Consider the following 57,671-nt stretch of genomic DNA (forward strand, 5'->3'; position numbering starts at 1 on the left):
AATCTGGCGCAACGATCTCTTGAATACGCATATGATTGTGGAATGAAGCATTATCCATGACGATGAGGGTGGGCTCATGCAATGCCTTCATCCAATGATCTTTGATCCATGTTTGGACCAATGCCGCTGTGCATGAACCTTCAAAGAGCATCGGTGCCAGCCCCATTCTTTCTTGCGCCCTGATGCATGGTGCCGCTGCGCCATCATTAAATGGGTTCTACGCCGTCTCTTGCCGGAGACAAGGCTGAGTATCTTTTGGCCTTTGGCAACCCCCGGCATCACGGTTGTAATGCGCATCAAAGCCAGTTTCATCCATATAAATTAGGTTCTTAAACCCAAACATACGGTGTTCAGCATGGAGCTTTTCCAAATACGCCTGCCTTTTCCTATGGCATCGCTCGCTATACCCGCGCTCTTTTTTTTACGATGCCCATCGCCTTTAAAGCGCGGCTAATGGAACTTGTATGTACACCAAACACTTCTGCACGTTCATGAAGAAACATATCAGGGTTATCCTCAACATGTTTCTTAAGCGCAGCCTTATCAAGCTTACGATTGCGAAAACCATGTCTCTTAGGCTGCCAATCATCAGCATTCAGCCAACGATAAAGGGTATTGCGGGAAAAACCAAAAAGGCGGGATGCCTCAACCTTGCTGCCACCATTATTTATGGACGAGATTGCGGCTTCTCTCAGATCAAGCGAATAAGTCATGAAAAATGATAGCAGGTAACCTTATTACCACAAATCGCTATAGCGGTCATGGCTGCCAATATTCGCAAAGGGACTAAGTTTTTGATGCATTATGGCTTGCCAGATTCAGGACTTAGACTTACAGAGGATAAATGTGGCTACACTTCCTAAACATCGCCTAAATCGTGTATAAACCCAATAAATCAGTACTGAATCGTTAGCTATGCCTTTCGATTTTCGCAAAAATACTGAAATTCAATAGTATCAGCCAAAATCAATGGTTATGCTGAGGTCTCATAAAATCCTTAACTTGCTTTTAAGTTTGTTTTTGAAGGAATTTATTTAGTTGAATGTGATCAATTAAGCCTTTATCCATAAATATCTCGCCTAACAAGCGGTATTGACTTCGTTGTGAATTAAGAGCTTCCTCAAGTTGTTTCACTGTAATTATTCGGTGTTCTAGAAGAAGATCACCTAGTTTTCTTCTAAATGCTTTTAATTCATCCTCTGAGGGAAAGTTGTGCGCGGTTTTATCCCAAGGAATAAGGATACCTGTACGAAGATAATTTATATAAAGTCGGATAGCCCTTGACGTTGCAAAAAAATTAATTATATTTCCCAAAATCATGCGGGGAAAAGATAAAAATGCTTGTTTTAAATTATAAAATTTATAGACGCAATAGGCTCTATGAAATATCCGCAATACAAAAAAAATGCCGTTGATTATAACGAGATACCATAACCAAGTCCCCTGTTCTAATAGAGGAGGATAGTGATAGGCATTTGGATTTAACCAGATTACAAACCAAACCGTAGCCACTAATAGTACAACTAAATAACCCATAAAATTAGCCAAGTTTGTTATTAGTGCACGTCGATCTCGGTATAGCATATATTGAGTTGCAAAATCCCATTTCCAACCAAGGTTTTCCCATCCTTGTAAGGCTATACCGACCACCCAACGGGATTTCTGACGTACTGCAGTCGAGAATGTTGAAGGGAAATATTCCCGTATACAGATCAGCTCCTTTTTCTTATATTCTTTTAATTTACGCCTAAAAATCGTGTGTTTAAAGGTTGTTCTAGTAATTGTAAATCCAACAAAAACCTGCTTAAGCCCGTGTTTTTTTAACCGAAAACCAAAATCGTAATCCTCTGTCAGGGAGTTAGTGCTAAACAATATATTTCGGTTACTAGCGCAAACAATTTCGAATGCTCGTCTACTAAATGCAGCTCCTACCCCAGCAGCTGGTATGCTACGACTAAGAACTTCTCTCACAATGAGATCCTTGTAATGCAATTGAGAAAATTCATCAATGTAATGGCCTGCAGTAAATTGATGCCATTTTGTTTCTAGAGATAGGACGGGGAGTTGAACCATATCCATTCTAGGCATCAAATAATTAAATAACTTATAGCAGAGAGGGTGTATTACATCTTCACAGTCTTGCATTACAAAAATCTGAAACTGAATATTATTTTCTTGCTCAAAAATTTTTATTCCTTGATAAATCCAGTTTAGACAGTCCGCTTTATTACTTGGTCCATCATGTGGACAAATAGTACGTTGAACTCGCGGGTGATTCTCCCTTGCTAACTCTACTCCCTTTTGCGTATCGGGATCATTAGGATATGTGCCTACAAAGATATAAAAATTTTCATAATTCAGCGCCTGCGCGGTATTTTCTAGCATTTTTTGAATTACGGATGATTCGTCCCACGCGGGAATCATGACTGCGATAGGTTTCTCAGGAGTATTGAGTAATTTATCTTCGGTTAATGGTTGTATTTTGGGTATTATAAAAACCCTGCGATAAAAGGCCCGAGTCCAATAGCATAGATCGATAAATAGATCATCAATCCCGCTTATAAAGAAAATTATGCAAATGACTGTAAGTAATACCTGCATAGCAACGAAGACGTAAGCAAATAAATCGATGGAGCTTAATATAGATGTATCCATTATTTTTAGATGTTTTATCTGTTTATGATTTTTATAATCTTATTCTCTATAGTGTATTTTTACGTAGTACTTTCTGGCCAATGGTTTATTGATTCATAATTAATTCCTGGCCTAGTTGTTGAGAATTCTTGTGCTGATTCTAGCAGTGGATGGGCACCGCGCCACCATCGACAGATAGCTTCAGCTATTCTAGTTGAGGCTAGGCCATCGCCATAAGGGTTGTCTCCTTGTGACATTTTTTTATAAGCTTCGAAATTAGAGAGTAATTCTGTTGCTGAGGTAACGATGTCTACTGTTGATGTACCAATAACCTTGGCTAATCCTCTATCAAATGCTTCTGGCCTTTCAGTTAATTTACGTAGCACAAAAAGTGGTTTATTAAGTGAAGGCGCCTCCTCCTGAATACCGCCAGAATCGGTTAGAATAATATAAGATCGCTGCATGAGGTTGATAAAGGTAAGGTAATCAATTGGTTCAATAAGGTGGACCCGTTCCACGCCTTCCAAACTGCTCATCACTACTTTTCTGACATTTGGATTCATGTGTACAGGATAGACTACGAGAAGGTCATGGAAACGATCCGTTAAATCTCTTAACGCAAGGCAGATGTTTTTTAATTCTTCTCCCCAAGATTCACGACGATGTGAGGTTACTAACATAACCCGATAGTTATCAAAAGGTATTTTCGCTAGGGGAGATGAATCAATATTAAATGGAGTATTAAGAAATATTTTAAGAGAATCAACTACCGTATTCCCTGTAATTACAATTTTACTGCGGGGAACGGCCTCTTTTATAAGATTTTTAGCCGCGAGGGAGGTCGGGGCAAAGTGGATATCTGCTAAAACTGATGTTAGCTTCCTATTTGCCTCTTCTGGGAAGGGGTTATAAATATCATAACTTCGAAGGCCGGCTTCTATATGAGCTATTGGAACCTTACGATAGAATGCCGCGAGTGATGAGGCAAAAGCTGTAGTAGTATCACCTTGGACTAGAAGGAGATCAGGGTGCAGTTTTTGCAAAGTAACTTCTATTACTTCTATAACCTGTGCAGTTAAGTTGCTAAGTGTCTGATCAGGCTGCATCACGTTTAAATCGATATCGGGGGTGATCTGAAAGAGAGACAGAACTTGATCAAGCATCTGTCGATGTTGAGCTGTCGATATTACGATTGTATTTATTTCATCACTCCGCTCACGAAGTGCGGATATAACCGGAGCTATCTTAATTCCCTCAGGCCTCGTGCCCATTATAGCTACTGCATTGCACTTTCTCATGCTCATGTCGGTATTCCTGTTTGTTATACTCTTATATAATTATAATTGTGAATCAAAAATTTATATCAATTTGATCCTGAAAAAAATATCAATAATATTAGATTTACTACAGCCTATCTTCTATTGTAATATAGTATATATTTTTTTGACATAGAGGCTGTTCCTACCCATCGAATTCCAGCTGAGGGTATTCTTCTTGCCTAACTAATGCCTGGCACCGAACGCAGTAAATCAGGCGTGAAATAATATAAAAACTACCCTCTTAAATATTTTGAAGCAGTTTTAATGGCTTTTGAGTGATAAAGTTGCGTGCGCACTTTGTCGCTGTGAAAACAATTTTATCACTCAAAAAAACTTGCTACTTAAGCTCTCATTAGCGTATTTACTTTTGGTCATTTTCTCTACTCTTTAGATGCAAAGGACTAAGCATTTTTTAGAGAGGTTTTAGTAAAAGATAACACAAATGAATAAGTTAAAGAATTTCAATAAAACAGTACTAACCTTGCTGCTTCTCATTACTTTTTCCAGATATGTAAGCGGAGATATCACTAATACTCATATAGATAATCAGATAAGAGTTGTTCAATCAGAAATAAATGAAAGTTGGATAGAAGAACTAGTGCGAAAGTTTCGTTCCTATCCACGCTTGGACCGTGCCTATCGGCTTGTAGAATCTGGACGCTTCCAAGAAGCTAAAGCCCTACTGGAAGATCTATTGCAAATAAACCCACAGGATATCGAAACTAGGATTGCCTATATAGAATTACTTTATCACCTCCACGATTTCCACAATTGTATTCAACAGGCAAACATATTATTACAAAAAAGATCGGGGCTAGTTGTTGGATATCTTTATCGGGGTATGGCAAATCAAAAGATAGATCGCATAGAAGACGCGATTGCAGATTTCTATAAGGTCGCAGATAATCCTTCAGCTACAGAAGATCAACGCTATTACGCACTATTTAGTTTGGTTGATACGTTTATGCAGAAAAGGGAATATAGTAAGGCTATAGAAATACTTGACCGTTTTTCCTCTTCATCTAAAGATTTCCGTTATCATTTTACTAGAGCTATGGCGTTGGAAGCTTTAGGAAAGATTCCATCCGCGGCTAATACGTATATAGATGCATTAGGCTCCGCGCAGAATAATACTGAAAAACGTAACGCATTGCTAGGTATTGGAGAAATTGAAAAGGAGAGAAAAAACTGGAAAGAAGCTCAAAGCAGATTTAAATCTGTTCTTGAATTAGAACCTAACCACTTACGGAGCATTAAGGTGCTAGCAGAGATTGCTTATGCTCAAAAAAAATATTCAAAAGCAGAACAATGGATACGTAAGGTTATTATTGTTGATCCAAGTATTTCAAACCGCGAGTTTCTTGCAAACCTACTTATCCTACAAAGAGACTATTTTAGTGCTATTAAGGAACTTAAAAAAATTATTTCTGATATTGATTCCCCTGATGAACTATATGCAATCCATGTAACTATTGGCTTCGCTTATTTTAATATGGGTTTGTTTAAGAATGCCATCCAGGAATTCGAAAAAGCCATAGGGATAAAGAAAGATTTTGATACGTGGATGGTTCTATCGCAGGCTCAAGAAAAGGAAAAAAGCTACGATGCAGCCATACAGACACTGAAAGAGGCATTAAAAATATGGCCTAAGCCAGAAATATACCTTAGATTAGCTTTCTTGTACTTGAAACAGGGGAATCAAACTAAGGCTTTAAATAACTTTAAACAAGCGGAAGAAAAGGCTCCTATAGACATTCAAGAACGTGCTATTAGGCAACAGGTACATATTTATATTAAGCGTGGCCTCTATAATGAGGCAAAAAGGGGATTAACAAAATTAAACCATATTAATAGAATCGATCTTAATGATGCTGAATTATTTGCAATTATTGCAGATGCAAATATGAACACTAATAATATAAAGGAAGCAATTCGGTTATATGAGAAAAGCTTATCTCTCAGATACCATCCTGAAATAGCTCGTCGCCTTGCTCTATCTCATATACAAGTTAAGAATTTAAGGGCAGCCGAAAAAATTTATCTAAGCTTATTAGATAAATCCAGTGTATCTGAAGAAAAGAAGCGTGATATTTTAAATAGTTTAGCATATTTATATGAACAATCAGGGAGGAATAAAGAGGCCATAGCTGCCTTTTATAAAGCTATTGAAAAAGGAGAGAATAGCGCTGCTATTCACCAGAGTTTAGCATTTGCTTTAGAAAAAGAAGAAAAGAAGCAGGAATCTCTGCAGCAATTTTTGCTGGCATCTAAACTAGAACAAACACCAAGATCTTTAATTTATATTAGCCAAGCTTACCAAAAACTAGGAAAACCTGGGCTGGCTATTTATTACTTGCGCCAAGCCCTGGATAATGAGCAAGCCCTTACTAGTGAAGAAAAAATAGATATACTTAATGAGCTTGGCTACTTGTATGCTGAGGCTAAAGAGTATCAAAAAGTTGAGGAAGTTTGGCAACGTTCGTTGAAGTTAAATTACAATTCAGAGATAGCAGTTCGTCTTGGAAGAATTCAGCGCTTATTAGGAAAAAGTGACAAAGCTATAACAATGCTTAAACACATTGATGAGTCTGCTTTGACAGAAAAGTTAAAGGTACTTCGCCTAGAGGAGTTGGCAAAAACTGAAGCAAGTAGACAGAATTGGCTTGCTGCTATTCACTTCCTGGAACAAGCTAATAAGATCCAAGAATCAGCTGAGGGATTTTATCAATTGGGATTCTATCATCGCCAATTGGGGCATCTGCAAGAAGAAATCACCTATCTTGAGAAGGCGCTAAACTTAGCGCCATCTAACAACCAGTATGCTCTTGAATTGGCCTACGTATATAAAGCGTCAGGAAAAAAACAAGAAGCTATTGCTCTGTTGAACAAGGTTGCAGAAGAACAGCTTGATAATTCGACTATTGCTAAAGATCTCGCCTATACACAAATGCAGTTAGGAAATAATGAAAGAGCCACTCACTGGTTTAAGAGAGCAATTGATATTCAATCACTTTATCCAGCCGATTCTATTCAAGAGCAGAATAAGATAGACTTGGAGATCTACCATATGCGCAAAGACATTCAACGCATAAACAATCATCTAGATTTTGATTTCTATCAGATGTATCGATCTAACACGGGAAATCTAGATAATTTCCAAGGAACAGTAGTTGGGGGTGTTGTTCCCTCGCAAGGTGGTGTTCAAGTTTCATTTCAACCTCCAAAGATAGGTTTTCTTGATGAACGTATTTTCCAAGTCTTTACTCGCTTCCTATGGAGCAATAAGCCTGATTCACTAGAAATAGAAGGAAGCTCGCTTCAGGGAGGAGTTGGCTTTCGCTATAAGCCGTTTAAAAAACAAAATTTATTCGTTGGTGCAGAAAGACTTTTTAAGATTGGAGATAATGCCCAAAATAATTGGCTTCTTCGTGCAACCTATGGCTGGACTTCAGGCACTGATTGGGCGCCAAATAAGGACTTTTGGAATTATTCGCTGGTATATGGAGACCTAGGTTATTTTACAGAACGATCTGGGACTTTAGCTTATTATGGGGAAGCAAGGCAGGGCATTTCATTTAAGATTGCAGATAACTTTGTTTTGACTCCTCATATAATAGTAGACGGGCGCTACCAAAGTACAGATTCCAGCAATAGCTCTTATTTGGAAGGGGGCGGAGGCATTTCACTTAGATATTTATTTAATGACAAGCGCTATGAGTCATATCGTTCTCGTGCTGAACTCTTCGTACAGTATAGAGCTGATATAGTTAATGCTGCGAATGGGTTAGTTATTACGGGTATTATACAGTTCTAATCTCGAAAGCCCTGCTAGAATCCTTAAAAAATGCGATTTATTCTTGCATTCCTAAAACCGTTTCTGCCTGGAGATTTGATAAATGGGGGCAAAGATGCGGTCCAAAGAATCAGATACTCCCAATATAAAACCATAGACGGCTTATTAAAAAAGTTATTTAGCCTAGTGGTGAGGATAAGCTAGGGCATTTTCCACGAGACATCATAAATTGCAGGATAAGTATACTAAACAACCACCAGCTAAAGCTGGGATACGGGTCGAGAGGCCCGTTCATTGTTCGGTTCTAAAATTATTATCACCTTTGGGTTCAAAATGATATTCCAGATACGCTTTGATCATTTTAGTTTTTCTCGTAACACTCTTTATCGTTGGCTAAATGCTGATGCTCTGGCTCCCAAGCAGGCTGGTTTTCGTCATCGTAAGATTGATAAGGCTGCTCTGAAGAAGCACACTGAGGAGCATCCCGATATGTTTTTGCATGAACGCGCGGAAGTTTTTGGCGTTCACACGAGTTCTATAAGCCGTGCGCTCAAAATGTTAAAGATCGTAAAAAAAAAGAGCGGTGCAATATGAGAAGGCAAGAATTTCTTGAGAAACTCGCTGCCGAGCATAGGATGTTCGGCCTCAAGAAGCTGATTTACATGGATGAAACGGGCTTTGATGCCCCTTGTGACCGTGATGCAGGATGGGTGCAAAAAGGACACAAAATCCTTGGCCTTATCACAGGCAAACGCAAGCGCCGGACTAATCTTATCATGGCACAGCCTCACCACCGCCAAGGGGCAGAAAAAAGAAGGGTTGGCGCCCATGCTCTTTGAAGGCTCATGCACGGCGGCGCTTGTTGAAACATGGATTGAGCGATTGAGCAGTGCTTGATGAAAGAGCTGCATGAGCCCACCCTCATCGTCATGGACAATGCTTCCTTTCACAATCATAAGCGTATCCAGAAGATTGTGGCTTCAGATTACCACATGGTCATACCGCTACCGCCATATTCACCGGACTTCAATCCCATAGAAAATTCATTTGGCGGCATGAAAAAGAGGCGACAATCATTGCCACAAAACACGTCAATCGATCAACTTATATTGTCTTATTCTTAACACAAATAACTATAAACGCTCCGAACGCGTGGCCATACCCGTGCGATTAGGCATTATTTCCGTCACATGAGATTCACAAAAAAGCGCGCCCTCTTGCTCAGCTGCGCATTTTTTCAAAAACCATGGGAAAGAGAACCTTGCGTACTTTGAAAATAGATTTGAGAAACATTCTCATCGGTCGTATAGTTGGGTGCAGGGCGGTATAAAGCCGAAGGTCAGCAGGGTTGGAGACAGGGGGGATGTGCGGGAATGGTTATCAAAGGAGTCAGTAATTTCAGGAAATGCTATAGACAGCGGTGACCGCGCAATCTCGCTAAGGGGTTTTTACACCTTTATTTGTTTCTTCAACGTTTAGCGGTAATTGAATAACCTGACCTACCACTATTTCATCTGGATTCCGGATATCTGGGTTTGCCTGCAATACTGCGGCAAATAACTTCCAGTTCACAGCGCCATATTCCCGCTGAATAATTTTCTCCAGCGTATCGGCTTTCTCTACAATTACCCATTTGCTATCCTCTGCTTCTTTAGGATTACTACCCGAGGCGTGTTCAGAGGAAGCAGTTTCCTTTTGCTCCTGGACACTCTCCAACAACGGTAGCGTAACCTGGGAATTGACCACGGCTCTCGGCGGGGAATAAAGTTTGGCATCTTTTTCAACTAAGCTTTGTTCAAAAACTTCTGCCGAAGGTTTCGGCAACTGCTCATCCGCTATTTCCGGCAAATTGCTCTGCGACTTCAAAAGGGTCCTCTTTTGTAATTCTTTACTATCATTAGCTTGCCTCTTCGCGGGAACAGTTAAAACGGTAGTATTAGTAGCTTCCTGCTGGCTGGCCTGTTTTACTACCTCCCTCCCCCCTACCTGCTGAAAGGACAACCACGCAGCAATGCTGGCGGCAGCAAAACCCATGGTTACGGCAGTAAGCCAGTAAAATCTCTTACCTAAGAATGTTTCTGGGGCTAGATTTTCGTCCTTGCCTAATTCTGCCTTATTGCCCAACTGGATACTCTCCTGGCAATCATTCGCCGCTTCTGCAACTATTTTTTTATCAATTATTTTCCTCTGCAGAGCATATCCGATCAGTAACGCGTTATCGCACACGGTATTGATTCTTCGTGGAACACCTTGTGAATATCGCCAAATCAACGTTAGCGCCCCAGGGCTAAATACTTTCTTGGCTGAGCAGTCGGCTAATTTGCAGCGATGGTCTATATAAGCGTAGGTTTCTTCCTCCGTCAACGCTTTGAGATATCTTCTAACGCTTATCCGCTGCGCTAACTGCTTTAGCGCGGGCTGCACTAATTTCGTATCAAGCTCCTGCTGCCCCGATAAGATAACCTGGATCAGCTTCCGCTTTTGAGTCTCCAAATTCTGTAATAGCCGGAGATTTTCCAACGACTTCCGGCTAAGTCGTTGGGCTTCGTCAACCAATAACACGACATTACCGCCGGCTTTTAGCTGGTGGACAGCATAAGCTTGGAGCATATTAATAGCTTTCCAGCGCGGTACTAAAATTTCAGGCTCGGCCAACTCTAAGTCAACCAGCGCCATCATCAATAGCTCGTCGAACGGTAAATCCGGGTAAAAAAGAAAAGCTCTTTTGGTATTTTCATCCAAACGGTTTAACAGCGCCTTGAGCAACGTCGTCTTACCCGTTCCTGCTTCCCCTATCAGGCTGATAATGCCTTTACGGTGGTGGACACCATAAAGTAGCGCCGCGAATGCCTCTCGGTAACAAGGATTCAGGTAAAGAAACTCAGGATCAGCAGTATTACCGAACGGCGCTTCGGAAAAGCCATAAAAATTATAATACACCTGCTGCAGCTATTTTACGTTCAACCCGATCAATTTCGTTCAGGAACCGATGCTAGCACCGGTAACCCAATAAATTCCTCCACATCACTTTCTCTCTCCAGCTTGTCGTCCACGTACTGCCACAGGAAAGCCAGGGCCAGTCCTCCAATGCTTCCTACTAGTATAGACAAAACAATATTAAGCAATAACTTCGGGCTGACAGGGTTAAGCGGTGGTTTTGCTGGATCAAGCAGGCTCACGTTGCTAATTTTCTCTGCATTCATTGCACTAGAGATTCGAGATTCTTCTAAACGCGTAAGATAAAGCTGGTAGTTTTGCCTATCCGTCATCAACTTACGCTGGAGATTGCTAAATTCTATCCTTACCCAATTGAGATCGCTAAGCCTTTTTTTATATTCCTTCAAGTGCGCCAGTTGACTTATCCGGCTGGCCTTAAGCCCCCTCAGGCTAACTTCAGCCTGCGATAGCTCTTCTAGAAGACTCTGGTAAACTGGGTTGACGCCACTTCGATTCCTGCTATGTTGTCGGTGCCCCTGCTCGGCGAGTTTTCCCATCACGATTCGGATTTGTTCCCTAATATTCTGAATCACGCGGCTTTCCTCATTGTACTTGGCGAGCAACTCCTTTTCCTTTATTTCCAGTTCTATTAATTTTGCCTCAAGCCTATTGGTAAGAGGCGGGCTATTGTCAAACTCCTCATAAAGGCTAATTGTCCTGGGTGCTCGAGCAAGTTGACGTCGCAATTCAGTAATACGTTTTTCCGTATCCGCCTCCCCGGTCAGCGTTTGATGCAGCTCTGACTCTAGTTTCACAATCTGCTGGAGCAACAAATTCTGTTCCGTCTCCGGCGCACTGACTTTATATTGATTCATCAGGGACTGGAGCCTGGCTTCTGCCTGCTTCAACCTCTCACCTAAAATTTCCGATTGCGTTTGATAAAATTCAGAGGTCTCTGAATTTAGGTGCATGTCTAAATGCCGCTCAAAATACAAATCAACTAACGTGTTAACCAGCTTTGCAGCCAATATCGGATTTTCATTCCTGAAGCTCACGTTGATGACATTGGATTGCGGGACTTTTTCCACCTTAAGGTCCTTATTCTTGACTCTTTTGACTACCTCTCTGGCGATAGCTTCTTCCTGTCCGTGAGCGTTCTCTGTCTTTTTCAATTCTGGATAGATCTGTGCTGGCCCCAACGCGTCCACCACCTTTTCAATTAAGTACTGACTCTTCAGTATTTCAATTTCGGAATTAATTTGTTCTTCCCTGTTCGGCACAAAGACAGTGCTGCGCTGTTCATTGATTGGTACTGCTGGAGTATAAAAATTCTCTCGACCAATATTGACTAGCAGTTTAGCTTCTGCCTCGTACTGGGGCTTTGCTATAATGGATAGAAGGATTCCTAGACCTACACTCGCAATAAAGGAAATTAAAATTTGGAATTTCCGTTTAAAAACGACCTGAATAAAATCCCGTAGCGATATATTAGACGCTATTGCGCTATTCATAATGCCATAACCATTTAGCTACTACCTACGCCACTACGCCAAGGCATATAGCCCTGCAATAATACAAACTTTGCTCTTCTAACCATATCAGTTTTTAGCACAGATCCTGGAATTCTCTTATTTTTAATCCACTTCACTTTTAAAAAAAACTTACCCATTTTCCATCAGCGCGGTCTATCTCCAGAGTAGAAATATGAATTATCAGCTTCTCCCCCAGGTAACCGATATCCCTCTCCTCAAGGGGGGCAATGTTTCCATATTGAGCGTTTCAAAGCATAAAATCAGGCTGATGAATAATGGCTGTTTCGCCCTGAGCTATTACCAACTCCATGAAAATCACTTACTCCATCTAGGCGGGACTAAGCTTGCGCCCTAGCCCGGGAACGCTTGATTAGCTTCTCCTCCGCAGCAATAATTGCAAAGATTACCCACACATGCCGATCATGCATCACTTCATGGGTAACAGAGTCAATAAGAATATATAAAACCACCGCGCCCACTCCAATCCCCCAAAAAAACTCTCTCTCGGTTTGTGCCTGCTTTAGACAATACAACGCCATACTAATAATTGTTCCCAGGAAAATCAGATGAGCGAGTAGCCCCAAAATACCTCTCTCCACCAGAGCCCCCATATAGTCACTGTGCAATTCCGACCGCCCGCCTTCTGCATTGTAGGGACCATGGCCTATATATTTAAATGCTCCCGCACCAATACCCATTGGGTGCGCAAGGAAGGATTCGTATCCTGCCTGCCATATTTTTAATCTACCTTCCGAACTTTTGGGGGCCCGTTCAAAGAGATTTTCCGTCTGCATTATCATGGGCATGCTAACCGTTATTACTGCCGCAAGCATAAATACCCCCACTCCAAGCTTCAATCGCTGTTGCCCGCTTCCCCGCCACCAATACCCCACCATTATCAGCATCATACCCAGTAGAAATCCCAGCATGGCACTCATGGATTTGGTAGCAAACATTCCTCCAAAAATCAAAAAACCCGAAAGCATTCGGCTAAGCAAGCTGCTATCAAAATAGCGTTGGAAATTAAGGAAAAAAGCGACTCCTAAATAGGAAGCCAACATATTGCTGTTTGCGAACGTGCCGTTGGCGCGGGTCGGATCCGCCGTAGGCACTATCCAAAAACTCCCGTACATATTGGCCAGGGCAAGGCCGCCTTCTAAGCTCGCCACAAGCAGCCAAATACGAAGCAATAAGCGCATATCCCTCTCGCTATCTAATAAATTGTATAAGAGCAAGAAGAAACCGAATAAATAAATATCCTGTACTAGCGTTAATATATTGATCTTCAAGACGGGACTATTGAACATTGCAATTAGGCTAGCAAGAACCAAAAGCGTAAATGGAAATAATAAGCGTATTTGCGGCTTTCTTCGGCCAAGCACGCCATACAGCAAAAAAAGGCCGCCAAAAGCAACGTTGATATAATCCACAATAGCGGTATTGAAAGGCAGGGACGGATAGACCATCGGGCAAAATACCGCCAAGGCTAGGAGATACAGGCGCTTTAAAATAGAGGAGCGATCATCCGGGCGCGCCACCGCCCCTTTTCCTATAGTAGTAGTTACCATAAGACCCTTGCATTCATTGAATAGCTTTCTTTGGCGCTGGACCTGCTTCGAGCTTGTGGTAGATCATTTCCGCAACCGCCTGGGCATTTGTTTCTAATTCTTCATTCTCATTATTGTCTATGCTCACCACTTCAAGCGTTGTATATCGGCCTTTAATAAGCTCTACGGTCTCTACCGTCTCCCGAAAAAGCAGCGTCGATCTGGCCATGATCCCTGGATCTTTTTCGAGCAGCCGCTCCAATCGGCTATCCTGGGATTGGCGAGCAGCGAGGCGCCGCGCTACCGTTGGCGCCTCGACATGCATAATGACAATAACGTTTGGCACTGGCATGTGATCCAGCAGCTTGGCCACCATAAGGGTCAATGAATTAGGACCGCCGCTAAAGGCGATAGACCATAAGGCTTGAAATACGCCCTGGTCCAGCATATGGACTCCATTAAACCGCATTATTGGCCGCGCAAGCGAGGTGACAAAAAGCCAGTTAAATAGCCCCTTAATGAATTCCATCGTAGAGTTTTGGCTAGTCGCCGCAATTGCTCTTGCTGATCGAAGCGCGTATCTAGGCTCAAGGAATAGCTCGCTCAATACATATAAAAGTTTTGTCGTCACCCGCCGGCGCCGGCTTACGCAATGGGCCAAGACATAAGCCTCCTTCCGCACCCCTATCCCCTTGCCTTCAATAATTTCAGCAACACGGCTCGCCAGCGTGGATTTTCCCGATCCTGGCATCCCAAGAAACTCCACGACTATAGCCGGAGAGCGCACTTCAAACTTCTTCCCAAATATAACGTTTAACCTGCAGCAGAACATCATCAAATATTTGGTTGGCATCGACGTCAGCCACCTTGGTAAAAGGTGGATACTGAAGCCTTTTCACCGCTTCGACTCGTCTTTTACATTCCTCGATGTCCATCTCTCCTTTACGTTGCAGAGCAGTCTCCGGCGTTACCTGCAGCTTAATAATAAGATCTGGTGGGTAAAGCTCGGCCTTTTGGTATGGGATAGCCTCCCACGCAGCAAGAATCCGTTTTATCTTCCAAGGGTGGTTGCGCCAATGATTAAGCAAAGGCCCATCTCCAAAACCCATTACTTGGCTTTGGGGATAGCGGTCGCAAACCACTATCATGCCTTTATTCCGGGCCTTTGTTATCCGGCGAAGTTTGCCGCGCTTTTCAAGCGCAAGCGCTAGCGCCCAAGGAACCTTTAAAGCGGGCCTTACCAGAGCCAAAAGACTTCTTCCCCTGCTCAGGCGATTATCATCGCCCCTTGTCCCAGCGGGTTGTTTTTTTTGTAATAGCCCTAGTTTTTGCAGCGCCGCCAAGGTAACTTTCATAGGCCAGCGCAATAAAGAACTGGGGCCATCACCACTACCAAGATAAACCGGCATAGCATCGATTTTCCATGACAGCCATTTGGCGGTGTCCTCCGCCAAACTAGACTTTCCCGAACCATCGCACCCAAGAAATGCCACTAGCACGCCCCCTCCACTGGGCACTCTCCGAAACAGCCCATGCCCAAGGAGATAGTGCCGGGATACCGCGCCAAACAGCCAGTGCAGTTCTCTCCATAAACCACGCAGCTTACCCTCCACCACACCATAAGTCCGGTATTCTCTAAGCAAAGGCATGCTCAATTTGCGAAAGTTCAGCAACTCTGCAAAAGTCGGGGAACCCTCGATAAGCCGCTGGCAAGAAACCGCTGCTTCTTGGCCCAACAATTCCGCCGCCAGTTGTGCTACTCTCCCTGGGTCTGCCCGTTCCCGCAACCAGTTAAATTCCCGTTCAAAATCTCCTCGGAAATAATCTCTGCCGAGCATATGTAAGAGGCGATCTCGCAGCCGCAACTTCAAAGTGGCGCGCACCAAAAGGAGAAGGAATTCAATATTGGGTTCAGCCACGTAGATATCGTGTTCGGAATCCCAATAGCGAGTCTCTAGCATTAATTTCTCCCACGGGAGACGGTATCCCTTTAAATGCGCCTCGCCAGCGACCAATTGATGATGAAGATGGATGTGGACCAACCGCCCTGTATCCCTGTCCATCGCCAAGTAGTCTTCCACCCCTGGATAAGCATTGTGGGGCACCGTTGCGAAGCGCTTGAATTCCGCGCCTGCCAAAACCCGGTTAAGAGCATCCGACGGGTACTTGTCAACGAGTATGTCAAGGTCGGTAACTCCAACCATACCTTCATGAACATGCTCATTGCTCTTCCAGTGACAGTAACGAATGCTTGCTTTCTCTAACTCCTTTAGCATTCCCATCACCACCTTAAGGCCGGTTGTTTGCTGGCTAAACTCCCCCCTATCTACCGCTGCCATAATGCATTCCCCTCGCCGTTCATTGACTTGAGATATCATGCGTTCCAAAGGCTAGCTTGCTTTTTACGCCCACATAATCCGCAAGCGTCCGCCACATCCATACGCCATCATCGCCTAGTACCAACTGCTGCGGCAGATAACGAAACAATATCAGCCCCGCTAAGCTAGCGCCCGCGCCAGTGGCGAAAAGTATTATCCCAGGCGAGCTTGCCCAAGTTCTCAATAGCTCAGCAACCGCCCAGATTACGGCGCCCAACACTAGTGCTAATCTCAGCGCTGGCGCGTGCACGGCCCAAAAGCTACCCCAGGTCAGATCCGTTAACTGTAAACTGAGTTGCGCCATTAGCAGGAAATTAACCACAATGGCCAATACCACCCCTAGGGCAACACCGGCAAGCCCCCACTTTTGCCCAAAATAAGCGCCCACAGCGACAAGTATTGCAAAGAGAACCTGCCGCCATGCTCTTCGGTAAACCGCGCCCGTTGCGCGCGCTAGGGAATCGCTCATTTTATAGCTGGCCCGAAAAAGCATACCGGCAACGAGAATCTGAAATGGCAAGATGGCCTCAACCCACTGGGACCCCAACAACACCTGAATAAGTTCTGGTGCCACTAGCAGCAAAGCTACGCTAAGCGGCAACATGATCAACGCGGTCGCCGCAACGCCGCGCTTGAAGGCAAGGCCCAATCGCTTGCTATCATGCTGTACTTTGGCCATTGCTGGGAAAAGCACTCTATCCAGTACTTGCCCAAATAACGATGCCGGAACCGACATGAGATAATAGGCACGACTGTACAGGCCCAGCGCCTCAGCGCCGAGGAAGCGCCCCACTACTAAGTTATCCGCTTGGCCGGAAAGGTAGTTACCCACCCGGGCTATGGTGAAACCGCCTCCAAAAACCAGCAGATCTCTCGCCGCACCTTTATTCAACAATAATTTTTTAGGGTAGACTTGAACACCCAAAAGCAACGCTGCTTTTAACAGAGCCTGAACTAAATGCGCGGCCACCAAAGCCCACACCCCTAGTTCAAGTAACGCTAAGGTAATACCTACCAGACTAAACCCACCAAGAGCAAGCATCTCAATAATTGCTAGACTGCGAAAACGCAACTCCCGCTGTAACAACGACTCGCCCACGGTAGCCATCGCCTGAAAAAGGAACACAAACGACATTACCTGAACTACGGAGGTCAGAGTCTCCATCTGGAAAAACAGCGCTATGGCTGGCGCTAACATCCAGATAAGCGCAGTAAATACGGTTCCAAACAGCAGCGAAAGCGTAAATCCCGTACGTATATGCTGTTCTTCAAGAATAGGCCGCTGAACAAGCGCAGGCCCAACGCCAACCTGAGAAAAAATTAAGCTAAAGCCCACCACTATCAAGGCAGCCGCCACCACCCCAAAATCAGCAGGAGTTAGGAGGCGCGCTAAAATCAGTAGCACGAGGAGCTGCAGTAAAGCTTGCACCCCCGTGCTGATAGACATCCAAAACATTCCCGTTAATGTGCTGCTCGTCAACCCCGGCATGCCGGAACCCCATCTTGACGGTGAAAAATTCATGCGGCTTCCCCCCTTCCCTCCTGCCATTTAAAGGATTCTTTTAGGGCGCGCGCGCGCCAGATCTATCCCCGCCAGCTTCAACAGGCTAGGTGTATGGGAGCGCAACCAGCGAAAGGCCGCAAAGAGAAAGTAAAGCACGGGCAGAAGATTCTTCGATAGAGGGGGCACCAACGTAAGGTAGCGCGGATGAATACCAAAGCCGCTGAAGAGTGTACTAATCTCCGAGAAATTAACTCCTTTCACATCCAGATTTGACCGGTTATTGTAATTACCGAAGCATATTTCCATTTCCACACCCTGTATCGAAAATAAATACACAAGTTTGCCAGCTGCGTGTAATTAAAGCGCGCCAAGATTTGTAAGGTCTCTCGATGGCGTCCCTGCCCATCATATAGACGAGATAAAAAATTGTAGCAAAAGAACCTACTGCTTAATTCCTTGCGGCGAGTCCATCTTCCCTAGCTTCAAGATGCGGTTTTCCCCTACTCCATCGCCTTATTTAACTCTTTTATTAAAGAATAAATACTCTCATCGAATGACTTTCTCTCTGATTGGACTAGCAAGTACTTTGGCATAAATCTCCGCGTAGGCATCTGCCACCCCCGAAAGTCCAAAATGATCTCGGATATATTGCTTGCTTCGCGCGCCCATCTGTCGCCGCTCCTCTTCTTCTGATAACAACTGGCTTATTGCGGCTGCTAATGCGGAACTATCCCGTGGCGGCACCAATAAGCCATTCCAGTCTTGCCGCACAGTTTCGCGGCACCCTGGCATGTCGGTCGTAATTAAAGGCAGCGCCATTGCCCCGGCTTCCAGCAAAACCCTGGGCACACCCTCCCGATAATAGCTAGGCAGAACGAATATATCGCTAAGCGCCAGGAGCGCCGGCACATCGTTACGCTGCCCCAAATAGTGGACAGGGTTGGTATTACCTCTAAGCTCATCGGCCAAAATTGTCTGCACTTCCTCCGTTTCTATAGGGCCAACCAACAAAAACGCCACATCGCGGACAGACTGACGGATCTTATTAGCCGCTTCCACATATTCCCTTACGCCCTTCTCCTTCACTAGCCGGGCAACCATAATAACAACGCGTTGCCCTTCAACATCCAATGCTTGCCGCAGCTTCGCCCGCTCAGCATGATCGAGCGCCCTCGCCGCGAACGCTTCAACGTCAATCCCCGAGCTACGGACCAATACCTGTCGCTCCCGTTGTACTATTCCCTGGGAGAGAAAATAGTCCTGATCTACTTCATTCTGAAACACCATCACCTGGGCCGCATTGGACGCCCAACGCTGTACCCATTTATAGACGGGTTTTATGGCTGAAAATAAGAGAGAATCGGTTGAAAACAATTGGCCCAAGCCAGTAACCGTGCATACCCGACCCCGAATCCCCGCCTTCCTCGCCGCTAGAGGCGCCATGAGCACAGGCTTGGTGTCAAACGCATGGACAATATCCGGCTTATACTTACTTAATAGGTTAAATAACTTTACTAAAGCTCTTAAATCCGCGCCCGGAGTGATCCAGCGCTCTAAAGGATAGCGCCCATAAAAAATACCGTGCTCCTGAAACTTTTCTCCGCTTTCCGAGCCCAGGGCCAAGACGCCAAATCCCCGCTTTTGCAATTCCAGTAGTAAGGGAATTCGCATGTGAACATCTTCACCACCTACATAACATACTGTCGGCTGCATTTCTCTTGCTTCTTCCCCAGCTATGTTTCTTTCCAATTGATTATTACCCCCTTATCCCATATATCTTCTTTTCTCCCGCTCCTCGCGCCTCCCCATTGTCGCCGGTCATGGGAGAAAATGGCTCCAGATCAGCGACTATTACCAGCTTGATACCATACCGCCGGCATAACGCTTGCAGCCGCTCTCGATCAAGCGTTTTCGGATTAAAAGCTACCCAAAGCTCATCAATGGTATATTTTTCGTGGATGACCGGGATATCGCGTTTAAATCCAAAAACGCGATATCCCAGAATTTGCTTTCCACTAAATTTAAAATCATCGTCTATGAACCCGATGAGCTTCCGTCCCGCCCGTTCTTGGTTCATCCAGGTTGCCAATGCTATGCCAGCCACGCCCACGCCATAAATTACAGCCCGAGGGTGCTTCCCTTCGTCAAGAGCTATGGCTTTCTCATGCCACAGCCGGAACCCTAGCCTGGGCATTAGCAGCAGAGGCAGCAAAACAAACCAAGCGGTAAACACCAAGTACCATGAAGCACTGTGCCAACTATAGGCAAAAAGCGACAGCGACCCAAACAGCCATCCCACCGATACAGCCCGAGTTAGCCGCACCATATCTACTAATGCAAAATACGGTCTCAGAAATTGATAACAATTACCCCATACCATGCCGAGAATAATAGCGAGAGGAAAAATCCAGAGTCCGGCAACCAATACTTGATAATCCGCGCCGTTCGGAAAACCAGAGAAGTGAAGAATGTTGGTCAATATCCAGCCCATCTCGATCACAAATAAGTCAATAGCTAAAACAGAGCCATAGTTTCCTATGAGATGGCGCCAATTCAATCCACGCAGAAGGCTAGCTCCAATTCCCTGGGCTATCCAGTTTAAATCCCTAAGGCAATTCTCTTTGCGCAGATATTCAAGATCTGCCTCCGCCTTGCGTGGGAACAAATACCGGCGGTAAAAATTTTCAGGATCTTCATCCGGCGGATAGAACCGGGACTCATCCGCAAAAGCCACCTGGTTGGGGCCAAAAATACCTGGAAGGTGCTTAAGAATCGGTTGATAACGGCCCGTGAACAAATCAGCAAACTTAGTACTTTCTGGCCGCGGACCCACAAATGACATATCCCCCTTGAGCACATTCCACAGTTGGGGCAACTCGTCGAGCTTAGTCCGCTCAAGGAATGCGCCTACCCGAGTCATGCGGATATCCCGCGCCACCGTGACTCCTGGCCCTTCATCCCGCCAATGAGCAGGAAATTTGCGGAACTTATACAAATCAAAGAGCTTTCCATGCAACCCGAGCCGCTTTTGCGCAAAGATGACATTGCCAGGCGAATCCAACCAGACGCAAGCGGCAATAATGATCATGACTGGGGCCGCAATCACCAATCCCAGCAACGACAGCAAAAGGTCAATGGTACGCTTACAAGTCATGTTTTTCCTCTCTTAAAGCCTTCTGGAGGGCCTTTACGACTCGCTCCACCTCTTCCTCCGTCATGCGAGGATGCAACGGCAAGGTCAACTCGCGGGAAAAAAAGGCATCACTATTAGGGAGCACCGTACTTGGAAAGCGCTTCCGGTAATAAGCAAAATGGTGTATCGGCGGATAGTGAATGCTGCTTTGTATGCCTTGGGCGCGTAGCGCCGCCATGATATTTTGTCTGTCCGCATCATCTGGCAATAGGACCGGTAAAATATGGGCAGCCGTATGCTCCTCGGCGGCAAAGGGGAAATGGACTTCGGGTAGCAGCTCGGAAAAAAAACGCCGGTAGCTATCGGTGAGGCGTCGCCGCCGCGTAGTCCATGCTGGCAAACGGGCCAACTGCACCAATCCGATCGCCGCCCGCAACTCATCTAAACGATAGTTGTAGCCTAACGCGGTCACATCATAGGAATAGGCGTGCCCCCGGTGCCGCTCGATGGTAGTTGCCGTCATGCCATGGCTTCGGAGCTGCCGAACGCGCGCCAAAACCTCTGGCGAGGGAGACAGCACCATTCCTCCCTCCGCCGTCGTCATATTCTTGTTGCTAAAGAAACTAAACGCCGACCCATCGCCCCAATGCCCTACTTCTTCGATGGCTGGCGAATGGGCGGCATCCTCAATCAGGATTAGCCCCCGCTCATCCGCAAATTCCCGCCATGCCGGCAGATCCACCGGATAACCCCCATAGTGCATCACAATGACCGCCCGGGTCTTATCAGTACATTTTTCAGCCGCATCCTGGAGGGAGAGGTGGGGCCGCTCAGGCCCCTCCACATCCACAAACACGGGAGTAGCGCCCACATATATCACCGCATTGGCAGTCGCCACAAAAGTGATGGCCGGCACCAAAACCTCGTCACCCGGCCCAATATCAAAAGCGCACAGGCATAGGTGCAACGCGGCGGTACAGGAATTGACCGCGACTGCGCTAGCAACTCCATGGAGATCGGCGAAAGCCTGCTCGAAAGCGCCAACCCGATCCCCCATGGTCAGCCATCCGCTATCTATCACGGCGCAAAGCGCCGTTTTTTCCTCCTCTCCCAGAACAGGATCCCCCAAAGCAAGCATTGGCTGGTTCATAACTTATCCCATGAAAAATTAAGCACCTAAAATGAGGGACTTGTAATCCCGGAGAAAACCATTCTGGGCACGGCAGAAATCATCTTCCCGCCCAATATCCATCCATAGCCCTTCATGCTCGTAGAGATAAATGGGCAAATCCCTCGCTAGCATCTCATGGGCCAAATCATCAAAGCCAAAGGGAACGCCCCGCGGGATAAGTTCTAGCACGGAGGGTTCCATGCAATAAATTCCCATGCTCACCCGATAAGCCTCCTTGGGCTTCTCTCGAAAGCCGGTGAGTCGATCATTAACAGCATCTAATACGCCTAGATCAATGGCAATCTCCTTACGAGTTGTACCGATGGTGACCGGACCACCCCGGCGCCGATGAAAAGTAATAAATTCTCCTAAATCCAAATCGGTAATGAGATCACCATTCAATACCAGAAAGGGCTCATCTATCTCGCCACCTAACAAGCGTAGCGGGCCAATAGTACCCAGCGGCTCTGGCTCCGCGCTGTAGCTGATTTCCATATCCCACTGGCTACCATCTCCGCATAGCGCGCGAATAAGATGCTCCATGTAGCCAGTCGTGATAAATACCCTATGAATTCCCCATCGGCGCAGCCATTTCAAGAGCACTTCGATAACCGGCTGATCGCCTACTGGCATCATGGGCTTGGGCATAATTAAAGTGTAGGGACGTAATCTAGTTCCTTTACCACCTGCTTGAATTACTGCAATCATTTTCATTCTCCGTTAATCTGCGGTCCAAATCAGGCTGAACTTTATCGTTACAGCCTAATAAGCGTAAGGGGGTAATAGACCAAACAAACGCTCTATAATTAAGGCTCTTTTCTTTTTAGTTTTTATAAAGCCAACCTACTTCCCTGTGACCTTGACGATGTCACCTCGGTAGCTCGGCTCTCCGTTAACGGACCCGTAACTTTCCGCCCCAGCCTCTCAGCTGGTTTAGCTTTATGAATATGAATAAATTTTTGTTAAACCTCCTTCCCGCTGGGTTGTTTTAAGCGCTTAGTCTCAACCATAAAGAACTCTCTTCCTTGAGAAATCACAATCATATTCCTGCTTGAACTCAACGAGCTATACGTTATAAATTCTCGGTTTATAGCGGGATAAATTTTCCCTCATCCAGCGTACGGTTTCTTCGAGCCCTTGTCGTAATGAGTACTGGGGTTCCCATTGCAAGATTTCCTTAGCCCGCTCGCTGTCACAAATTAATTTAAAGACTTCACTCTTTTCCGGGCGGATACGCCGCTCATCGCATACAATACGGGCTGATGAGTCGCAAATACCAAGGATGGCTGAGACCAGATCACCCACGCTTATCCCTTTTCCAGGGCCGATGTTAATGACTTTTCCTATGGCTGCATCACAGGCGGCTATAGCCCTATAAGCAAATACCGTATCCTTAACATAGTTAAAATCACGCACCGGATTTAAAGATCCAAGGGAGATAACCTCCGCGCCGGAAAGCGCTTGTGCAATCAAAGTCGGAATTACCGCCCGCCCCGATTGCCTCGGCCCGAAAGTATTGAAGGGACGTATCGTGGCAACGGGAAGATCAAAGGATAAAAAATAGGACTCCACTAACTTATCCGCTGCAATCTTGGAAGCGGAATAGGGTGATTGACCTACTAAGGGATGCCCCTCGTCAATAGGCGTATATTGAGCGGTCCCATAGACCTCAGAAGTTGAGGTATGCACCATTCGACGCACCCCTTCTTCCTTACACGCTTGGAGCACATTCAGTGTGCCTTTAACATTCACCTCGACATAACTGGCGGGAGCGATGTAGGAATAGGGGATAGCAATCAAGGCGGCCAGATGATAAACCATATCGCATCCAACGACTGCCTTGCGCACGGCAAAAGGATCACAAATATCCGCTGGATATACCTCCACATTTTTCATAACTTCCTCGGGAAGCGTTTCCAACCAACCCCAATTGTTTTGAAAATTATAGTGAACAAGAGCGCGGACTTGATAGCCTGTCCTTACTAACTCTTCCGTTAAATGGCTACCGATAAATCCTCCTGCACCGGTGACCAGTACCTGAATGTCCATATGCTGCAATTACCTCAATACCCCATTTCAATTACCATTAATAGAAGTAAAGTAATTAAGCCCTCTAAAACTGAAGCCCCAACCCCTGAATAGGAGCAGATCGGAAATATATTGTTTGACAAATTTATTCATCTCGGCAATAGTTGACTTTGACACGAAGACAACATCATCCGGACGCAACCATATATCTGCCTCGTAGGGTGCCCTATAAGCCCGTTCTAAATCCACGCGATAAGGGCGTATTTCATTTTGCTTAGTCCTTCTAATCACGATCACTTCCTCAGGCTCCGCGGTTTCTTTAAAGCCACCGGCCTTAATCACCGCCTGTAAGGCGGTCATGCCTGCCGTATACTCTACCGGCCCCTCTCTTTCCACTTCACCGCCCATGTAAATTTGTTGGCCGGTAAAATTTCTCACGATGACGGTAATTTCGGGCTGCCGCAGCTCCTGAGAATAATTTTGTTTCAGGACTTTACTAAACTCACCCGGCGTAAGTCCCGCTGGAGTAAGCTCTCCTACTAATTGAAGAGAGATCTTTCCATCCGGCCGCACCAACACGGTTTCATTCAACTCTGGATTATAGAAAAACTTAATATCTAATTCGTCTCCTGGTCGAATTTGGTACTCCGGAAGATCGATGGGATTTTCTGACGTCATAGGCATGGGAATGGCTTGCCCCACCATAGCGGGCTGAGAACTACAGCCCGCTAGCACCTTCCCAAAGAGAACCACCATAGCTACTAAGACCACAGGTGGCCAATTCCTCTTTTTCCGCGACCCCATCAGGTATATCTCCTCCCAAACCAGCCTGTAACGCTTGCTAAAATAGCCGCTTATAGATGAAATCAGGGATATAACGCTTTTTTCTATTGAGCACGACGCCAAGGATTCTTCCTCCCGCTTCTTCCACTTTCTTTTTTAGGGCAATAGCAACTTGGTGTCGGGTTTTGCCTGCTTCAAGCACAAACACAACGCCATCGACCTGAGAGCAAAAACTAAAGGTTTCGGAGAAATCTTTGGCGGGCGGCGCATCAAAAAGCACGTAGTCGAATTGCTCCCGAATTATGTCAAGAAACCGGTTGAATGGTTGAAGCGAGAACATAGCCCTATCCTCCCTTCTCTGCTTACCGTATGAAGTCAGATAAAGATTTCCAGGCCAATAAACTTTGGTAACGGGCGGCATACCCTCTACCACGGTCGGCAAATCGCGAGCATGGGTCACATTAAACCTGTTGCACAAATCAAAGTTCTTCGTATTGGCATCAACCAAAAGAACCTTGGTATTGGCATCTTGCGCTAAAACAGCGCCAAAATTAGCAACCGTTGTGGTCACGCCTGCCCCAGGAGCAGGGGCCATAAACATGACTACCCGAAGTTTTTCTTCTGGGTACCGATGGAAGAGGCTTGCTTTCAGATTCGCGTAGGGCTCGTCCCCTGCTCGGGCGTTGCCTCCCAAAGTAGCCTCAACTTCTCTAGCAATAAAAGCATCGGGAGAAGCATCGTCTAGCACCCCTACGTTGTACTCTTTCTCTGCCTGCTCAAGCGCCTCGTATATTTTCGCCATTGCTCTTCATTATTAACTTTAAACGAGGTATCCAAGATATAAGGTTTTTTGAAACGGACGCCTATTTTCCCTGAAATAAATTATCGGCATCCCCACCACCCATCTGCTTCCAACGCCGTCATTCCTTTTTGAACATCAGGCGTGGCGCTTACTATTGGCCTTAGCGCGACCGTCCCACCAACTCTGATTGTTCACGCTTTTTAAATTTAGCCAACGTGGCATAAGATAAAATGCCGGCATCCATAGAAGCTTCGGGAGTAAAATTCTCGCCGTTGATCGAAACGCTACCCGATGCCTGAGCAGATTGAAAGGTCTGCTTAAACCGGCCGGCCGCTTCTATGAGACGCCCTGGCTTATCGAAATACCTCGATCTTTTCACTGTCACCGGATTTCCGGTTTTTGCCCACGTTAAGTTCACCTCCGCATCAACAGGTTTACCAGAACCTGGGGTAACGATTTTTAGAGGGAACGCTAGCGTCGCTGTCCCTTGCGCCGAAGCAATTCGCAACCGTCCTCCCGATCCCAAGCCCTTTTTTCCCTTGGCGTACAAAATCACTTTTCCTTGGCACTCATCAATGCGCGAGATACTAATGAAAAGCGCCTCTCCTCCTGGGCTTTTATTTATATTTCCCCTTAGATTTTTAGCGGGACTTTCATCCGGGCTTTGAGTAAGTCTTTTAACCGAGAGGCCACCCGTATGGACGGTAACGGAAACCTCCGTGGTAATACATCCTGAATCATCAATACTCGTAAAAAAAGCATTGAGGGAATTAGAGGCCGCCGCGGATAAGGAAAATGGCGTGGCCATGCTTGCCATCACGAAACCGGCCAATACTAAAAAGCGCTTATTCATAGTGCTCCTCCTGAAGTGGCTTGGACCATCCCCACACACCGTTTATTAACGATGTTCCATTTGGAATATCAATTCGATAGCTCGATCACCAATTGCGGGGTAAATTCTGGTGTTTCTTTTGCAAAATAACCCGCACTGTTAGCAGAGGTAGTCCTGGCCCGTAGACTATAGGTGCCATCCCCCGCAATCAGCGGCGCGAGATCCACAATAACCCATGTGTTGCTGCTCACTGACTCCAAAGACGCAATTGGATTAGCTTCAGCCGATGGCGCGGTATTCCAGGTTACGGTCTGCTCGGACCAGTTGTTATCGGTAACCTCATAGAAGTCCCCTCCCTTGTCTGAGCTATTCACGTTATAAAGCCATAGCTTGGCACTCTCCACCTGTCGGCTGCCCACTCCGGAAACCGAAAATTTCAGGAGAAACTCATACACCGACGGGCTGTTATCCACCCAGAGCTTGCCATTGTCTCCATAGTTACTGCCAGGCGAGCCGGCTCTAATATAGGCATCATCACTTGGGCTAAACGTTAACGTTGTGGGTAAGCTTGCGTTATCCACGGTCACATTGACCGGGTCAGAAACGGTTGTATTATTAGCGGTATCACGGGCTACGGCCGTGAGTTCATAAGGACCGTTGGCTACTGCGGCGGTATCCCAGGAAACTTCGTAGGGCGCCGCCGTATCCTCTCCGCCGAGGTTAGCGCCATCCAGCTTGAACTGTACGCCAGCGATCGCATTATCATCGCTGGCAGTGGCCGCCACATTGACCGTGCCGGAAACCGTGACTCCGACGTCAGGATCGGTAATAGCAACCACTGGCGGGACCTCGTCCGCATTGAGTTCATATGCGCCCCGGTCATCATACGCCCGGAGTCCCACGCCCGTATTCGGAGTCTGCGGTTCATCAATTCGAGGCCCAAAGTCGCCATCCCTATCCAAAGCACCGCTCGCTCCCGAGTTGGCCGAGTCAACGGCTGGGGAACTAGGCAACAAATGAAAATCCCCTGAACCGGGATTTTGCCATTGAGGATCAGCCTCCAGGCCATGGGTTCCCATTCCAGTAGCGGCGGTAAAATCCCCCAGGGAAGCATACAAATCATCCCCCCACTGGAACATTACGTTCCCCGGCTGACTTTGGAAGACCAAATTATAGTCAACGGTTGTTTGCGAGATTGAATTGCTATCCACCCGAATGTTACCTTTCGTGCGTGGGCTGCTGTTAAGGCCATTATCAACGCTGATATTATTGGCCAGCAGGGCGCCGCTTGAACTACCCTCAACGTTAATCCCCGCCGTTACATTGTCATACACGGTGTTCCCAATAATCCGCTGGCCTGGCGCATCCAAATTGTCTATCCCATGATCCCCATTGCCGTAGGTAAGGTTATTCACCACCAGATTATTGCTGGCTCCAGGATACAATTGAATGCCCGTATCCTCGTTTTCATGGCTAATGTTGGCTTCAATGGTATTGCCCGAACTGCCACGCACTTCGATGCCTGGCGCCGCGCGCGCGTAACCACGGGCGTTATGGGTTGTAAGATTGCTTACCACCTGCACATTGGTGCAACCATTGGTCAGATAAATGCCTGAGTCGGTATTGTAATCCACCACATTGTTCGCTATTTGCGAATCAACGGCATTATTAAAATAAATCCCCTTGCGGATAGCCCCTGAAACTGGCTGTCCCGCCCCGGTCACATGGTTGCCGGAAACGGTGATCTCGGATGAGAAATAAACATAAATGCCGTAGCTAGAGGTATCTTCAACCTTGTTATCAGAAACAGTAACGCCCGAGGATTGTTTAACATAAATTCCCCTATCTCCAGTATTCCTGACCTGATTATTAGAGAAGGTGACATTAGAAGAGGAAGCCACATAGACTCCCGAAGAAGAGGTATCAGAGACGATGAAATCCTTAACCGTTATCCATTCCCGACCTGAAACTTTAAAACCGTACGTGCCACCAGTGATGGTTACCGTGGCGCTTGGCGCCGCGATAAACGTAATGGGCGCCCCCGTCGTTCCTGAGTTTGCTGCCGTCACTTGCTCGGCATAGGTGCCCGCAGCCACCACCACGGTGTCCCCCGCGACCGCCAATGCCGCGCCCGCGCCAATGGCGCAAAACGGCTCCTGCTCCGTTCCCGGCCCAGAGTTATTACATTGGGAATTATTCTGATCCACATACCACGTTCCCGCCGAAGCTAAAGGGGCAAGAAAATGGGACATTGCTAGCGCCAGCACTGGGACAATCCACCAAGCGCCACAGACCCCTTGGCTGCCCCTAATCCGCCCATCTTGCGTTCTTTCCAAATTGCCAACCATCAACGTTGTATTACCACCGCTAGTCATTATATTCTCCTCCCCAAGCACAACTTCTCCCGGCCGCCATATAGAGTTAACCCTCCTACCCGCCTTTCAGTTTGCCAACGCCACAAAACAAAATAGCCGGACTGCCAATGCGACTTTTACGATGTCGCTCCGACAGTCCGGCTATCCGCTTCTCATGGAAATAAGGACCCGTGACTTTCTGCCCCAACCTTGCGGTCGGTTTAGCTTTTAAATAAACGTTAACGTTACTTCAATAAGGTCTTGGTCTCGCTTCTTATACCCGAGTGTTTAATTTATCTGCTTTCTCAAAAAATACACTAACAATCACATAAACATACTTATGATCATAGGAGGAAATTAATCGCATGTCTAGTGAAATATTTACCTTTATGTTGCCAATTAGCTACAGCAAAAGGTGGGTGCTTAATTCAGCAAAAGGAGGTAGTTTATAAAGGGCGTTAGCCGACTGTTTAATAACGAGTTTGTGCCCTACAAAATAAATACAAAATTAACATAAAACACACCCGCTGATTTATAGATATAGACCCCCTGTCCGCATAACGCAACACCCTTCCCCAGCCTATAACCTGCATGAAATGCAGCCTTCCCGACTAAGTAGTAGATTAAAAAGAAAGTCCACTTTTTGGCATGGTAACTGCTTAAGGCCCTACTGTTGTAAATAGCGTTCTCAACTTTATAAAGGAAACCCTTTAAAGGGAGCGGCGCTGAGCAGCAGATAAAAAATAAAAGCTACGTATATAGGTAGGGATATATGAAAAGCAAATTAATGAGATTGAAATATCTCTTCTTCTTAAGTTAGGAAAAACACTTAACTCCTCTTCGCGACGTAAAACTACGCCTCTCCAACCTGGGGGATAAATGGAATAGCGAAAAAAAGAACAAACGGCGCCTTTAACCACTAGCCCTGTTTTTTTAAGGTGAATCAGAACCCATCCACGTTCTGAGCTTTTTCTTTTTCTAAAGAAAATCTGGCCTATGGCCGATAGTCCGTTTCATAACGCGCCGCGCTGAGCGGCTCAGTCAATAACTTTATTATAGAGATAGCTAAAAATGTTGCAATTACATTTTTCCGAATGGATTCCTGGCCGCTTCTTAAGGCCATGCGCAATCATCCCTGTTGGAGTTCTCCTAGTTATAGGATGCTTATTCATTGGCCCGTTAGCCAAGGGGGAACAACTCCACTTCTCTGAACAAGGCGAGCCTGGAAGAGAAACCGCGCCTGGCGCCAAATCTCTTGCCGAAATTCTCCAGGATAATGCTCAAATACTCGCCATTGAACACAGCGAACTCATGGCGGATGAAACCTGGACTCGCATTGAATTCGCCCAATGGATGGTTGATCCCATTGTGGTTGCCAAACCACTAAATGAACACGTAAGTGACCCCTTCGTCATTGGGATTCGCAACGTCGATACCAGTGGCTTTGAAGTGCGGGTACGGCATTGTCACAAGACGGACAGGAATCAGCCAGAATTTTTCAGCTATTACGTCCTAGAGAGAGATCAATATTGGTCGGCCGATAAAACTTTTACGATGGACGCAAAGCAGCGCTTCCTCTGGGGTAAATGCGAAATTTAGGCAGTCATGATGTATAAGGAACGCAAGGTAAAAAGTTATTTTATGAATCGCTACCTATTAGTATTCACACTATTAATCACTTTCTTAGGCGCTAAGATAGCCTTTGGAGCGGACGAGATCCACTGGACGATTATGGGCCAGAATTCCGTGACCTTTAGCTGGCGTGGGGAGGAAAAAAACATCCGTTACGGGACCAAAGCGGGGGTGTATGGGCAAGAAGTAGTGGCCAAAACGCCAACCCCATTACCCTTTTCCTCAAGCGGACCGTTCTGGGAGGCAAAACTCACAGGGTTAGAGGAAAATAGAGTCTATCATTACGCCATTGGCGAAGGGCCGGACCGGACATTTCGAACCCCACCGCCGCGGGGGAAAGGCGGGTTTACGGTCTATGTACAAGGAGATATTGGCGATACCGACTCCTATTTCAATGTGGGAACGGTACAGGATTTGATTGCCGACGGTTCCCCCCATTTGGTCTTGGCGGTGGGAGATTTAACCTATGGGAATGCCCATGGGCAAGAGGCGGTGGATCAGCACTTCAACGATGTAATGGTCTGGTCCCAAGAGGCCGCCTATATGCCTACGTGGGGGAACCACGAGTGGGATAAATCAAGCGACAATTTGAGAAACTACAAGGGCCGTTTTGACTTACCCAATGAACAGAGTTCGCCAGGTTCCCCTTCGGTAAGCTGCTGCGGAGAAGACTGGTACTGGTTTGATTATGGAAACACCCGCTTTATTGCCTATCCCGAGCCTTGGTCGGGAGCCTGGTCCGACTGGGAAACAAAGGCAGGAACGCTGATGGCGGAAGCTCAGAGTGATCCGGCCATCAAGTTTATCGTTACTTTTGGTCACCGGCCAGCTTATTCCTCCGGGCATCATTCAGGCAGCTCGAAACTGAAGAAAATCTTGGATGGGTTGGGAGCTAGTTACAGCAAGTATGTGCTAAATTTCAACGGCCACAGCCACAACTATGAGCGGACCCATCCCCAGGAGGGAGTGATACATATCACCGCGGGCGGGGGAGGATCAAGTCTAGAGCAAGACGGTTCTTGCCTATGGGAAAGCTGTAGCAAACCCGCCTGGTCGGCTTTCCGAGCTATGCGGCAAGGGCCAGTCAGATTAAAGTTTACAGATAAAGGTATTCAAGGCGCTTTTATCTGCGGGCCACCTGGGGGCGGCACTAATGATGTAAGTTGTACCCTCGGCACCGTAGCCGACAGTTTTACTATCGGCGCAAAAGCTAATGATGCTACTCCTCCTAGCGCTACCCCGCCTAATACTAGCTCACCTAGCGTTTCTAAAGACCCAGGCACTTCGGAGGGAGGGTCTTCTTCAGGCACCCTGACTTTTACCCCTAGCGCCGATAGCTATATTCAACCCGGCTCAAGCAATAAAGGAGACTATTACAAACTCTGGCTCGACAGCGGCAGCAAGCCCCATGAAATTCTGCTGAAATTTACCGTCTCAGGGGTGGGAACCGGAACCGTCGCCAACGCCAAGCTGCGCCTCTATGCAGCCAGCGGCTCAGATAAAGGCGGAGATTTCTACAGCGCCAGCAATAACAACTGGAGCGAGCACAAAGTAACCTGGAACAATGCCCCCTCCGCTAAAGGAAGCCCCTTCGCCTCGCTTGGGCGAGTCAGCAAGGGTAAATGGGTGGAGATCGATGCAACCTCGCTGATTAAAGGAGATGGCACTTATAGTGTACGCATCAAGTCCTCTTCTTCTGACAGTATCGCCTATTACGCCAAAGAACAAGCAGGCTTTGCGCCAAAACTGATCGTAACCGTGAAGGATGAAAATACCAGCGGAAATGCCATCGACACCACTCCCCCTAGCGCTACCCCGCCTAATACTAGCTCACCTAGCGTTTCTAAAGACCCAGGCACTTCGGAGGGAGGGTCTTCTTCAAGCACCCTGACTTTTACCCCTAGCGCCGATAGCTATATTCAACCCGGCTCAAGCAATAAAGGAGACTATTACAAACTCTGGCTCGACAGCGGCAGCAAGCCCTATGAAATCCTGCTGAAATTTACTGTATCAGGAGTAGGAAACGGAACCGTTACCAATGCCAAGCTGCGCCTCTATGCAGCCAGCGGCTCAGATAAAGGCGGAGATTTCTACAGCGCCAGCAATAACAACTGGAGCGAGCACAAAGTAACCTGGAACAATGCCCCCTCCGCTAAAGGAAGCCCCTTCGCCTCGCTTGGGCGAGTCAGCAAGGGTAAATGGGTGGAGATCGATGCAACCTCGCTGATTAAAGGAGATGGCACTTATAGTGTACGCATCAAGTCCTCTTCTTCTGACAGTATCGCCTATTACGCCAAAGAACAAGCAGGCTTTGCGCCAAAACTGATCGTAACCATGGGGACTGGAAATACCAGCAGAGGCACCCTTGACAATGCAGCAAATTCCAGCGGAGATAGCAACGATACCTTAGCACCCACTGTCGCCCTGACCAAGCCGGTGGGAAACTCCCCCGTAGCCAGTACGATTACGATGGAAGCAACGGCTTCTGATAATCTTGCCGTAGTGGGCGTCCAGTTCAAGCTAAACAATGTTAACCTTGGCCATGAGGACACTACCAATACCTACAGTTATTCGTGGGATACGACTACGGTTGCCAATGGCACGCATACACTCACAGCGGTGGCAAGAGACGCCGCTGGAAATACCGCAACCTCCGATCCGGTAGTAGTGACTGTTAATAACCCCGTGTCTCATAATTCAAGTCCCGGCGCGACTAACTTGCTAACCGATGCAAATGCAGTGCTTTCAGTATCTAGGATACCCGAGCCAGCTTACCTGGAACCGGTGAAGGATCCCCAATTTAACACTAAAATTACTCGCATCAGCGATAACAGTGGTACAGCGATCCTTAACATAAACGGCAGATGGGGTAGCGATGCCCGGCACCATTATTCCAAGGACCAGCCCTGGAATTCCGATGGAACGTTGCTTGCCTTGCAAAATAGCGGTTCGCCATCGCAAATTTTCCTGGATGGTAAAACCTATGAACCCAAGTACGCCCGGTGCCGTAACTATGCTTCCTATGAAGATCGCTGGCATCCAAGTCGGCGGCACCCCCATGAGCGAATCAACCTTAAAGACTCTACCCTGAACTGGTTTGATGTGGTGAATTGTGCCGAGACCCGCCGGTGGCAACTTCCTTTTTCGGGGAGTATCTCGGAAGGCAATACGTCTATTGATGGGCGCTATTTATTGGTCTTCGATACCACCCGAATGGTGATCGTCGATATGGACCCCCAAGCGCCCTTGGCTTCTTATGTCAATGGAAATAAACGCATTGGTCCGGTCTATAATTTTTCCAAGTGCGGCCTTTCTAATTGCCGCCCAGACTGGGTTTCCATCTCGCCTTCCGGCAAGTACGCCGTGGCCCAATATAAAGGAGATTATACCCGGGTCTTTGACGTCAACCCCAACACACTGGCGCTAACACCCCGGCCAATGCCACCTGCTTCGTCCCAGTGCGGCTCGGGTCAAACGGCTAGAACCGGCTATATTTATAATGTAGGCCATGCGGACATGACGCTTAACCCCTTTGATAATAACGAGGATGTCATTGTCGGCCAGCACCGCTCCTGGTGCCCTTCAACGGTAAATGGAAAGGCGATGGGCAGAGTGGTGATGGTGCGCCTAAAGGATAATACTGTCACGAGCCTAACAGATCCCGAGGATGAGGGCTATTCTCGTCATATTTCTACTCGCAACTATGATCGTCCAGGCTGGGCCTATGTAAGCTATTACCCCCAAAGCGGCAAGCGGTTTAACGATGAAATCGTCGCGGTAAAATTAGACGGAAGCCAGACCGTGGAACGGCTTGCCCATCAGCACAGTAACGCTAGTGGCTGCTACCGCTGTGAACCCCATGCCGTTCCTTCTAGGGATGGCCGCCGTGTTCTCTGGGCAAGCAACTGGGCACTGAACTGTGGCTCGGGATGCGGCTCCCGTTCAGAAATCAAAGCCTATGTAGCGGATACACGGCGCTGATGAAATAATAGCAAGTAGGGGCAACACCATGAAATGAGTGCGCTCTTTGAAATAGGAATCATCCTGGTGTGAGCCGGTGTTATAAAAAACGGATGCACAAAAACACCGGCGGCCTTTACGGATCGAAATACCATCGGCTCACACCAACCTATTCAAGCACTGAGGAGGATTATCTCCTAAACAGAGTGATCTATACTATCAAGGTACTCTCAATCCCTATTTTAAAGAAATGACGTCCTCAGATTTGCCTGCCTACAGGGTCCGGGTATCATCCCGGGCACGGCATGTCCGTATTCAAGTCAGCGCTGCGGAAGGAGTGATCGTCGTTTTACCGCGAGCAGTAAATCCAGCCTCAGTTCCCGCTTTACTCTGGAAAAAAAAGGCCTGGCTAGACCGCACCCTCTCTCAGTTCGAAGGGCTCCAGCACCAACGCCCATTGGCTACTCAGAATGCTTCACCTACGTTTATTTACCTGCGCGCCATAAACCAGCAGTTTCAGGTGACTTACCATAAGGCCGCCAACCTCGACCTCCATCTCGACACCCTGGGCAACCAGCTATTATTGCAGGGTCATGTCACTCATGACTCCCTGGTAAGACAAACTTTGCAGCGCTGGTTGACAGAGCAGGCCCATCTGCACCTCCCGCCCTGGTTAGAGACCGTAAGCAAGGAAATCGGCCTCAAGCACCTCAAGACAATTATTCGAGGCCAACGCACCCGCTGGGCTAGCTGTTCCCAACGCCAAACCATCAGCTTGAACCATAAGCTGCTTTTTTTACCCCCTCATCTGGTGCGCTATGTTTTTCTCCATGAGCTCGTTCACTTGGTGCACTTTAATCACTCCCCCTGTTTCTGGACTTTGCTGACTCATTTTGAGTCTAATTGCCGTAGCCTAGATCAGGAATTGCGCCGCGCCGGACACTATGTACCCGCCTGGGCTGAACGACGCTAGCGATTAACGTACCGTCGTTGCTCCATCCAGCCCGTATTGCGCCAGTGGGAGGGTGTGCTTGCTATAATGAAATTTACATGACGATTCCCTAAAGTAAAAGCTTATGATGCCAAAATTAATGCTCGCGGTAGCCTTTACGCTTTGGATTCTGGTTCCACCCTCTACCGTCTGGAGTCAGGAAGAAATACATACCACCCATACCGATCAAAAAAAGGTAGCGATCACTATCTATAATAATGACTTGGCCTTGATAAAAGACCAACGCCAGGTGGCATTAAAGAAAGGACATAACACCCTGGCTTTTATGGATGTGAGTACCAGTATTCAATCCGAGACCGCTCTGCTTCGTAATCTTACCCATCCCCAGGGTTTTTCTATTACTGAGCAAAACTACGAATTTGATTTACTCACCGCCGAGGCTTTGCTTCAAAAGCATGTGGGACAGCAGGTAGGCGTCATTTACCGCCATCCTACTACCGGCGAGGAAACCATTGAACAGGCAATCCTATTAGCCGCCAATCCAGAGGTAGTCCTGCGCTTTGAGAACCGCATCGAAACAGGTATTTCCCCGGATCGGTTGGTTTATCAAGCCATCCCCCGAAATCTGCGGGAGCGCCCTGCTTTAATTTTGCAACTCCAGACGGAAGTGGCGGGCAAGCAGGCGTTAGAGCTAAGCTATCTGACCAGCGGTCTGAGTTGGAAAGCTGATTACGTGGCGCAGCTTAATCAAACCGAAGATCGCTTCGATCTGAATGGCTGGGTGACTCTCACGAACCAGTCCGGAATGTCTTACCAGAACGCTCACCTGCAATTGGTGGCGGGCAGTATCCACCGGGTCGCGCCACAGATCCACTATGCCAAACGCCCAGCGCAAGAGGCCAGAATGCTTGCGGATGCTCCCCCCATGGAGGAAGAAGGGTTACTCGACTATCACTTGTACACTTTGGATCGCGCCACGACCCTCAAAAATAAACAGACCAAACAGGTCTCCCTGCTTAGCGCCCATAACGTTGCCGTCCAAAAACAGTATGAACTCCGGAGCCATACACCGCGGCTCTACTACAATCATTCCCAATCTTTTTCCGCCTTAAAACCTCCGGTCATGGTTTACCTACATTTTGAGAACACGGAACAGGCCGGCCTAGATCTACCCTTGCCAGCGGGTATCATCCGGGTCTATAAGCAAGACTCAAAAGATAACATCCAATTTGTGGGCGAAGATCGGATCAATCATATCTCCAAAAACGCTTCTGCTAAACTTAGACTAGGGCAGGCTTTTGACATCACCGCAAAAAAACGGCGGACCGAGTACCGCAAACTGGATTCCGATTCTTTCGAGGCCACCTTCAAAATTGAGCTTCGCAATGCCAAAAAAGAACCCGTTCTGGTCAAGGTCGCCGAACTTATCCCTGGCGATTGGCATATTATTACCGAGAGCCACCCTCACCAACGGGAAACCGGCAATACCGCGCTTTGGCAGCTATCCATCCCGGCAAAGGGCCAGGCTACCCTGACTGTGAGTTTCCAAACCCGAACCTAATTCTCATCCCAATATGATCCCAGGCACCTGAATTTTCATACCACCATGAGTATCATCCACCACGCTCTTGTCTTAAACTTACACCAGCCAGCAGGCAATCTGGAGCATTTACTGGAACATGCCCCCTGGGAGGCTCAAGAAATTCTCTATGCCCTGGACCGGATACCCCGCTCCCTTTGGGGATACGAGGATATCGCCCGGGTTCATCTAGCCTTCTCGGGTACGCTCCTTGAAACCCTCTCCAATCCCGGCTTTCAGCAACGGGTCTATGGGATTATCAAATGCGGCGACTTGCTGTGGCATCTCCAGAATACCGCCTTATTTAACCTTCTGGGGGGCGCTTACTATCACCCTGCCCTCCCCCTGATTCCCGGCCCGGATCGGGAGGAACACATCAAACGCTGGCTAGGTATCGGGCGGCATCTTTTCAGTCAGGCTCGCTTCAGCGGGTTTTGGCCGCCAGAGATGGCTTTTACCATGGAATTGATTCCCCTGCTGAAGCAACATGGGTTCCGTTATGTCCTGGTAGATAGCCTCCATGTGGAGCCTTTAGAGGAGATGAGTTGGCAGGAACTCCGCTACCGCCCCCATATTGCCGAGCATGGGGGTGAAGAAATCATTGTGGTGGTCCGGGACCGGGAACTCTCGGATGCCCAGGAAGCGGGCATGGAGTATGACTGGTTTCTAAATGAACTCTATCACCGCACCCGGCCGTGTGACTTTCCACCCCTGGTCACCACCTGTAGCGATGGGGACAATGGCGGCTGGTTCCGTAATACTTCTGAGGAAAGTAATTTTTGGGGAACCTTTTACCGGGAATTTTTAACAGGGGCGCGCCGGGATAATGCTATGCTCCGCCCCACCTTCATCCAGGATTACCTAGACCAATACGGTGCTAAGGGCCGAGTTAAGGTAAAAACGGCAGCCTGGAATACTGGCAATCACTCAGGGATTGATTTTATCCAGTGGACCGGCTCCCAGCGCCAAAAAGAGGCCCTTAAACGGGTAGAAGAAACCAGCACGGCCTTCCATCAACTAAAGCAAAAACATCTTGGCACTCAAACTCTGAACCCGGACATCACCCGTCTTCTCAATGAGGCGGAGTGGCACCTGCTACGCTCGGAAACCAGTTGCCACTTTTACTGGGGAGAAGCCTGGGTTCATCGCGTCCATGAAGATTTAGATACTGCCTGGACGCAAATGAACGCCGCGGCCCAAAAACTCAAATGATCATGGAATATTTGCTATCCATAAATTTACGCGAAGGGGCCTGCCAACTTTAGGTGGTAGGGGAATTCGCGGCCTCCCTTATAAAGAAATGGTTGCTGATCCAAGCAACAGATTTTGCTTGACCCCGTTTACTGTCCAGTTTGTAATAAAAGCAATGCTCTCGAAATAAAAATTTAAGCGTATCATTTCTAACCTCCCCTGAATTGAAGCTCCTTGGCACGATTTGCCCCGGTGGCATAAACGCATGATATCCCTTGGGTGAGGTGTCCACTGTTATCAGGACACCTCACCTTGACCATCCCCAAAATTGCAATACTTGCCCTTCAGAGCAGATTTAGTCTCTGGAGAGCGCGGCAAAAGCCTTGTCCTTAGGCAACTACTTTGCCGGATGGTCCACACAGATTCCGCCGCAGTCAGCGCCACCTTGGGTAGGGTCGCAATCATCCGAAGGATCATCCACACATCTCTTGCCTTTTGGGCAAGGAAGGCCCGCGATGCCCCCACACATCTCCTTGGGACGGCTCACACAGATCCCGCTACAATCAGCACCGCCCCGGGCAGGATCGCAATCATCCGAGGGATCATCCACACACTTCTTGCCCTCCGGGCAAGGAAGGCCCGCGATGCCTCCACACATTTGCTTTGGGCACTTTTCATCGCCGTAAGCCGGGCTGCCCTTGGGAGGATAGGTGATATGTTCCTTGATCTTGGCCTGCGCCGCCGGCGCCATCAGCTTAATTATTTCACGGATTTTCTGTGGCTGAACGGTTTCAACATCCATGGTTTCCACCTCTCCTTCCGTGGACCGGGCGGTATAGACGCTGACGACATCCAAGGGCACGGGACTTTTAATCACCACAAACCCTTCCAGAAAAGCAAAATCTACGCACACGCCGTCAATGGGGCAAAAAAAGCCTGCAATATTAAAACAGCTCAATTCAGTAGCCCCATCCGGCTGAAGCTTGGCCTTTTTAAAGGGCGTGACATCGAAGGGGCCTGGTTCAGAGCCAAATGCTGTGGCCAACGCCACTTTGGCAGCAACAGTAACGGGTTTATTCGTAGGATTATGGATATTAACAATGGTACGGTAGGTACCTCTGACCAAAGTGCCATCTTGATGCGGGAGTAATAGGGAGCAGGCGACTTTGGCAGCGTATTGAAATTCCGTTTTTATCGTTTCTGGGTACTTTGCCGTTTCTGCCTGAGCCGCCTGAGAAATTCCGCCAGAAGCAAACCAACCCCATAAACCTATTAAAACAGAAAAGACCCCCATCATTCGTAGCGGTTTCATGGTCGTTACCTCATATCGGTTAAATATAGCCATCGTTCTAAACTGTTATAAATCGTCCATTCAAGCATCCTCCAAAAATTTTTAGAATGCCGATTTTAAGTATAGTACTCAGTGCAGCTTATCGTGTGCGGAAAATAACCGTGTTTTAGTGAAAAATTACCTTCGTGAGGATGCCTTTCTCTTCAGAGTAAGATGGCGGCAGAGAAGCCATGCAGATAATTGTATGTTCCGACGATTCTAGACGGTGCCGTTCTGGTGAATATTTTCTGCGGAGCCATAGGAAAATGGCTGGATCATGGCCGACTCGCCTGTAAGGAGTCGCTAAATCTTTACCATAGGAGGTAAATTTGGTTTTTCCTCTGGTACTGCTGCCTCGTGCCTGATTCTACCTGCTTGCTCATCTGGCGTCAGAGGAATACTTATCCTTCATCAGGAGGAGTTATTAAGTTCTCCCTTCATAGGAGGAGCAGCCTCCATATTCAGAATTTTTTTGATCTCATGTTCAAGGTAGAAGGCTTGCTCGCTTGAATCGAGTCTCTCAACGAGTTTAATATTTTTTCCATTACGGGTAATTACATGAATTTCATAAGAGATTGATTGCCCTTCCGCGGAATGGAAAATATTTTCTTTCGCGTATAGCCGTTTGATAAAAGAGGTTGGTATTTCTTTATTACCGCGCCAGGGGATTGGCTTATGTCGTACCTTTATTTTTTCAGCGTCTACATATATATGGGTTTTATTCAACCACACAGCCACAACGTAATACGCTAAACTGATTCCAGCGGCAACATGCAAAAACGGAAAAAGTATCACAATGAAAGGACTGTCTTCGTTAAGTATAGAATACCAGTACACCAGGAGCCCATTCCAAAACACAGTGAATATCGCCAAGAGCGGAGTAGTCCAACTTCGCCATACTCGGACTATTTCAATATACGATTCAAAATAATGAACCTGTAAGCTTTCAGGAATCGCTAGTTTAGTTTTTTCTTTTTTCATAACGACCGCAGGAAGTTTTTAATTCACCTTACCAATTCTAAACCGGGTAATGTTATTACCAAAACCAAGAGTTCTCAACCGGGAATGAGTTGCCAAGATAGTTCGCTTGCGTTGGCACTCAAGAGAAAAACCTAATGGAGGTAATGGAGAAGTTTACCGCCCTGCATAGATTGATTATTATTTTTTGACCTAGTTCATGAGTAAGATATGGCGGGATGCGCTACGCTTTCCCGCCCTACGCGTTAAATTAATTCTAAACCGGAAACAAACTTGAATAACCGCTTAGAGTGTATGCGCGGCCTTGCCGAAATTGCCGTAAAGCGAACAGATGACAGACGAACTGTTCGCCAGAAACCATAGCAACTTGTGTTATAACGGCCGGCTACATGGCATTGTTATGTTTACCCCGCAAGGACGCTCAGAACCAGTTTAGGTTCTTTGGCAACAACTTTCAGCAGCACGCGGGCAGGGCCATGCGGCTGGCGATCGCCTTGCTCCCAATGCCGCAACGTACCCAGGCTAATGCCGAATGATGCCGCAAACTCTCGCTGAGACATGCCCACTTTTCTTCGGACGGCTTTAACGTCTACCGGCGAAAACTCGTGAACAATTGCGCCAGAGTTCTTACCCTTCGCGTGGGCTATGGCCTCTTTTAGACCGGTTTGAATACTTTCAAATGCTTCACTCATAACTATATCCTCCATACCTTGACGAGTAGTTGGACCAGCTTGGCTAGCTCGTTGCGTTTAGCCTTGGAGAGATTATCCTTTTCGCCTTTGCCGAAGGCAGTGAGCAAGTAAAGCGGGATGCGCTCATCGTGATAATAATAGACGACCCGAACACCACCACTTTTGCCGGAGCCCTGCCGCGTCCAACGCAATTTGCGAATGCTGCCTGTACCCTGCATGACCGCGCACCGGATTTAGGAAACTCTGCCAAGTGAGCCACGAAAGCCTGGCGTTCTAACTCGGTAAGCAATTTCTCCGATTTACTGATATAGCCGAGTAATTCGGCGACTGTTTGTATATCGTAAACAATACGCCAATGGCATACTATTATCTAGCCTTGGCAGGAAATTTGAAGGGAAACATAACAAGTCCAAATACATTGGCCGGCCATTCAACGCCACCTGTTTCTCTAACCGGATCGTAGAGGCTGGATTAGACGTATGGTACTGCCACGCTAACGCATGCTGAAAATCTGCTTCAGAGTGAAAGACTGGCCTCCTGACTGCAAGTGGCCGAAGTAGGTCGGCTGTTTCCATGCTTTCATCGTGTTGCCTAACGCCTGCAGCATGCGCGCCCATGCAATGGAGCCGAAGGCGCAATGTAATGGGTGTCGCCGTGCCTGCACTGGTTAGGATTGGCTGGTTAACGACCTGTATTCATTCTCTTAAATGACGGGCCGCGACGCTCGTCAATTTGCGACCGGCGTATGCAGCCTATACCTGTCCCATTTACCATGCCAAAACCTTTTTTTCTCCATCGCAGTAGTAAGGGCCAATTTTGCGGACACGAGTGAAGCGTTTGTGAATGAACTAATGCTTCTTGATGATCTTCATCGTCGGGGCTGTCTATAACCCGGTATCGCTTATAGTCACCGTTAGTCTGATCTAGAACCGAATAATGGAGCACATGACTTTTTTCTAGACGATTATTTACACATGCCTGAAAGGATTGGCGTAACGCATCATGATCATACATCTGGCCCGGGAAGATATTCGCTCTACAGTTCAAGAACTGAAGTTGATTGAGTGACTGTACATCACTCTCTCTTTTGGTTCTTACGATGCCAGCATTTTTGAGTATGGAGTAGACATCTGAGTCGTATGCTATGAACATTAGATTCCTACATAAGGGCAAGATAGCTAATGCCCCAGCTGAAGCCAGTCCAAATGTCGATCCACGATGTTGGTTATCGGTCTGGAACCATCGATTCGCTAGGATCGCAGGATCGTCAGAGGCAATGAATGGAGTTTCAGTATTATTTTTTATTAAGCAGACCTTCAAGTCATCGATTACTTCCATTTCATTTGCAAAGACACGCATAGCCATTAAAACTGCAGCACGAATCTCTAGGTTGAAAGATGAGTCTGCACCGATCAATTCTCCTAGTTGATTATTCATCTCGACAGCCCGCCTAGATGCAGCTTCTGTGCGAAGGTATTGCAGAAGCCAAAACCGCTTAAGGATTAATTCGTCATCAGTTCCTAACCCATTGTAGCTAGGCTCGCGAACTCTACGCAGAGTGTCCGCATATTTCTGTTCAATGGACTGAATGGCAGCCTCTAACTTCTTATCCTCACCATAAAAGTAGGACCCAGAGCATTGATGCTTAACCGCCGCACCTTCTATTATTTGTTCACGATCAATATTGAATACCCTGATCGCTTTGCCCGACTCCTCATGCGAGAACGGCCGTAAGTAACATCTTGGCACGAAATGCTGGTTTTTATTTGTTGGCAAACAATCACTCCCGTCCTGCTTCGAAAATGCCTAACAATTTATTCTTAGGCACATATGCCCTGATAAGTGGGTATTAGCTAGTAAATTAGGCATTTTCGTCATAATAATATTTTTTTGGGTAAGTTTTCCTTGGTAAGTTGATATTAACTTAAAAATAGGGCAAATTTGCCTGCATATTCGTTAATAAATTATCCGCAGGCATATCAAAAACAGTAAACCGACTTTCAGTAAGTTCGTCTCCCTGCCAGCAAACTTTAACTGTCCTGAGTAGGAAACCTATCGCAGCGGGTTGTTAGTCGTCGCGTCCTACGGCAGCCAATTGAAAATAACAATACGGAAACTATCTGGATTTTTTTCCAGGGCAGAAGAAAACTTAAGAAAGAAGAACTGGCGTGCGTTAAGGGAAACCGAGGAATTGAATCAAATTCCTCAGCATTAACTCAGGCGGGTAGGAATTAAGATAATATTTTGACTGACGTAGGGATTCGGGTGATGAAGACCCTTCCCTATTTTTTGAGGCTTTCTCATTTTTGTTTCTTAAAGCGATTCGCTTCAACCCCCTTTGAGCGACGTTAACGCCTAAGCTTAGCTGCGCATGGGAGCGCGTCCGAGTTAATTTGCCTTGTTAAGGTGGTTTCTCTTTCGACCCGACCTTATGATACCGATGATGATGTCTTTTGAGGAAATATCCAAATTTACACCTTTAATGCCCATGAGTAATTTTCTAGAAATGACAGGCTTAATGTAGAACGATTCGCTGTTTCTTTTTTTTTATGCGCACGAACTCTTTAAGAGTATCGGGAAGCCTGAGCCACTAAAGCATGTACTCTCTGAGTATTGGTCTCGGCAAATCAATGAAGATTCTCTTTTCATTGCCTCAACTTCGCTACCATTATTGACCGGGCGCATAGGGAGCCCAAAGCGCGTCAGCGCCTTGGGTGGTCAACTGCAGCGCCTTGTTGGGTGTTATTGGGACAGTTTGTGCGAAATGAGCCGATTAAGACTAACTCCGGACTCGGCAGCCAGCTTTGCTAATTGCCGATGAAGCTGCGGCGGTACGCGAACCATAAAACGACCGCTAAATGACTTAACCGATAGTGGCTCCGGTATTGCCTCTCCAGATTCCTTCATATCTTCGACGCATTGAGCTACGATTTTTCGTACTCCGGCTAAGGCTTTTTCCGGAGTGGTGTCGAGCCAGCTTAAGCTTGGGAATTCAACGCAGGAGGCGACATATTCCTCATCTTCTTGTGACCATGAAATTCGATACGTGTATTGATCAATTCTCATCATCATAAGTCTCCAGTCGTTCTATTGCTGCTAAAACTTGACCGCCTTGTTATACGCTTCCATCTCGTTCCTTCGCTTCTGGTAGCGATATGACTTCTATGCGGAGCTTGCTATGGACAGCTGCTAACTGCTTAAGATGCTTCGAGATTTCGGCTAGTTCTTTCGCGGCTTTTACCGCAGGCTTCTCGGCGACGACGGTGTGAGCATAGGACTCGATATCGAGCGGACAGCGTATGGCGGGCATTTCCTTTTTGCCTTTTCTGAACCGCAAGGTTGCGACAAGATTCTTTCCTGCGAGGGCTACTTTCAGCCCCCCATATTGGCCCCAATCGATCCTTCGTGTTTCACCCGGCCCCAATGCGGGAATGCCTTCGATAAGAGGGCCGTGCTTCATTTCAACGGCTTCTTTCGCATCACTTTCTGCGACGCCCCAGGCGCGATCTGGTACAGGATGGTTGAACTCAAACCGAATTTCCGTGGCTAAGCCGGTGCCGATATTCTTGGCTACGAGCTGAAGGATTGATACACGCTCTTCGTCATGCACCACCGTGAGGACAACGCACGGATCGGATGGCGTAGCCAAAATCGACCGAGTGAGCCGGACGTAGATGAACGTTAGTATCGCCAGAACCAAGGTGGCAATAGCCGTAATCCAATCGCTCCAATCCAGAGCGGAGGCAATGTCAAGCAGTTTGCGCACTAATGGATGATCTATTCTCCGGCCTTTTTACGTATAATCGAGAAATTGACTGGCGGATTCTCCTGGATAATGGATGTGCGGCATCTGATTATGCAGGAGGTTCTGCCGGTCAAACGGTTGTTCGCTGCGGCGCCTGGTTAGGCGCCACTACTTTGTGCCCTCCCGGCGGCCCAAGCTCTCGGCGAGAAAAGCCGATACCAAGGCATTCATGCTCACTCCTTCTTGCTTGGCGCGTGCGGTCAATCGAGCGTGCAAACTGCGTGGAACTCGGGCAATGAACTTTCCGCTGGGTAGCTCGCTGGGATTCGGAATCTCGCGCCCAGATTCCTCCGCAGCTTTGAGCCAAGCCGCCAGCGCATCCTTGCCATTAACCATGGCTTCTTCGGGCGTTTCACCATCCGACATGCAGCCCGGTAAATCTGGGTAGCTCACTAGCCATCCACCGCCTTCTTCATCGGTGAGAGGGCGGAACTCAAAAGGATACTCAATATGCTTCTTCATTCTTCCGCTCCAATATCATCCAACAAAGCAAGGAACTGGGTGACGTACACCGGCTTGATGGGGCGCTTGAACGGAATCGTTACGGCCAGTTCGGAATCGGGATGCAGAAAGACAAAGTGGCTACCGCCAGTTTTCCGAACATCGATACCGAAGCATTTCGCCACCGTTTCCAGCTCGTCGATGCGCCAATCGCGCGGATTGGTTCGCATCTTCGCGAGTAACTTTTCGGCCTTGCTCATGAAGCATGTATGATACTTCAGATGATATCATAGGGCAATGCCGCTCAGCGACGGATCGTCAGGGCCATCCGCTGCAGTGATTTGTTAGTCGTTGCCTTCACGGTCTTGGTACTCCATGAAGGAGCGACGAAATATCATCGGACGCTAGATACCCGGAATGGGGGCCTGCGGATTGCCAGCACCGGAAATCATAATGGTGTCATAGCTGAATGACCAAGGATACCTTGACCGACCTGGAAGCTCTTAATCTTTGTTAAGACTGAGCTCAATGGTTCTCCGGCTAATAAAGCCAAACTCCGCAACCATGCGTTTGTTCGTAAAAGCAAGTTCGGTGGTGACATAGCATATAAGCGCAGCTAGCCAAAAAAGGGAAGCAATTGCTTTTCCACGGAGAAAAAACTTCAATCGTAGAAATACCAAGCTAATCGAATAGTCGCCCTAAGAGAGCGCCTATTTGTTTTACAGGTTGGCCGGAAATGTTAATCATGAGGGCATTTTCCGCATTAGAAAAACGAAGTTTATCGAGATCCTGAAGGATGCCTGGAATTTCTTGTTCCCCACAGGGACTCATCCAACGCTTCATTTCGACTACCGTGAATCAGCCGGAGTCGGTATTTTTGTTGCCCAGATAGTTTTTCTGACGCTGGGGGCCGAAGTTCCAAAGTAAGCGCCTCTATGGACTTGAAGATTCTCGCAATCTCTTTCTTGGGGACACGCCGGAGATCTTTAAGCAACGGGCTGCTTGACACTGAGTCTTAAAGCTTGGCCTTGTTAGGGTTTTCAAGCTATACTCGTACGGTACTTCCGTACATTATTAGCGATTTTATGGATACCATTAGCGTAAATAAATTCAGAGAAAACTTGAAAACCCTCGTAGAACAAGTGATTAGCAGGCATGAACCCCTCAAAGTTACGCGGCGGGCCGGCGAGGCGTTTGTGGTCTTGAGTGCCCATGACTGGGAAAGAGAGCAGGAAACGTTGCATGTACTCCAAAGTCAGAACCTGATGCAGCAAATTGCCGCCTCTCTTGAAACCCATACCCGTGGCCAAGGCTACAAACCGACCGGCGAGCAAATGGATGAGATCACTGGTATTTGAGGGTAACACTTGGGAAGCATATGAAAACATGCGTGAAAAGGATAAAAAGCTACATACAGCCCTGTGCAAGCTACTTAAGGAAATGCTCCATTCCGATGATCCGTCTTCCGGTTTGGGCAAACCGGAACTACTTAAGCATGGCCTTTCCGGATTATGGTCGAAGCGCATTTCGCAAAAAGATCGGCTAATATATCGTTTCGACGAAAACTTCATTTATATATTCGCCATTGGTGGACACTATGACCGACCCTAACGCCTAAAGAACCGGTGGCAAGACGTCCGGTTACTTTACTTGTTATATATGCTAAGATACGTACATTATTAAGTACATGTACAGGATAGTTGAAATGGAAAGCATAAGCTATACTGCCGCCCGCAGCAACCTTGCTAAGACGATGGAGCAAGTATGTAACGATCATGCCCCCATTGCGATAACCCGCAAGGGCGAAAGTGCCGTAGTTATGATATCTATGGAGGACTACCAGGCATTGGAGGAAACGGCCTACTTGCTCAGAAGCCCCAAAAATACTAGGAGGCTGATTGAATCGATTGCTGAGTTAGAAATGGGCAAGGGACGCGAAAAAGAACTGCTGGAGTGAAACTGGTCTTTGCCGAGAACGCATGGGATGACTACCTATACTGGCAGAAGACTGACAAAAGAATTCTTAAAAGAATCAATACGCTCATAAAGCACATTGCGCACGAACCCTTTGAGGGTATCGGGAAGCCTGAGCCACTAAAGCATGCACTCTCTGGGTATTGGTCTCGGCGAATTAATGAAGAACACCGCATTGTGTACAAAATCCAAGAAGATTCTCTCTTCATTGCCCAGCTTCGCTACCATTACTGACCAGGCGCATAATACCAAAGCTCAGTTACCACCAGAGCAGCCGAGGACTGCGCGGAGAGCAACCTAAGGCGCTAGCGATTTATTATGTGATTACAATAACTGACTGAGACAGTTAACGCTGACGCCACCCTTTCCTAGAATTGCCGCCAGCACCCTCCCTTATGCTGTCGGAACTATCAATTCGCCAACCACTTCCAAAAGTGTCTCCCGTTCCATATAGATTGCCTGCAATACTCAGCGAGGAAGCTAGAAATAAAATGATAAAGTGCTCAATTGCAATAATTTTTCTTTCAGTTTATAGCTCTCACGCGATCATAGAAACGACAAATTGCCACGCCTTAGCAGCTTCCGGTATTAACAACCAAATAAATTCCGCACAGTTTATTACAAGAGAAACGACAGACTGCCATGCCTTAGCACCCTCCGGGGTGAACAACCACACGAATGCTGCACAGTTCATTACAACGGTTGCCCAGAAAACAGCTCGGAATGGTTGCTTTCTCGATTTATGACGTAAACGGCTTTGCGCGATCAACGCGCCTGGCCAGCCACCAACGAGGGCCAACAGATGAAGCGTACTCTCACTTGTTCGCCATGCCCCTCTTTTAGCCGCCGATTTATCGAGAGCATATGCTCCAAATGCGGCGGTACTGACAACAAGATAGAGTAACAGGATCTGCATTGGGATTGCCGACACCGAAACTGCGCTAACAACAATTAGCAAAAAGCCGGCCGCTAACACATTAGGCAGGGCACTGGATCGCTTTGATTTTTCAGTTTTCGGAACACCTGCAATGATGGCTTCTTTGGCGCAATGCCTACCACGCGCATCGGTGGACATGGAAAAGGTCACAGCATCACCGACCGCTGGCCGACGACCTCGGTTCACGAAAGCCTTGATATGCGCGAATACTCGGTCACCGCCTCGCATAGGGGAGATAAAACCGTACCCCTTTTCATCATTCCAGGATGCGATTTCTCCCTTCATTCTCACAGGCGTGTTTCCTCACGGCCTTTATCCCAACCCTGCAACGAAGGGAGACTAAAACCCAGAATATCTATATCTTCAATGACATGGGCGATATCCAGAGCCACTAGCCGTATCTTCAATCGCCTCGCATATTGCGGTTGAGCACCAGAGGCCGAACCGAACTTATAGAACTTCTTCAGCCCCTTACGCCAGAGCGATTTGCCTGTCATCATATCTTACGGTAATCGGCGCCGCATACAATATGCACTTATTTATAATAGGGAAGATTGCTGAACATCCGCGCCCATGGAAACGCACTTATTTTTACCATTGCCCTCGAGGTCATAAAAATAATGAGTTATCTTCATCAGATTAAGGCTTGCAATGGCTATACTCTAAAGGACTTCCGTCCCTTTTATGTAGACGAGGTTCAGGTAGGCCATATCCGATCTTCTTTTGCGGAAAAACTCCAAAGCTGGCCGGCGGTTTTCCGGGTGACTCCGGCAGCGGTGTATCTCGCGCCTGATCTTCGCTCTTTTGCAACCCGGACAGAGAAGGTAAAAGACGTTTTAAAAGCCTTGCTGGAAAAAGGCATTCTTCCCCGCTGGCATGGGGAAGAATATCCGGTAACTGCTTCCTCCCGGGAAGCGGCGCTATTTGCCATTGACCGGGGAGCGGCTCCTTATTTTGGCATCCGGGCTTTTGGCCAGCATCTGAATGGTTTTGTCTATGACGGGGGCCAGTTAAAAATATGGATTGGCCGACGCTCCCCCACTAAATGGAACGCGCCGGACAAGCTCGATAACCTGGTAGCCGGCGGTGTGCCCCATGGAGTTCCGCTAGGAGAAAACCTGGCTAAAGAGTGCTGGGAAGAAGCGGCCATCCCCAGTGATCTCGCTGCCCAGGCGATTCCCGTGGGCTATATTTCCTACCGCATGGAAACCGCCCAGGGTTTCAAGCCGGATGTGATGTATTGCTACGATTTGGAGCTTCCGTCTGATTTCATGCCCCAGTGCCAGGATGGCGAGGTGGAGGAATTTTATCTATGGCCCATGGAAAAAGTAGCGGCGCTAGTCCGCGAGACTCATTCATTCAAAAAAAACTGCAATCTGGTGGTTATTGATTTTCTGATACGCCGGGGATTTATTACGCCCGAGCATCCCGATTATCTGGAAATGGTGGCGGGTTTGAGGGTGCCGTTGGAAGCGTAACCCGGGCAGTTCTTAACGCTTCCTTAAGAAAAAATCCAGCCGATAATATCACTATAATATAGTTGTTTTCCTTGTTCGAAATTATCCCCGATGGATAGAGGCAGCGCGTTAATGGTATGGGAGTCAGTCACGCCTCTCCGGGCTAATTGTTCCCGCCATTTTTCATGTAAAGAATCCCGGGAAAGTTCGTCAGGGGCGAAATAAGATTGCGCAAGGCATGGGTAGTTGCGTTGTTCATGAACTTTATCATTTATTCTTTCAACCTTTTTTTTACCCTTACCAAGATATTTCCAGACGCCGTCGTCTTCCCAATCAAACCAGAGCAAGTTCGGATTTTGATCTTTTCGGAAAGGACAATACTGACGCTGACTATGTCTTTGGGTCAATATCATTTGCGGACGAGCGCCTTCAATAAAAGACATAGCCTGTTTTGACTGCTCGGTACTTTCCAAAAGTCTCTGTAACTGACCATGTTCAAGCTGGCGCATATCGGGATAAATATACTGGTTTTTGATTTTCTCAGCTTGAATCAGCGGTTCTTGGAGTGTAAAGCGGGCATTAATACTTCCTTGCAAGCTTTCCAAATCGAATATCTGCGCTAATGTCTCGGCCCTGTCAGATAGTTTAAAGTGCTTAGACTCCGGCCCGGGTTTGGTAAAGCGCATGGGTTGCTCATTTAAATCCCGCATGGTTTGGCTCATTATCCGCATGTTGGGTTGACGGGCTTCCCAATGTCGCCGGTGCCGCCAAATGCGCCCGGCCATTTGAATCAAAGACCAGTAAGAATTGGGTTCGACAATTCCCCAGTCGTAGTCGTGATCCCGTCCCACTTCAGATATGGGAGAGGTACTCACAATAACCAATAAGTGGGTTTTTCCCTGTTGCCGACAATTTTCTAAATGGGCGCGCAAAGTTGGATGATCATGCGCTTGCTGCCCTTCTTTACGCTTCAAAAGGGTATTTAATGTTTGTTCAATATGATGGCGGATGAGCGGTAAATGTTTGGCATGATAGCAAATCAGTTTTACCTGAATGCCGTCTAAATTAGCAGGCATATTAAGCCAGTGCTGAGCAAATCCTCGGGTATGGGCAACATTGCTCCAGCGAACGCAGCCGATGGAATAGCGAACGCCGGTTTCCGGATCGTGGTCCGCCCACTGTTGATGCAGTTCCCTGCAACTCTCCATTACATTTTGATAAACTGCTGCCGGTCCTTCAGAAGTGGGTATGAGAACGGTATCCAGCCGCCGCCGCGCGGGTTGTTGCTGTAGCGTATGCAACAGGGCCTGGATAAATCGATCATGTTGCTTGGTAAAAGCAGCATGATCAGCGACAGAAGCTAATTTGATATGGGTGGCATGGTGGCTGAACCAACCGCAGCAGATAGGACCCGATTCCATGCCTTGAAGTTGCCGCCAACGATTAAAGCCGGTTTGGTAGGCGCGGTAGAAAGCGCGTGCGGTGGCCGGTGGCAAGGTAGCGGAAGAAAGCAGCAATTTCCGCCCGTTGAAACCCACCACATAGGCAAGTTTTAATAATGCGGGTAAATCCTCGGCGGAAAAACTGTCGATTTCGTCAATAATCAAGTCCGATCCCGCCATGCGAAAACCCAGGACGGCCGCTGATGCCCGCTGGCTTTGCAGAAACGGCATCAAATGATCGATAGTGCAGACCAGAACAGGAACCTGTAGCAGGTGGTTAAGTTTGGGATTATTGGGCGCGATTATATCTTCTGGCCAGGGGGCGTCAGGATCGTAATCGAAATCAAATTCGCCGGTGATTCCTTCATAGAGGGAGTCGTCCAGGGCGCTGCTTTCAACGCCGGCTTGTTCTTCCTGGGAAAACAGGTCGTTTCCTTTTTCGGCGCCTGTCTCTTCCCCGGCATTCGCCATCCCATGAAGGGCGGTCGTTAAAGCGCCACCCACCATGATCGCGCATTGATTCCCCACGGCATCAGGCATCTTGCCAAACCCCAAATCATCACGGTATTCATCGCCAGTTTGCAAGGTCAAGGTGCGCAGTCCCAAAGCAACTGTTAACCGATAATTTTGATGGCGGTTAGCGGCGGCTAGAATGCGGGCGGTTACCCCGCGTTTTGCCAGAGCCGGTTTCGGCCATTACAAGCGCGAAAAAGCCTTCCTTGGCGTTATCTTCTTGCCGTTGGATTTGGAGCACCTTGCGTTCGGCTTTTTGCTGCCAGCTAAAGGCTTCTTCTTTAATTGGAACGGTCAGGGCGAGGGGAGAGGTTTCAATGGTGCTGGCTTTGCGATTATGCTGAAGTTGATGCAGCTGGTTGAAGGCTTTTCCCGAAAGTTTGCCGACTCGTTCCAAATGGGCGGCCAGCGTTTGTCGTAATTGTCCTTGCTGGCTGTTGGCGAAACAAACCTGCGCCTGGGCTGATTGGGGCCTGACAGGGAGTTCCCTTTTCGCCTGGCTGGAAATGCTGTGATCCGCCAAAACGAGGGCGCAGCGGGCCATATAGCGGGCGGCGCTATACCAAAGCACGCGATCCCGGATAGGAAGCGCGTGTTCCTGTAAGAGGTAACGGGCACGCCGGGCATGTTTGATAATCTCATTGACCCATCTTGGCGATTGTGACCAGGCGGGACGATAATCCGTGGCTAGCCGTAGTCCATCCTGCAATTCCTGGGATCTGTTAAGGTAGGTTTTTTCCAGCGGCGCAAAGCTATCTTCATGTCCGTCCGGTAATTTGTGATGAGATATGATCAAAAAACAGAGTACGCTGAGCAAAGGCGCTAAACCCCGATCACCCTCTGCTGAACTCCATTGTGGACGTAACGTGCTCCCTTCAATGGGCATGAGTTCCCGCCAGTGATCATGGGACGTTTCCTTCCATATCCGATGCAGGGCTTCATAAATTTTTTTGGAGTCGGTAAGCGCCGCGAGCCATTGCTCGTCTTTAAGACTGGCCAAACCAAGGGCAGGTTTGGAGAGGTTATGATTAGCGCCGGCAACCCGGCGGCGGCGTCTTTTGGGGGTAGGCTCGACCGGTGGTGGGTTATCCTCGGCGGCGGGTAGCGCAGTTAAAATGATAAGCCGCAACAGCAGCAAAAGCGATATTCTCTCGTGGCGCACAGGATCGCTTTGGTTACTGTTTTCATCCCGTAGTTTGCGCTGAAAGCAAGCGCCATGTTTCCCCAGATCATGAAAAAGCCCGGCCAATATACAAAGATGATTAAGTAGCCGCACGGCGGGCGCGGTCTCTTCGTTGACGCTCGGCAAAGGAGTCGCACTATGGCTGAAGGCAAACTCACCATTCCGGCTAAAATGCCGGCGGCTGCCCACCACCCAGGCTAACTCCGTTTGGTAACGCCCCTTGACGCGATGACAGGCGACCGAGGTATGGCGGCTGGCCGCTTGAGTTAATTCCCGGCGTATGTTTTGCAAACCTTCCGCGCTAATCCGTGCTAGCCAAGTGCGCCGCCCGATTTGCACCGCATAGCGAGATAGAATGCGGCGCGAGCGTTTCCAGGCAGCTTTTTCGCATTCACTGACGAATAAAATAATCACAGCCGGGCCACGCGCTTGATGGACTGGAAGAGAAAGGTCATAGCATGGCTTTCGTCAAGCCAGGCAATGCACGCCTGGCGCATTTCTTGATCACTGCGGCCTGCCGCCGCGTATTGAAACGCAATGGGCATCACGCATGTATCCTTAATGATGTCGGCCACATCAAATACCAAAGCCCCGCGCCGGGTAGTGCCGTGAATCACCGGCAAGGAATGGGGAATTCCCAAAACCCATAAAACCGCTGCCGCAATCCCGTAGGCCAGATAGTTCCCATGATCAAGATAACTGTTAAAGGGGTCGTTAAAATCCCGCTTGCCAGGATCGCGGGTGAAATTTTCAGCCCCAGGACAGATCTTCCACAGGCCATAAAGTTCTTTGGCGAACTTGGCCTCCTGGACCAGGATCGTTCCATTGTCCCCGGCCAGCTCAATGTCCGCCAGATAACGCTCGGCCAGCTTTTCCAGACTCGCTTTATGGGGTTTCGGCTCTGCCAGTTTGGGCCATTGCTGCATTAAAAATTCGGCCCGGTTTCTTTGAAATGTCTTAGCCACCCTAAGGCGCTGGTCATTGTCCTGCCATAAGCGCATCCACGCTTGGCAATATTCGGTCGGCCGATATTCGTTTTGAGAAGCCAGAAATAGGGGACTTCCCCCGCCGCCCACAAACGCCACCATCACCTGCTCGCTTGCTAGCAGGCGGGCAGCCGCTTGGGTCAGGGAAGTGCCACTACCCAGCAGAATGACATTGGTATTCGCCGGCGGGATGGCAAAAAATTTGGTGAACGCACCTTCCTGGCGGGCATACACCACCCGCTCGTCTTTGGCCATTACCCGGCAATGCTCCAAATAATAAAGCCCCTGGCGGTGGGAAGGCAGTATCGGCATGAAATAACCCTATCTGTGTCATCAAATCCACCTATACGGCGGTGAAAGACTATTCAATAAAAAAACTAAAACTTTCTAAACCGCCTCCGCTTTTTCTAATTCACTTGCACGGCGGTGAACCTATTCATGAAGCATTATTTTTAGCCCGAAGGCGACGATAACTTTAGCACGCTCAGCCGTAAAGAGGGATTTGATCGATGGATACATTTTTTTATTTAAAAATAAAACCAAAACGGTATTGCTTTAAACAACAGGTAAGTCTATATTGCTCTCTGTATTTAAGGCAACGGAGTTATAAACCGTGTTGATAGATAATTTAACCCAAGCGCTTAGCGCCAGTGAAGGCTCATCCGCCGAGCAGTTGAAACAGATAAAATCCCAATTTTTAGGCCATTGCCGGGCGCCTGTCAAGGTTGCGGATGAGGACGTTTCTCCTCTGCTTATTGCCGCGATTAATTTCGCTTACGGCAGCCCTACTTCCTCTGAGCAGTTGCTAAGCGGGGAAAGCGCCAAAGCCGCGCTGACCGCCAAGGTAATCGATAAAACTATTGCGGGCACATTTATTTGGGCCGCCTTGGCTTCCCATATGGGCACCCACCATCCCAAGTCTCGTAATGATAAGGTCAGTTCCGGACCCATTGTGGCTCGTTCCTTAACACCGCCGCCGGCAGGCTTGGTAACCTCGGCTAACCTCAGAACGCGCCAATTCTCCGGCTCCGGTAATGGCGCCAATACCGCCCATTATCAATGGTTGGCGTTCACCTATGAAGACTCGGCCGGAGTATTCAGCGTGATTGAGCGCGCCGCTAGCCAGGATGAGCGTCTGGGCGAAACGGTGCTGACTTTGGGCATTCAGGAAAGTCAGTGGCAAGCCTTCCAGGAAGCGGCGAAGGCGCATTTAGAGACCACCAATCTTGCACCCTTGGATCGGCAATTAAAACAAGTTTTTATTCCTGATCCAGGCCAGAATAACGATTTTATCGTCATCACACCCCTTGCCGCCACGGCAGTCATCGGCGCGTTTGAGCAGCATCGGAGCAAATTGCGGGAACAAGACGCTAACCTAAATTTTCACCGGATAGGTGTTGGTGGCGCTAAGCCGCAAAATGCCGGCAGCCTGATGAACGAACTAGGCGGTAATCTGCGGCAATTAACCATGACCATACCCCGGCTTGATCTCACCCAGCGGCAGCGGCGGCTTTGGCATTTGCAACAGGGACGGTTGTTCCAGCCCCTACCGAAAAAAGAGGCGCGGCGCTTTCAACAGTGGCTGGCGCTGGAGTGGACTCAGCGCTATGGCAATCGGCAAGACCATCTCCAGCGCCTTGAACAGCGGATCGATGAATGGCTATCGCCGGAACTTGAGGAACAGGACCAACTCTTTGCCTGGCTATCCTCCGACGCCCTGGATGCTAATAACGAGCGCCAAAAATTTGAAACAGGGAATGTGCCTAACTGGATTTTAACCTTGGCGGGGATCAGTAAAAACCCGGAAACAGGGCACAGCGTTTACGAAGCACGGCAAGAAGCGGCCTATGATGCGCTTATTTTTCATTTGAATTCACCGGGCGATGAAATCAATAAGCTGATTAGGGACGCCTTGGAAAGCCTGTTGGCTACCCGCCATTCAGTGGGGGAGGCAGTAGCATGAGTTCTTATCATCTTCTCTTACCCACTTTAAATGTGACTGGCTGCAACTGGGAAAGCAGCCACCTCACCCGTTCATTGCCCTTAACCGCCATGGCGGGTTTTGTCGATTATTTGATGTCTTTTGAGCTTGCCGATAACGCGGCGGAGGCTGGCGCCAACTTGGAAGGGTTCGCAATCTGTCTCCATGGCGGACAAATCTATGAAGGCTTGAGCAAAAACCCCCTTGCCTTGTGCAAGGGTAATGGGCTCAGTCAAGCCCGGGATGATTTGCTGAACCCGCCTCTCACTCCGGAAGTCAAGGGTTCCGTGTCCCTTAGTTTGGTGGTGGCTTTGGAGCTGGAAGATAAATCCGCCTTGAATGAGTGGCTGAAAAACCGCGCAACAGCATTTTTACAGACTTGCCGTTTAGCAGGGGGGGATATTATTGGAATAGGTCAGCCAAAAGTTTACATCGAAAGATCCAAACTAGCGCAGGAAATACGGCGGCTGCCGCCTGGTTGGTTTATTGGTAATGGTGCTGAGCTCATCAGCAATGCTCCTGATCCCTTTGCCGCCCTGCTCAATGCCGTGGCTTGGTTTCCGGTGAAAGATAAAGAACCCCAAACTACCTCCGCTCATCCTTCCCCATCCAGGCAACGCCCGTATCCTGGCCATTGGCTCTATGCCACCTGCGTCGGCTACCAACTCCTGGAATCACCCCAACCGCGCCGTAACCGCAGCCATGCTTCTTCAGATGCCGATTCTGCTACGAATCATGCCTACGCCGAACCTGTACACAGCCTGGCTGAGCTGGTCTGGGCGCGAAATTTGTTACGGCCCCAGGATGATTCCACAGCCGATGACTGGCTAACGGAAAACAATCTACTGTGGCGCTGGGAGAGCGATGCTCCTAGCCGCACGGTTTATCTTTCAACGCAAGCGCTTTAAACACTATTAAGGAGTTTCCATTATGGCGACTGTTCAGCTTCCCTCATTACTCAATTATACCCGCAGCATTGTTCCCAGCGAAGGCACCTTCTGGGTGGCCAATGCCGATAACCGGCCATTGCTTATCCAGGATAAAACGGTGCTAGGCACCATCGCCAACTACAGTTCAGTCTATAAAAAAGATAAACAGCGTGATGAAGATGCAATCAATAAGGAAATGATGGCCGGAGACAACAACATTCAGCGGGTGGATAGCTGTCATCTGCCCGCTGATGTGGATACTTTTGAACTTCGTTTTACGCTTAAATTTCTGGCGAATGCCAACGGCCCTGAAGCCTGCGAAGGTGCTGAATTTCGAGAAGACCTAGAAAGCATAGCACAAGCATACGCTGACAAAGGGGGTTTTACCGTATTGGCCGAGCGTTATTTGGCTAACCTTCTAAACGGACGGTTTTTATGGCGTAATCGTTATGGCGCCCAGCGTCAAATCACCCTGCGCGCGCCTTATAACGAGGAGATCAAAGAAACAACTTTTGAGATTATTGACCGTTCGGAACCCACACTGCCGCAAGGGCGGATGGATAAGCTTAAACCCTGGATCGAGCATATTACCCAGGCGCTCAGCGGCAAAATTCCGTATTTCCTTATGGAAATCAGCGCCAGGGTAACCATTGGCCTCGGGCAAGAAGTATATCCCAGCCAGGAGTTTGTTGATAAGGATTCGCGAGGGCAGGGGAAAAAGTCCAAAACTCTCTTTTCTGTGCAAGTCGCCGATCAACAGGTCGCCGCCATGCACAGTCAAAAAATCGGTAACGCTATCCGCACCATTGATAATTGGTACCCAAACGCCAGTGCTGATCGCCCGCTCGCGGTTGACCCCTTTACCGTCGATAAGCGCCGGGCCCGTACCGTGCGGTTGCCAGATCATGAAAAATCGGACTTCTATAGTTTTTTAAAAAATTTACCTGCTTTAAAGGATGACA

53 protein-coding genes and 2 riboswitches (2 of these 55 running past the window's edge) are annotated in these 57,671 nt (G+C 47.8%); of the genes, 18 read left to right on the top strand and 35 right to left on the bottom strand.

The window, feature by feature from the left end; translation table 11 throughout:
• The 4 genes from NWAT_RS17640 to wecB form a co-directional block, all read right to left on the bottom strand.
• Positions 1–166, bottom strand: the 5' portion of a protein-coding gene (locus NWAT_RS17640; RefSeq protein ID WP_232420145.1) for a transposase. Its footprint begins 137 nt before the window's first position; 166 of the gene's 303 nt are visible here — the first part of the coding sequence; the start codon lies at positions 164–166; the stop codon falls past the left edge of the window.
• 235 nt (positions 167–401) lie between these two features.
• On the bottom strand, positions 402–713 hold the full coding sequence (locus NWAT_RS13760) for an IS630 transposase-related protein (RefSeq protein WP_041350786.1): 312 nt from the start codon (positions 711–713) through the stop codon (positions 402–404).
• Between the two features lie 295 nt (positions 714–1,008).
• Complete coding sequence (locus tag NWAT_RS13765) at positions 1,009–2,655, bottom strand: glycosyl transferase family protein (protein ID WP_013221650.1); 1,647 nt, start codon at positions 2,653–2,655, stop codon at positions 1,009–1,011.
• Between the two features lie 59 nt (positions 2,656–2,714).
• A complete protein-coding gene (wecB, locus tag NWAT_RS13770; RefSeq protein ID WP_013221651.1) occupies positions 2,715–3,938 on the bottom strand; it encodes a non-hydrolyzing UDP-N-acetylglucosamine 2-epimerase in 1,224 nt (407 codons plus the stop codon).
• Positions 3,939–4,395: 457 nt separating this feature from the next.
• On the opposite strand from wecB, the gene NWAT_RS13775 reads away from it, so the two are divergent.
• Positions 4,396–7,767, top strand: a complete 3,372-nt coding sequence (locus NWAT_RS13775) for a tetratricopeptide repeat protein (protein WP_013221652.1) — start codon at positions 4,396–4,398, stop codon at positions 7,765–7,767.
• A gap of 312 nt (positions 7,768–8,079) precedes the next feature.
• Positions 8,080–8,340, top strand: a complete 261-nt coding sequence (locus tag NWAT_RS16840; protein ID WP_013221653.1) for an IS630 transposase-related protein — start codon at positions 8,080–8,082, stop codon at positions 8,338–8,340.
• On the opposite strand, the gene NWAT_RS17645 is transcribed toward NWAT_RS16840, so the two are convergent.
• The gene (locus NWAT_RS17645; RefSeq protein ID WP_232420295.1) at positions 8,271–8,702 is read right to left on the bottom strand and encodes a hypothetical protein; all 432 of its coding nucleotides are present in this window, start codon (positions 8,700–8,702) and stop codon (positions 8,271–8,273) included. The two genes, NWAT_RS16840 and NWAT_RS17645, sit on opposite strands and share 70 nt — an antisense overlap.
• Between NWAT_RS17645 and NWAT_RS17650 the strand changes: the two genes are divergently transcribed.
• Positions 8,676–8,870 (top strand): transposase, encoded by a 195-nt coding sequence (locus NWAT_RS17650; protein ID WP_232420278.1) that lies wholly within the window; start codon positions 8,676–8,678, stop codon positions 8,868–8,870. The two genes, NWAT_RS17645 and NWAT_RS17650, sit on opposite strands and share 27 nt — an antisense overlap.
• A gap of 313 nt (positions 8,871–9,183) precedes the next feature.
• On the opposite strand, the gene NWAT_RS15760 is transcribed toward NWAT_RS17650, so the two are convergent.
• Together NWAT_RS15760 and NWAT_RS13800 are read right to left on the bottom strand one after the other, a co-directional pair.
• Positions 9,184–10,686: an AAA family ATPase gene (locus tag NWAT_RS15760; protein WP_013221654.1), complete on the bottom strand. Its 1,503-nt coding sequence runs from the start codon at positions 10,684–10,686 to the stop codon at positions 9,184–9,186.
• A gap of 29 nt (positions 10,687–10,715) precedes the next feature.
• Positions 10,716–12,194 carry a GumC family protein gene (locus tag NWAT_RS13800; protein WP_013221655.1) on the bottom strand — a complete coding sequence of 493 codons (1,479 nt, stop codon included), beginning with the start codon at positions 12,192–12,194 and terminating at the stop codon, positions 10,716–10,718.
• Positions 12,195–12,387: 193 nt separating this feature from the next.
• Between NWAT_RS13800 and NWAT_RS13805 the strand changes: the two genes are divergently transcribed.
• Positions 12,388–12,570 carry a hypothetical protein gene (locus tag NWAT_RS13805; protein WP_013221656.1) on the top strand — a complete coding sequence of 61 codons (183 nt, stop codon included), beginning with the start codon at positions 12,388–12,390 and terminating at the stop codon, positions 12,568–12,570.
• Here the strand turns inward: NWAT_RS13805 and NWAT_RS13810 are convergent.
• From NWAT_RS13810 to NWAT_RS13875, 13 genes are all read right to left on the bottom strand, one after another.
• Positions 12,554–13,783 (bottom strand): O-antigen ligase family protein, encoded by a 1,230-nt coding sequence (locus NWAT_RS13810; RefSeq protein ID WP_013221657.1) that lies wholly within the window; start codon positions 13,781–13,783, stop codon positions 12,554–12,556. The two genes, NWAT_RS13805 and NWAT_RS13810, sit on opposite strands and share 17 nt — an antisense overlap.
• 13 nt (positions 13,784–13,796) lie before the next feature.
• The gene (locus NWAT_RS15765) at positions 13,797–14,549 is read right to left on the bottom strand and encodes an AAA family ATPase (protein ID WP_049773014.1); all 753 of its coding nucleotides are present in this window, start codon (positions 14,547–14,549) and stop codon (positions 13,797–13,799) included.
• 1 nt (position 14,550) lies between these two features.
• Positions 14,551–16,101, bottom strand: a complete 1,551-nt coding sequence (locus NWAT_RS13820; RefSeq protein ID WP_013221659.1) for a nucleoside/nucleotide kinase family protein — start codon at positions 16,099–16,101, stop codon at positions 14,551–14,553.
• Positions 16,102–16,120: 19 nt separating this feature from the next.
• A complete protein-coding gene (locus tag NWAT_RS13825) occupies positions 16,121–17,662 on the bottom strand; it encodes a lipopolysaccharide biosynthesis protein (protein WP_013221660.1) in 1,542 nt (513 codons plus the stop codon).
• A 528-nt stretch (positions 17,663–18,190) separates the two neighbouring features.
• Positions 18,191–19,393, bottom strand: a complete 1,203-nt coding sequence (locus NWAT_RS13835) for a glycosyltransferase family 4 protein (protein ID WP_013221661.1) — start codon at positions 19,391–19,393, stop codon at positions 18,191–18,193.
• A 7-nt stretch (positions 19,394–19,400) separates the two neighbouring features.
• On the bottom strand, positions 19,401–20,798 hold the full coding sequence (locus NWAT_RS15770) for a sugar transferase (RefSeq protein ID WP_013221662.1): 1,398 nt from the start codon (positions 20,796–20,798) through the stop codon (positions 19,401–19,403).
• Positions 20,788–21,927, bottom strand: a complete 1,140-nt coding sequence (locus tag NWAT_RS13845; RefSeq protein ID WP_013221663.1) for a DegT/DnrJ/EryC1/StrS family aminotransferase — start codon at positions 21,925–21,927, stop codon at positions 20,788–20,790. The genes NWAT_RS15770 and NWAT_RS13845 overlap by 11 nt, the downstream gene beginning before the upstream one ends.
• Positions 21,928–21,945: 18 nt before the next feature.
• On the bottom strand, positions 21,946–22,656 hold the full coding sequence (locus NWAT_RS13850) for a nucleotidyltransferase family protein (protein WP_013221664.1): 711 nt from the start codon (positions 22,654–22,656) through the stop codon (positions 21,946–21,948).
• A 164-nt stretch (positions 22,657–22,820) separates the two neighbouring features.
• A riboswitch (cyclic di-GMP riboswitch) is annotated at positions 22,821–22,896 on the bottom strand.
• A 117-nt stretch (positions 22,897–23,013) separates the two neighbouring features.
• Positions 23,014–23,997 carry an SDR family NAD(P)-dependent oxidoreductase gene (locus NWAT_RS13855; protein WP_013221665.1) on the bottom strand — a complete coding sequence of 328 codons (984 nt, stop codon included), beginning with the start codon at positions 23,995–23,997 and terminating at the stop codon, positions 23,014–23,016.
• 27 nt (positions 23,998–24,024) lie between these two features.
• Complete coding sequence (locus NWAT_RS13860; protein WP_013221666.1) at positions 24,025–24,780, bottom strand: polysaccharide biosynthesis/export family protein; 756 nt, start codon at positions 24,778–24,780, stop codon at positions 24,025–24,027.
• Positions 24,781–24,817: 37 nt separating this feature from the next.
• Complete coding sequence (locus NWAT_RS15775) at positions 24,818–25,561, bottom strand: CpsD/CapB family tyrosine-protein kinase (protein WP_013221667.1); 744 nt, start codon at positions 25,559–25,561, stop codon at positions 24,818–24,820.
• Between the two features lie 160 nt (positions 25,562–25,721).
• Complete coding sequence (locus tag NWAT_RS13870; RefSeq protein ID WP_013221668.1) at positions 25,722–26,414, bottom strand: hypothetical protein; 693 nt, start codon at positions 26,412–26,414, stop codon at positions 25,722–25,724.
• Positions 26,415–26,482: 68 nt separating this feature from the next.
• Positions 26,483–28,768, bottom strand: a complete 2,286-nt coding sequence (locus tag NWAT_RS13875; RefSeq protein ID WP_013221669.1) for a right-handed parallel beta-helix repeat-containing protein — start codon at positions 28,766–28,768, stop codon at positions 26,483–26,485.
• 128 nt (positions 28,769–28,896) lie between these two features.
• Positions 28,897–28,983, bottom strand: a riboswitch (cyclic di-GMP riboswitch).
• An 835-nt stretch (positions 28,984–29,818) separates the two neighbouring features.
• On the opposite strand from NWAT_RS13875, the gene NWAT_RS13880 reads away from it, so the two are divergent.
• The 5 genes from NWAT_RS13880 to NWAT_RS13900 all read left to right on the top strand — a co-directional run bounded on the left by NWAT_RS13880 (position 29,819) and on the right by NWAT_RS13900 (position 38,082).
• The gene (locus tag NWAT_RS13880; protein ID WP_013221670.1) at positions 29,819–30,346 is read left to right on the top strand and encodes a hypothetical protein; all 528 of its coding nucleotides are present in this window, start codon (positions 29,819–29,821) and stop codon (positions 30,344–30,346) included.
• A 42-nt stretch (positions 30,347–30,388) separates the two neighbouring features.
• A complete protein-coding gene (locus NWAT_RS15780) occupies positions 30,389–34,360 on the top strand; it encodes a CBM96 family carbohydrate-binding protein (RefSeq protein ID WP_198342161.1) in 3,972 nt (1,323 codons plus the stop codon).
• Between the two features lie 244 nt (positions 34,361–34,604).
• A complete protein-coding gene (locus tag NWAT_RS13890; protein ID WP_232420146.1) occupies positions 34,605–35,312 on the top strand; it encodes a M48 family metallopeptidase in 708 nt (235 codons plus the stop codon).
• Between the two features lie 103 nt (positions 35,313–35,415).
• Positions 35,416–36,852 (top strand): DUF4139 domain-containing protein, encoded by a 1,437-nt coding sequence (locus NWAT_RS13895; RefSeq protein WP_041350790.1) that lies wholly within the window; start codon positions 35,416–35,418, stop codon positions 36,850–36,852.
• A gap of 45 nt (positions 36,853–36,897) precedes the next feature.
• Positions 36,898–38,082, top strand: a complete 1,185-nt coding sequence (locus NWAT_RS13900; protein WP_013221674.1) for a polysaccharide deacetylase family protein — start codon at positions 36,898–36,900, stop codon at positions 38,080–38,082.
• Positions 38,083–38,458: 376 nt separating this feature from the next.
• Here NWAT_RS13900 and NWAT_RS13905 read toward each other — a convergent pair whose 3' ends face one another.
• From NWAT_RS13905 to NWAT_RS13925, 5 genes are all read right to left on the bottom strand, one after another.
• Positions 38,459–39,373 carry a hypothetical protein gene (locus NWAT_RS13905; protein WP_013221675.1) on the bottom strand — a complete coding sequence of 305 codons (915 nt, stop codon included), beginning with the start codon at positions 39,371–39,373 and terminating at the stop codon, positions 38,459–38,461.
• A 429-nt stretch (positions 39,374–39,802) separates the two neighbouring features.
• Positions 39,803–40,372, bottom strand: a complete 570-nt coding sequence (locus tag NWAT_RS13910) for a hypothetical protein (RefSeq protein WP_013221676.1) — start codon at positions 40,370–40,372, stop codon at positions 39,803–39,805.
• A gap of 401 nt (positions 40,373–40,773) precedes the next feature.
• Entirely contained in the window at positions 40,774–41,061 is a 288-nt protein-coding gene (gene nadS / locus NWAT_RS13915) for a NadS family protein (protein WP_013221677.1), read from the bottom strand.
• A gap of 2 nt (positions 41,062–41,063) precedes the next feature.
• A complete protein-coding gene (locus tag NWAT_RS17155) occupies positions 41,064–41,279 on the bottom strand; it encodes a type II toxin-antitoxin system RelE/ParE family toxin (RefSeq protein WP_198342162.1) in 216 nt (71 codons plus the stop codon).
• Positions 41,280–41,742: 463 nt separating this feature from the next.
• On the bottom strand, positions 41,743–42,837 hold the full coding sequence (locus NWAT_RS13925; protein ID WP_013221678.1) for a DUF4238 domain-containing protein: 1,095 nt from the start codon (positions 42,835–42,837) through the stop codon (positions 41,743–41,745).
• A 796-nt stretch (positions 42,838–43,633) separates the two neighbouring features.
• Here NWAT_RS13925 and NWAT_RS17655 point away from each other — a divergent pair.
• A complete protein-coding gene (locus NWAT_RS17655; protein ID WP_232420280.1) occupies positions 43,634–43,882 on the top strand; it encodes a type II toxin-antitoxin system RelE/ParE family toxin in 249 nt (82 codons plus the stop codon).
• Here NWAT_RS17655 and NWAT_RS13930 read toward each other — a convergent pair.
• The 5 genes from NWAT_RS13930 to NWAT_RS16850 all read right to left on the bottom strand — a co-directional run bounded on the left by NWAT_RS13930 (position 43,804) and on the right by NWAT_RS16850 (position 46,150).
• Positions 43,804–44,133: a type II toxin-antitoxin system HicB family antitoxin gene (locus tag NWAT_RS13930; RefSeq protein ID WP_041350791.1), complete on the bottom strand. Its 330-nt coding sequence runs from the start codon at positions 44,131–44,133 to the stop codon at positions 43,804–43,806. The genes NWAT_RS17655 and NWAT_RS13930 overlap by 79 nt on opposite strands.
• 43 nt (positions 44,134–44,176) lie before the next feature.
• Complete coding sequence (locus tag NWAT_RS13935; protein ID WP_013221680.1) at positions 44,177–44,827, bottom strand: hypothetical protein; 651 nt, start codon at positions 44,825–44,827, stop codon at positions 44,177–44,179.
• 147 nt (positions 44,828–44,974) lie between these two features.
• A complete protein-coding gene (locus NWAT_RS13940) occupies positions 44,975–45,328 on the bottom strand; it encodes a type II toxin-antitoxin system HicB family antitoxin (protein ID WP_013221681.1) in 354 nt (117 codons plus the stop codon).
• Complete coding sequence (locus NWAT_RS13945) at positions 45,325–45,567, bottom strand: type II toxin-antitoxin system HicA family toxin (RefSeq protein WP_013221682.1); 243 nt, start codon at positions 45,565–45,567, stop codon at positions 45,325–45,327. Before NWAT_RS13945 ends, NWAT_RS13940 begins: the two co-directional genes overlap by 4 nt.
• A 421-nt stretch (positions 45,568–45,988) precedes the next feature.
• Positions 45,989–46,150, bottom strand: a complete 162-nt coding sequence (locus NWAT_RS16850; protein WP_013221683.1) for a hypothetical protein — start codon at positions 46,148–46,150, stop codon at positions 45,989–45,991.
• 242 nt (positions 46,151–46,392) lie between these two features.
• On the opposite strand from NWAT_RS16850, the gene NWAT_RS13955 reads away from it, so the two are divergent.
• The 4 genes from NWAT_RS13955 to NWAT_RS13970 all read left to right on the top strand — a co-directional run bounded on the left by NWAT_RS13955 (position 46,393) and on the right by NWAT_RS13970 (position 47,515).
• Positions 46,393–46,665 carry a type II toxin-antitoxin system Phd/YefM family antitoxin gene (locus NWAT_RS13955; protein WP_013221684.1) on the top strand — a complete coding sequence of 91 codons (273 nt, stop codon included), beginning with the start codon at positions 46,393–46,395 and terminating at the stop codon, positions 46,663–46,665.
• A complete protein-coding gene (locus NWAT_RS13960; protein WP_013221685.1) occupies positions 46,646–46,918 on the top strand; it encodes a Txe/YoeB family addiction module toxin in 273 nt (90 codons plus the stop codon). The genes NWAT_RS13955 and NWAT_RS13960 overlap by 20 nt, the downstream gene beginning before the upstream one ends.
• Positions 46,919–47,012: 94 nt before the next feature.
• Positions 47,013–47,264, top strand: a complete 252-nt coding sequence (locus NWAT_RS13965; protein ID WP_013221686.1) for a type II toxin-antitoxin system Phd/YefM family antitoxin — start codon at positions 47,013–47,015, stop codon at positions 47,262–47,264.
• Positions 47,261–47,515, top strand: coding sequence for a Txe/YoeB family addiction module toxin (locus NWAT_RS13970; protein WP_013221687.1), 255 nt, complete (start codon positions 47,261–47,263; stop codon positions 47,513–47,515). Before NWAT_RS13965 ends, NWAT_RS13970 begins: the two co-directional genes overlap by 4 nt.
• A 304-nt stretch (positions 47,516–47,819) precedes the next feature.
• Here the strand turns inward: NWAT_RS13970 and NWAT_RS13975 are convergent, their stop codons facing one another.
• Positions 47,820–48,503 carry a DUF1294 domain-containing protein gene (locus NWAT_RS13975; protein ID WP_232420147.1) on the bottom strand — a complete coding sequence of 228 codons (684 nt, stop codon included), beginning with the start codon at positions 48,501–48,503 and terminating at the stop codon, positions 47,820–47,822.
• A 2-nt stretch (positions 48,504–48,505) separates the two neighbouring features.
• A complete protein-coding gene (locus NWAT_RS13980) occupies positions 48,506–48,718 on the bottom strand; it encodes a type II toxin-antitoxin system RelE/ParE family toxin (protein ID WP_013221689.1) in 213 nt (70 codons plus the stop codon).
• A 120-nt stretch (positions 48,719–48,838) separates the two neighbouring features.
• Here NWAT_RS13980 and NWAT_RS13985 point away from each other — a divergent pair, with 120 nt between their 5' ends.
• Entirely contained in the window at positions 48,839–49,696 is an 858-nt protein-coding gene (locus tag NWAT_RS13985; RefSeq protein WP_013221690.1) for a DUF4743 domain-containing protein, read from the top strand.
• Between the two features lie 23 nt (positions 49,697–49,719).
• Here NWAT_RS13985 and NWAT_RS17660 read toward each other — a convergent pair whose 3' ends face one another.
• Genes NWAT_RS17660 through cas1f form a run of 3 tightly spaced genes read right to left on the bottom strand, consistent with a single transcriptional unit; the run spans position 49,720 to position 54,111 of the window.
• On the bottom strand, positions 49,720–51,708 hold the full coding sequence (locus NWAT_RS17660) for a P-loop NTPase family protein (protein WP_232420148.1): 1,989 nt from the start codon (positions 51,706–51,708) through the stop codon (positions 49,720–49,722).
• Between the two features lie 46 nt (positions 51,709–51,754).
• Positions 51,755–53,227 carry a P-loop NTPase family protein gene (locus tag NWAT_RS17665; RefSeq protein ID WP_232420149.1) on the bottom strand — a complete coding sequence of 491 codons (1,473 nt, stop codon included), beginning with the start codon at positions 53,225–53,227 and terminating at the stop codon, positions 51,755–51,757.
• Entirely contained in the window at positions 53,224–54,111 is an 888-nt protein-coding gene (gene cas1f, locus NWAT_RS13995) for a type I-F CRISPR-associated endonuclease Cas1f (protein ID WP_013221691.1), read from the bottom strand. The genes NWAT_RS17665 and cas1f overlap by 4 nt, the downstream gene beginning before the upstream one ends.
• Before the next feature lie 301 nt (positions 54,112–54,412).
• On the opposite strand from cas1f, the gene NWAT_RS14000 reads away from it, so the two are divergent.
• The 3 genes in view from NWAT_RS14000 to csy3 are tightly spaced (at most 22 nt apart) and all read left to right on the top strand, a layout consistent with a single transcriptional unit that may run on beyond the window.
• Complete coding sequence (locus tag NWAT_RS14000; protein ID WP_013221692.1) at positions 54,413–55,762, top strand: type I-F CRISPR-associated protein Csy1; 1,350 nt, start codon at positions 54,413–54,415, stop codon at positions 55,760–55,762.
• Complete coding sequence (locus NWAT_RS14005) at positions 55,759–56,688, top strand: type I-F CRISPR-associated protein Csy2 (RefSeq protein ID WP_013221693.1); 930 nt, start codon at positions 55,759–55,761, stop codon at positions 56,686–56,688. Before NWAT_RS14000 ends, NWAT_RS14005 begins: the two co-directional genes overlap by 4 nt.
• A gap of 22 nt (positions 56,689–56,710) precedes the next feature.
• Positions 56,711–57,671: the 5' portion of a type I-F CRISPR-associated protein Csy3 gene (gene csy3, locus NWAT_RS14010; protein WP_013221694.1), read on the top strand. It continues 104 nt past the right edge of the window; the window shows 961 of its 1,065 coding nt (coding positions 1–961); its start codon is at positions 56,711–56,713; its stop codon lies off the right edge, out of view.

This window comes from Nitrosococcus watsonii C-113 (assembly GCF_000143085.1).
Taxonomy (GTDB): domain Bacteria; phylum Pseudomonadota; class Gammaproteobacteria; order Nitrosococcales; family Nitrosococcaceae; genus Nitrosococcus; species Nitrosococcus watsonii.

Bases quoted from the DNA above. Each gene is read 5' to 3' on its own strand.
- NWAT_RS13760 (WP_041350786.1), bottom strand. From the start codon at position 713: ATGACTTATTCGCTTGATCTGAGAGAAGCCGCAATCTCGTCCATAAAT.
- NWAT_RS13765 (WP_013221650.1), bottom strand. From the start codon at position 2,655: ATGGATACATCTATATTAAGCTCCATCGATTTATTTGCTTACGTCTTC.
- wecB (WP_013221651.1), bottom strand. From the start codon at position 3,938: ATGAGCATGAGAAAGTGCAATGCAGTAGCTATAATGGGCACGAGGCCT.
- NWAT_RS13775 (WP_013221652.1), top strand. From the start codon at position 4,396: ATGAATAAGTTAAAGAATTTCAATAAAACAGTACTAACCTTGCTGCTT.
- NWAT_RS16840 (WP_013221653.1), top strand. From the start codon at position 8,080: ATGATATTCCAGATACGCTTTGATCATTTTAGTTTTTCTCGTAACACT.
- NWAT_RS17650 (WP_232420278.1), top strand. From the start codon at position 8,676: ATGGACAATGCTTCCTTTCACAATCATAAGCGTATCCAGAAGATTGTG.
- NWAT_RS17645 (WP_232420295.1), bottom strand. From the start codon at position 8,702: ATGATTGTGAAAGGAAGCATTGTCCATGACGATGAGGGTGGGCTCATG.
- NWAT_RS13800 (WP_013221655.1), bottom strand. From the start codon at position 12,194: ATGAATAGCGCAATAGCGTCTAATATATCGCTACGGGATTTTATTCAG.
- NWAT_RS13805 (WP_013221656.1), top strand. From the start codon at position 12,388: ATGAATTATCAGCTTCTCCCCCAGGTAACCGATATCCCTCTCCTCAAG.
- NWAT_RS13810 (WP_013221657.1), bottom strand. From the start codon at position 13,783: ATGGTAACTACTACTATAGGAAAAGGGGCGGTGGCGCGCCCGGATGAT.
- NWAT_RS13820 (WP_013221659.1), bottom strand. From the start codon at position 16,101: ATGGCAGCGGTAGATAGGGGGGAGTTTAGCCAGCAAACAACCGGCCTT.
- NWAT_RS13825 (WP_013221660.1), bottom strand. From the start codon at position 17,662: ATGAATTTTTCACCGTCAAGATGGGGTTCCGGCATGCCGGGGTTGACG.
- NWAT_RS15770 (WP_013221662.1), bottom strand. From the start codon at position 20,798: ATGACTTGTAAGCGTACCATTGACCTTTTGCTGTCGTTGCTGGGATTG.
- NWAT_RS13845 (WP_013221663.1), bottom strand. From the start codon at position 21,927: ATGAACCAGCCAATGCTTGCTTTGGGGGATCCTGTTCTGGGAGAGGAG.
- NWAT_RS13850 (WP_013221664.1), bottom strand. From the start codon at position 22,656: ATGATTGCAGTAATTCAAGCAGGTGGTAAAGGAACTAGATTACGTCCC.
- NWAT_RS13855 (WP_013221665.1), bottom strand. From the start codon at position 23,997: ATGGACATTCAGGTACTGGTCACCGGTGCAGGAGGATTTATCGGTAGC.
- NWAT_RS13860 (WP_013221666.1), bottom strand. From the start codon at position 24,780: ATGGGGTCGCGGAAAAAGAGGAATTGGCCACCTGTGGTCTTAGTAGCT.
- NWAT_RS15775 (WP_013221667.1), bottom strand. From the start codon at position 25,561: ATGGCGAAAATATACGAGGCGCTTGAGCAGGCAGAGAAAGAGTACAAC.
- NWAT_RS13870 (WP_013221668.1), bottom strand. From the start codon at position 26,414: ATGAATAAGCGCTTTTTAGTATTGGCCGGTTTCGTGATGGCAAGCATG.
- NWAT_RS13875 (WP_013221669.1), bottom strand. From the start codon at position 28,768: ATGACTAGCGGTGGTAATACAACGTTGATGGTTGGCAATTTGGAAAGA.
- NWAT_RS13880 (WP_013221670.1), top strand. From the start codon at position 29,819: ATGTTGCAATTACATTTTTCCGAATGGATTCCTGGCCGCTTCTTAAGG.
- NWAT_RS15780 (WP_198342161.1), top strand. From the start codon at position 30,389: ATGAATCGCTACCTATTAGTATTCACACTATTAATCACTTTCTTAGGC.
- NWAT_RS13895 (WP_041350790.1), top strand. From the start codon at position 35,416: ATGATGCCAAAATTAATGCTCGCGGTAGCCTTTACGCTTTGGATTCTG.
- NWAT_RS13900 (WP_013221674.1), top strand. From the start codon at position 36,898: ATGAGTATCATCCACCACGCTCTTGTCTTAAACTTACACCAGCCAGCA.
- NWAT_RS13905 (WP_013221675.1), bottom strand. From the start codon at position 39,373: ATGAAACCGCTACGAATGATGGGGGTCTTTTCTGTTTTAATAGGTTTA.
- NWAT_RS13910 (WP_013221676.1), bottom strand. From the start codon at position 40,372: ATGAAAAAAGAAAAAACTAAACTAGCGATTCCTGAAAGCTTACAGGTT.
- nadS (WP_013221677.1), bottom strand. From the start codon at position 41,061: ATGAGTGAAGCATTTGAAAGTATTCAAACCGGTCTAAAAGAGGCCATA.
- NWAT_RS17155 (WP_198342162.1), bottom strand. From the start codon at position 41,279: ATGCAGGGTACAGGCAGCATTCGCAAATTGCGTTGGACGCGGCAGGGC.
- NWAT_RS13930 (WP_041350791.1), bottom strand. From the start codon at position 44,133: ATGATGATGAGAATTGATCAATACACGTATCGAATTTCATGGTCACAA.
- NWAT_RS13940 (WP_013221681.1), bottom strand. From the start codon at position 45,328: ATGAAGAAGCATATTGAGTATCCTTTTGAGTTCCGCCCTCTCACCGAT.
- NWAT_RS13945 (WP_013221682.1), bottom strand. From the start codon at position 45,567: ATGAGCAAGGCCGAAAAGTTACTCGCGAAGATGCGAACCAATCCGCGC.
- NWAT_RS16850 (WP_013221683.1), bottom strand. From the start codon at position 46,150: ATGAAGCGTTGGATGAGTCCCTGTGGGGAACAAGAAATTCCAGGCATC.
- NWAT_RS13955 (WP_013221684.1), top strand. From the start codon at position 46,393: ATGGATACCATTAGCGTAAATAAATTCAGAGAAAACTTGAAAACCCTC.
- NWAT_RS13960 (WP_013221685.1), top strand. From the start codon at position 46,646: ATGAGATCACTGGTATTTGAGGGTAACACTTGGGAAGCATATGAAAAC.
- NWAT_RS13965 (WP_013221686.1), top strand. From the start codon at position 47,013: ATGGAAAGCATAAGCTATACTGCCGCCCGCAGCAACCTTGCTAAGACG.
- NWAT_RS13975 (WP_232420147.1), bottom strand. From the start codon at position 48,503: ATGAAGGGAGAAATCGCATCCTGGAATGATGAAAAGGGGTACGGTTTT.
- NWAT_RS13980 (WP_013221689.1), bottom strand. From the start codon at position 48,718: ATGATGACAGGCAAATCGCTCTGGCGTAAGGGGCTGAAGAAGTTCTAT.
- NWAT_RS13985 (WP_013221690.1), top strand. From the start codon at position 48,839: ATGAGTTATCTTCATCAGATTAAGGCTTGCAATGGCTATACTCTAAAG.
- cas1f (WP_013221691.1), bottom strand. From the start codon at position 54,111: ATGCCGATACTGCCTTCCCACCGCCAGGGGCTTTATTATTTGGAGCAT.
- NWAT_RS14005 (WP_013221693.1), top strand. From the start codon at position 55,759: ATGAGTTCTTATCATCTTCTCTTACCCACTTTAAATGTGACTGGCTGC.